The 57,487-nt window shown below is 71.1% G+C and carries 52 protein-coding genes and 1 pseudogene (1 of these 53 cut by a window edge); 36 read left to right on the plus strand and 17 right to left on the minus strand.

All coding sequences use genetic code 11. The features are described from left to right. Positions 1-246, plus strand: a pseudogene (locus ACZ7CF_RS38925) (cytochrome bc1 complex cytochrome b subunit); the annotation flags it as partial. A gap of 66 nt (positions 247-312) precedes the next feature. Here ACZ7CF_RS38925 and ACZ7CF_RS38930 read toward each other — a convergent pair. Together ACZ7CF_RS38930 and ACZ7CF_RS38935 are read right to left on the minus strand one after the other, a co-directional pair. Then, positions 313-600, minus strand: a complete 288-nt coding sequence (locus ACZ7CF_RS38930; protein WP_360398600.1) for an Lrp/AsnC family transcriptional regulator — start codon at positions 598-600, stop codon at positions 313-315. Positions 601-722: 122 nt separating this feature from the next. Further along, on the minus strand, positions 723-2,423 hold the full coding sequence (locus ACZ7CF_RS38935; RefSeq protein ID WP_470372191.1) for a DEDD exonuclease domain-containing protein: 1,701 nt from the start codon (positions 2,421-2,423) through the stop codon (positions 723-725). Positions 2,424-2,476: 53 nt separating this feature from the next. Between ACZ7CF_RS38935 and ACZ7CF_RS38940 the strand changes: the two genes are divergently transcribed. From ACZ7CF_RS38940 to ACZ7CF_RS38960, 5 genes are all read left to right on the plus strand, one after another. Continuing rightward, positions 2,477-5,359, plus strand: coding sequence for an AfsR/SARP family transcriptional regulator (locus tag ACZ7CF_RS38940; protein WP_470372192.1), 2,883 nt, complete (start codon positions 2,477-2,479; stop codon positions 5,357-5,359). Between the two features lie 14 nt (positions 5,360-5,373). Beyond that, positions 5,374-6,705 carry an NYN domain-containing protein gene (locus ACZ7CF_RS38945; protein ID WP_360398614.1) on the plus strand — a complete coding sequence of 444 codons (1,332 nt, stop codon included), beginning with the start codon at positions 5,374-5,376 and terminating at the stop codon, positions 6,703-6,705. A gap of 27 nt (positions 6,706-6,732) precedes the next feature. After that, positions 6,733-7,773: a C40 family peptidase gene (locus ACZ7CF_RS38950; RefSeq protein ID WP_470372193.1), complete on the plus strand. Its 1,041-nt coding sequence runs from the start codon at positions 6,733-6,735 to the stop codon at positions 7,771-7,773. A 151-nt stretch (positions 7,774-7,924) separates the two neighbouring features. Continuing rightward, complete coding sequence (locus tag ACZ7CF_RS38955; RefSeq protein ID WP_470372267.1) at positions 7,925-8,569, plus strand: basic secretory protein-like protein; 645 nt, start codon at positions 7,925-7,927, stop codon at positions 8,567-8,569. A gap of 9 nt (positions 8,570-8,578) precedes the next feature. Beyond that, positions 8,579-9,691, plus strand: a complete 1,113-nt coding sequence (locus ACZ7CF_RS38960) for a glycosyltransferase family 4 protein (protein WP_458433762.1) — start codon at positions 8,579-8,581, stop codon at positions 9,689-9,691. Positions 9,692-9,955: 264 nt separating this feature from the next. Here ACZ7CF_RS38960 and ACZ7CF_RS38965 read toward each other — a convergent pair whose 3' ends face one another. Together ACZ7CF_RS38965 and ACZ7CF_RS38970 are read right to left on the minus strand one after the other, a co-directional pair. After that, the gene (locus ACZ7CF_RS38965) at positions 9,956-12,823 is read right to left on the minus strand and encodes an AfsR/SARP family transcriptional regulator (RefSeq protein ID WP_458433761.1); all 2,868 of its coding nucleotides are present in this window, start codon (positions 12,821-12,823) and stop codon (positions 9,956-9,958) included. Between the two features lie 246 nt (positions 12,824-13,069). After that, positions 13,070-14,866, minus strand: a complete 1,797-nt coding sequence (locus ACZ7CF_RS38970) for an AMP-dependent synthetase/ligase (RefSeq protein WP_360398586.1) — start codon at positions 14,864-14,866, stop codon at positions 13,070-13,072. Positions 14,867-14,964: 98 nt separating this feature from the next. Between ACZ7CF_RS38970 and ACZ7CF_RS38975 the strand changes: the two genes are divergently transcribed. From ACZ7CF_RS38975 to ACZ7CF_RS39000, 6 genes are read left to right on the plus strand one after another with little or no spacing between them, the layout of a single operon-like run. Beyond that, the gene (locus ACZ7CF_RS38975; protein ID WP_470372194.1) at positions 14,965-15,345 is read left to right on the plus strand and encodes a polyketide cyclase / dehydrase and lipid transport; all 381 of its coding nucleotides are present in this window, start codon (positions 14,965-14,967) and stop codon (positions 15,343-15,345) included. 58 nt (positions 15,346-15,403) lie between these two features. After that, positions 15,404-16,192 (plus strand): metallophosphoesterase family protein, encoded by a 789-nt coding sequence (locus tag ACZ7CF_RS38980; protein WP_360398582.1) that lies wholly within the window; start codon positions 15,404-15,406, stop codon positions 16,190-16,192. 23 nt (positions 16,193-16,215) lie between these two features. Further along, a complete protein-coding gene (locus ACZ7CF_RS38985; protein ID WP_360398580.1) occupies positions 16,216-16,656 on the plus strand; it encodes an SRPBCC family protein in 441 nt (146 codons plus the stop codon). After that, positions 16,653-17,861, plus strand: coding sequence for an ArsA family ATPase (locus ACZ7CF_RS38990; RefSeq protein ID WP_458433759.1), 1,209 nt, complete (start codon positions 16,653-16,655; stop codon positions 17,859-17,861). The genes ACZ7CF_RS38985 and ACZ7CF_RS38990 overlap by 4 nt, the downstream gene beginning before the upstream one ends. Before the next feature lie 27 nt (positions 17,862-17,888). Next, the gene (locus tag ACZ7CF_RS38995) at positions 17,889-18,245 is read left to right on the plus strand and encodes a hypothetical protein (protein ID WP_470372195.1); all 357 of its coding nucleotides are present in this window, start codon (positions 17,889-17,891) and stop codon (positions 18,243-18,245) included. Then, positions 18,245-19,216: an ROK family glucokinase gene (locus ACZ7CF_RS39000; RefSeq protein ID WP_470372196.1), complete on the plus strand. Its 972-nt coding sequence runs from the start codon at positions 18,245-18,247 to the stop codon at positions 19,214-19,216. Before ACZ7CF_RS38995 ends, ACZ7CF_RS39000 begins: the two co-directional genes overlap by 1 nt. Position 19,217: 1 nt before the next feature. Here the strand turns inward: ACZ7CF_RS39000 and ACZ7CF_RS39005 are convergent, their stop codons facing one another. Next, complete coding sequence (locus ACZ7CF_RS39005; RefSeq protein ID WP_360398572.1) at positions 19,218-19,553, minus strand: DUF3140 domain-containing protein; 336 nt, start codon at positions 19,551-19,553, stop codon at positions 19,218-19,220. A gap of 86 nt (positions 19,554-19,639) precedes the next feature. Here ACZ7CF_RS39005 and ACZ7CF_RS39010 point away from each other — a divergent pair, with 86 nt between their 5' ends. After that, positions 19,640-19,870: a hypervirulence associated TUDOR domain-containing protein gene (locus tag ACZ7CF_RS39010; protein WP_360398570.1), complete on the plus strand. Its 231-nt coding sequence runs from the start codon at positions 19,640-19,642 to the stop codon at positions 19,868-19,870. Between the two features lie 535 nt (positions 19,871-20,405). On the opposite strand, the gene ACZ7CF_RS39015 is transcribed toward ACZ7CF_RS39010, so the two are convergent. Beyond that, positions 20,406-20,885: a hypothetical protein gene (locus tag ACZ7CF_RS39015; RefSeq protein ID WP_360398568.1), complete on the minus strand. Its 480-nt coding sequence runs from the start codon at positions 20,883-20,885 to the stop codon at positions 20,406-20,408. 178 nt (positions 20,886-21,063) lie between these two features. On the opposite strand from ACZ7CF_RS39015, the gene ACZ7CF_RS39020 reads away from it, so the two are divergent. From ACZ7CF_RS39020 to ACZ7CF_RS39030, 3 genes are all read left to right on the plus strand, one after another. After that, positions 21,064-21,798: a lysophospholipid acyltransferase family protein gene (locus ACZ7CF_RS39020; protein ID WP_360398566.1), complete on the plus strand. Its 735-nt coding sequence runs from the start codon at positions 21,064-21,066 to the stop codon at positions 21,796-21,798. A 21-nt stretch (positions 21,799-21,819) separates the two neighbouring features. Next, the gene (locus ACZ7CF_RS39025; protein ID WP_360398564.1) at positions 21,820-22,332 is read left to right on the plus strand and encodes a polyadenylate-specific 3'-exoribonuclease AS; all 513 of its coding nucleotides are present in this window, start codon (positions 21,820-21,822) and stop codon (positions 22,330-22,332) included. A gap of 75 nt (positions 22,333-22,407) precedes the next feature. Beyond that, positions 22,408-23,436, plus strand: coding sequence for a 6-phosphofructokinase (locus ACZ7CF_RS39030; RefSeq protein ID WP_360398612.1), 1,029 nt, complete (start codon positions 22,408-22,410; stop codon positions 23,434-23,436). A gap of 94 nt (positions 23,437-23,530) precedes the next feature. Here the strand turns inward: ACZ7CF_RS39030 and ACZ7CF_RS39035 are convergent, their stop codons facing one another. Then, complete coding sequence (locus ACZ7CF_RS39035) at positions 23,531-24,538, minus strand: DUF2891 domain-containing protein (RefSeq protein WP_470372197.1); 1,008 nt, start codon at positions 24,536-24,538, stop codon at positions 23,531-23,533. 184 nt (positions 24,539-24,722) lie between these two features. Here ACZ7CF_RS39035 and ACZ7CF_RS39040 point away from each other — a divergent pair, with 184 nt between their 5' ends. Continuing rightward, on the plus strand, positions 24,723-26,111 hold the full coding sequence (locus ACZ7CF_RS39040; protein WP_360398560.1) for a class II 3-deoxy-7-phosphoheptulonate synthase: 1,389 nt from the start codon (positions 24,723-24,725) through the stop codon (positions 26,109-26,111). Positions 26,112-26,181: 70 nt separating this feature from the next. Here ACZ7CF_RS39040 and pknB read toward each other — a convergent pair whose 3' ends face one another. Beyond that, a complete protein-coding gene (pknB, locus tag ACZ7CF_RS39045; RefSeq protein ID WP_470372198.1) occupies positions 26,182-28,170 on the minus strand; it encodes a Stk1 family PASTA domain-containing Ser/Thr kinase in 1,989 nt (662 codons plus the stop codon). A gap of 77 nt (positions 28,171-28,247) precedes the next feature. On the opposite strand from pknB, the gene ACZ7CF_RS39050 reads away from it, so the two are divergent. After that, positions 28,248-28,613: an Rv2175c family DNA-binding protein gene (locus ACZ7CF_RS39050; protein ID WP_360398556.1), complete on the plus strand. Its 366-nt coding sequence runs from the start codon at positions 28,248-28,250 to the stop codon at positions 28,611-28,613. Positions 28,614-28,770: 157 nt separating this feature from the next. Here ACZ7CF_RS39050 and mptB read toward each other — a convergent pair whose 3' ends face one another. Together mptB and ACZ7CF_RS39060 are read right to left on the minus strand one after the other, a co-directional pair. Beyond that, a complete protein-coding gene (mptB, locus tag ACZ7CF_RS39055; protein WP_458433754.1) occupies positions 28,771-30,222 on the minus strand; it encodes a polyprenol phosphomannose-dependent alpha 1,6 mannosyltransferase MptB in 1,452 nt (483 codons plus the stop codon). Between the two features lie 170 nt (positions 30,223-30,392). Next, on the minus strand, positions 30,393-31,460 hold the full coding sequence (locus ACZ7CF_RS39060) for a polyprenyl synthetase family protein (protein ID WP_470372199.1): 1,068 nt from the start codon (positions 31,458-31,460) through the stop codon (positions 30,393-30,395). Between the two features lie 105 nt (positions 31,461-31,565). Here ACZ7CF_RS39060 and metF point away from each other — a divergent pair, with 105 nt between their 5' ends. Then, positions 31,566-32,447, plus strand: a complete 882-nt coding sequence (gene metF, locus ACZ7CF_RS39065; protein ID WP_360398552.1) for a methylenetetrahydrofolate reductase [NAD(P)H] — start codon at positions 31,566-31,568, stop codon at positions 32,445-32,447. On the opposite strand, the gene ACZ7CF_RS39070 is transcribed toward metF, so the two are convergent. Next, positions 32,444-33,097, minus strand: a complete 654-nt coding sequence (locus tag ACZ7CF_RS39070) for a DUF3153 domain-containing protein (protein ID WP_360398550.1) — start codon at positions 33,095-33,097, stop codon at positions 32,444-32,446. The two genes, metF and ACZ7CF_RS39070, sit on opposite strands and share 4 nt — an antisense overlap. A 106-nt stretch (positions 33,098-33,203) precedes the next feature. On the opposite strand from ACZ7CF_RS39070, the gene ACZ7CF_RS39075 reads away from it, so the two are divergent. Next, on the plus strand, positions 33,204-34,856 hold the full coding sequence (locus ACZ7CF_RS39075) for a DUF885 domain-containing protein (protein WP_360398548.1): 1,653 nt from the start codon (positions 33,204-33,206) through the stop codon (positions 34,854-34,856). Positions 34,857-34,976: 120 nt separating this feature from the next. On the opposite strand, the gene ACZ7CF_RS39080 is transcribed toward ACZ7CF_RS39075, so the two are convergent. Next, positions 34,977-35,477: a VOC family protein gene (locus ACZ7CF_RS39080; protein WP_360398546.1), complete on the minus strand. Its 501-nt coding sequence runs from the start codon at positions 35,475-35,477 to the stop codon at positions 34,977-34,979. Positions 35,478-35,501: 24 nt separating this feature from the next. On the opposite strand from ACZ7CF_RS39080, the gene ACZ7CF_RS39085 reads away from it, so the two are divergent. Beyond that, positions 35,502-37,067 carry an alkaline phosphatase D family protein gene (locus ACZ7CF_RS39085; protein ID WP_360398544.1) on the plus strand — a complete coding sequence of 522 codons (1,566 nt, stop codon included), beginning with the start codon at positions 35,502-35,504 and terminating at the stop codon, positions 37,065-37,067. Here ACZ7CF_RS39085 and ACZ7CF_RS39090 read toward each other — a convergent pair. Both ACZ7CF_RS39090 and ACZ7CF_RS39095 read right to left on the minus strand, forming a co-directional pair. Next, a complete protein-coding gene (locus tag ACZ7CF_RS39090) occupies positions 37,044-37,781 on the minus strand; it encodes a maleylpyruvate isomerase N-terminal domain-containing protein (RefSeq protein WP_360398542.1) in 738 nt (245 codons plus the stop codon). The genes ACZ7CF_RS39085 and ACZ7CF_RS39090 overlap by 24 nt on opposite strands. Then, entirely contained in the window at positions 37,778-38,182 is a 405-nt protein-coding gene (locus ACZ7CF_RS39095; RefSeq protein ID WP_470372200.1) for an SAV_6107 family HEPN domain-containing protein, read from the minus strand. The genes ACZ7CF_RS39090 and ACZ7CF_RS39095 overlap by 4 nt, the downstream gene beginning before the upstream one ends. Before the next feature lie 203 nt (positions 38,183-38,385). Between ACZ7CF_RS39095 and ACZ7CF_RS39100 the strand changes: the two genes are divergently transcribed. The 4 genes from ACZ7CF_RS39100 (at position 38,386) to ACZ7CF_RS39115 (ending at position 41,144) form a co-directional block, all read left to right on the plus strand. Next, positions 38,386-38,886 (plus strand): YbaK/EbsC family protein, encoded by a 501-nt coding sequence (locus ACZ7CF_RS39100; protein WP_470372201.1) that lies wholly within the window; start codon positions 38,386-38,388, stop codon positions 38,884-38,886. After that, complete coding sequence (locus tag ACZ7CF_RS39105; RefSeq protein ID WP_470372202.1) at positions 38,883-39,446, plus strand: GNAT family N-acetyltransferase; 564 nt, start codon at positions 38,883-38,885, stop codon at positions 39,444-39,446. The genes ACZ7CF_RS39100 and ACZ7CF_RS39105 overlap by 4 nt, the downstream gene beginning before the upstream one ends. An 85-nt stretch (positions 39,447-39,531) precedes the next feature. Continuing rightward, positions 39,532-40,161, plus strand: a complete 630-nt coding sequence (locus tag ACZ7CF_RS39110) for a GntR family transcriptional regulator (RefSeq protein ID WP_470372203.1) — start codon at positions 39,532-39,534, stop codon at positions 40,159-40,161. After that, positions 40,158-41,144, plus strand: coding sequence for a 1-aminocyclopropane-1-carboxylate deaminase (locus ACZ7CF_RS39115; RefSeq protein WP_470372204.1), 987 nt, complete (start codon positions 40,158-40,160; stop codon positions 41,142-41,144). The genes ACZ7CF_RS39110 and ACZ7CF_RS39115 overlap by 4 nt, the downstream gene beginning before the upstream one ends. Positions 41,145-41,936: 792 nt before the next feature. Here ACZ7CF_RS39115 and ACZ7CF_RS39120 read toward each other — a convergent pair. Next, complete coding sequence (locus ACZ7CF_RS39120; protein ID WP_470372205.1) at positions 41,937-46,499, minus strand: ATP-dependent helicase; 4,563 nt, start codon at positions 46,497-46,499, stop codon at positions 41,937-41,939. Positions 46,500-46,608: 109 nt separating this feature from the next. On the opposite strand from ACZ7CF_RS39120, the gene ACZ7CF_RS39125 reads away from it, so the two are divergent. The 8 genes from ACZ7CF_RS39125 (at position 46,609) to ACZ7CF_RS39160 (ending at position 53,728) form a co-directional block, all read left to right on the plus strand. Then, the gene (locus ACZ7CF_RS39125; RefSeq protein ID WP_470372206.1) at positions 46,609-48,471 is read left to right on the plus strand and encodes an Hsp70 family protein; all 1,863 of its coding nucleotides are present in this window, start codon (positions 46,609-46,611) and stop codon (positions 48,469-48,471) included. Positions 48,472-48,520: 49 nt separating this feature from the next. Then, complete coding sequence (locus ACZ7CF_RS39130) at positions 48,521-49,771, plus strand: MFS transporter (protein ID WP_458433746.1); 1,251 nt, start codon at positions 48,521-48,523, stop codon at positions 49,769-49,771. Between the two features lie 9 nt (positions 49,772-49,780). After that, entirely contained in the window at positions 49,781-49,975 is a 195-nt protein-coding gene (locus ACZ7CF_RS39135) for a DUF3046 domain-containing protein (RefSeq protein WP_360398524.1), read from the plus strand. 147 nt (positions 49,976-50,122) lie between these two features. After that, the gene (recA, locus tag ACZ7CF_RS39140) at positions 50,123-51,169 is read left to right on the plus strand and encodes a recombinase RecA (protein ID WP_360398522.1); all 1,047 of its coding nucleotides are present in this window, start codon (positions 50,123-50,125) and stop codon (positions 51,167-51,169) included. Between the two features lie 8 nt (positions 51,170-51,177). Next, entirely contained in the window at positions 51,178-51,687 is a 510-nt protein-coding gene (locus ACZ7CF_RS39145) for a regulatory protein RecX (RefSeq protein ID WP_470372207.1), read from the plus strand. Positions 51,688-51,692: 5 nt separating this feature from the next. Next, positions 51,693-52,319, plus strand: a complete 627-nt coding sequence (locus tag ACZ7CF_RS39150; RefSeq protein WP_470372208.1) for a nucleotidyltransferase family protein — start codon at positions 51,693-51,695, stop codon at positions 52,317-52,319. 45 nt (positions 52,320-52,364) lie between these two features. Next, positions 52,365-52,820 (plus strand): MarR family winged helix-turn-helix transcriptional regulator, encoded by a 456-nt coding sequence (locus ACZ7CF_RS39155; RefSeq protein WP_360398516.1) that lies wholly within the window; start codon positions 52,365-52,367, stop codon positions 52,818-52,820. Between the two features lie 107 nt (positions 52,821-52,927). Beyond that, the gene (locus tag ACZ7CF_RS39160; protein ID WP_458433743.1) at positions 52,928-53,728 is read left to right on the plus strand and encodes an alpha/beta fold hydrolase; all 801 of its coding nucleotides are present in this window, start codon (positions 52,928-52,930) and stop codon (positions 53,726-53,728) included. Positions 53,729-53,782: 54 nt separating this feature from the next. Here the strand turns inward: ACZ7CF_RS39160 and ACZ7CF_RS39165 are convergent, their stop codons facing one another. Next, positions 53,783-54,583 carry a S1 family peptidase gene (locus ACZ7CF_RS39165; RefSeq protein WP_470372209.1) on the minus strand — a complete coding sequence of 267 codons (801 nt, stop codon included), beginning with the start codon at positions 54,581-54,583 and terminating at the stop codon, positions 53,783-53,785. A 252-nt stretch (positions 54,584-54,835) separates the two neighbouring features. Here ACZ7CF_RS39165 and ACZ7CF_RS39170 point away from each other — a divergent pair, with 252 nt between their 5' ends. The 3 genes from ACZ7CF_RS39170 to ACZ7CF_RS39180 are packed head-to-tail and all read left to right on the plus strand — an operon-like array spanning position 54,836 to position 57,056. Then, entirely contained in the window at positions 54,836-55,132 is a 297-nt protein-coding gene (locus ACZ7CF_RS39170; protein WP_470372210.1) for a hypothetical protein, read from the plus strand. 42 nt (positions 55,133-55,174) lie between these two features. Beyond that, on the plus strand, positions 55,175-55,942 hold the full coding sequence (locus ACZ7CF_RS39175) for an RNA ligase family protein (protein WP_470372211.1): 768 nt from the start codon (positions 55,175-55,177) through the stop codon (positions 55,940-55,942). Positions 55,943-55,988: 46 nt separating this feature from the next. Further along, positions 55,989-57,056, plus strand: coding sequence for an AAA family ATPase (locus ACZ7CF_RS39180; RefSeq protein WP_470372212.1), 1,068 nt, complete (start codon positions 55,989-55,991; stop codon positions 57,054-57,056). A 180-nt stretch (positions 57,057-57,236) separates the two neighbouring features. Here the strand turns inward: ACZ7CF_RS39180 and ACZ7CF_RS39185 are convergent, their stop codons facing one another. Then, positions 57,237-57,487 carry the 3' portion of a DUF4142 domain-containing protein gene (locus ACZ7CF_RS39185; RefSeq protein WP_470372213.1) on the minus strand. It continues 460 nt past the right edge of the window, so 251 of the gene's 711 nt are visible here — the last part of the coding sequence; its start codon lies off the right edge, out of view; its stop codon occupies positions 57,237-57,239.

A 57,487-nucleotide genomic window follows, 5' to 3' on the forward strand; every position in this document is an offset into this window, starting at 1 on the left:
CTGGGCCCGGTGGACGACCACGGCCACCCGATCCCCCTGGCCTATCAGGGTGCGTCGGTGCCGAAGAAGATGAACAAGCTCGGTTCGGCCGGGCATCCGGTCGCGGGCAGCACGTGGTCGCCGGACCCGGTCGAGGAGACCGTGGCACTGGAGAACGCACGCCGCAGGGCGCACGTCTCCGAAGGCCTCAGCGCCGAGGACACCGCGGGTGAGCTGGCCGGCAAGCCCTCCGACCCCAAGGCCTGAGCCTGCTGAAGCAGTGAAAAGCCCCCGTGGACGATCTCCACGGGGGCTTTTCGCATGCGTCTTCGGCTACTGCGCGTCGTCCAGGCCGATCGCGAACGCCGCCTCGTCGTCCCGCTTCGAGTAGCTGCGGAACGCGATGTGCGTGTCGGTGTTCAGCACGCCCTCGACCTTGCTGATCTTGCCCGGCACCAGCGCGGCGAGGTCCTCGTGCTTGCTGACCTTGACCAGCGCGATCAGGTCCACGTCACCGGCGCAGGAGTACACCTCCGTGACTCCGTCGATGTCGGCGATCTCCTGCGCCGCCTCGGGAATGCGCTCGGCGGCGGCCTGGATCAGCACGATGGCGGTGACCACGGCGTCCTCCTCGGGTCTCACTACGGGTACCAAAGCACCCGTAGTCTGCCCTACCCGCTGATCGCGAGCGCCACGAACTCCGCACGCTCCCGCGACACCGACCTCCCGCGCACCGGACCGCCTCAGTGCCAGCGGTCCACCAGCGGGCGTGCGCTCGACGCCTGCTCAGCCCACGGCACCCACGCCGCCGCCGCACCGGCCGGTGAGGCCCACGGTTCGTCCGCGTACACCAGGCGGGTACCGGGCTGGTCGAGCCAGCGCAGCACCACCCCGGTCTCCTCCGGCGGCGCACCGCGCAACGGGCCCGCGGTCGGGATGACCGTCTCCGCCGAGGCCACCAGCGCGTCGACCACCGGCATCGGGCGGGTGCCGCGGCGGGCGACACCGGCCGAGGCCAGCCGGCCGTAGCGGACGACTGAGAACTCCCAGCCACCGTCGCGGTCCGGGCGGGCGGCCACGAGCTGCGGCAGGGCGGCCAGCGCGGCGAGGCGCTGGGCGCGGTCCAGCGAGCGGACGAGGCCCGCGAGGCGGTCGCGGCGGGTGGCGGCCTCCTCGAAGCGCTCGGCAGTGGCCAGGGAGCCGAGCTGCTCCGCGAGACCGCGCAACGGGTCCGCGTTGCGGCCCACGACCAGGTCGCGCACCGCCACGACGGCGGGGGAGTACTCCTCCACGGTCTGCCGGCCTGCGCAGGGGGCCTGGCAGCGGCCGAGCTCGGCCAGGGCGCACGGCGAGGCGCGCTGGTTCGTGGCCGGGATCTTGAGCGTGCACGACCGCAGCGGCACGGCGTCGAGCAGCGCGTCCGCCACCGACTCGGCCGCACGGCGGGTGCGGAACGGGCCCAGCGCACCGTCGCGCGGGGTGCGGACCAGCGACAACCGGGGGAACGGCTCGTCGGTCAGCACCAGCCACCACGCGTGGTGCGGGTTCTTCGACCTCTTGTTGTACGCGGGGCGGTGCGCGCGCAGCAGCCGCAGCTCGCGCACCTCGGCCTCCAGCGAATGAGCGCACTCGACGGCGTCGACCCGCACCGCGAGCGCGACCATCTCGCGCAGCCGGCGTCTGCCCTCGCTCGCGGTGAAGTACTGCCGCACCCGCCGCCGCAGGTCCGACGCCGTGCCGACGTACAGCACCTCCTCCTTGGGCCCGCGGAAGAGGTACACGCCGGGCACCGACGGCAGGTGTGCGGCCAGGGAGCGCTTGCGGCGCTGCTCCGGCGTCACCTCCGGCAGGTACGCCAGCAGCTCCTCCAGCGAGTGCACCCCCACGTTGCCCACGCGCTCCAGCAACGCGTGCAGCACCTCGACCGTGGTGCGCGCATCGGCCAGTGCCCGGTGCGTCGGCCGGGTCCGCGTGTGGAACAGGTCCGCCAGCGCCGACAGGCGGCACGATGGCGCCTCGTCGCGGCTCAGCACCCGTCGCGCCAGTCGCACCGTGCACACCACCGGCGGCTTCGGCCACCGGTAGCCCTGCCGCTCGCACGCCGCCTTGACGAACCCGACGTCGAACCCGGAGTTGTGCGCGACCAGCACCGCTCCGGCCGCGAACTCCAGGAACGCGGGCAGCACCGTCTGCATCCGGGGCGCACCGGTCACCATCAGCTGCGTGATCCCCGTCAGCTGCGCGACCTGCGGCGGGATGCCGCGCTCGGGGTCGACGAGCGTGGCGAACTCGCCGATCACCTCGCCGCCGCGCACCTTCACCGCGCCGATCTCGGTGACGGCGTCCTGCTCGGCGCTCCCTCCCGTCGTCTCCAGGTCGAAGACGACGAACGTCGTGTCGCGCAGCGGCGTCCCGAGCTCGTCGAAGGACAGTTGACCGGTCACCCCGGTGACGTTAGCGACGGGGTCTGACAATTTTTGGAGCTAGCCTCACCGGTGTGCGGATCACGCTCCTGGGACCTTCCGGCCTGCCCCTCAGCGTCCGGCAGCGGTCGCTGCTCGCGGCGCTCGCCCTGCAGCCCGGCCACGTGGTGCGGTCGGAACGCCTGATCGAGTCGATGTGGGGTGCCGACGAGAAGCCCATGCACGTCAACGCGCTGCACCAGCACGTCTTCCGGTTGCGGCAGGCGCTGGACGGCATAGTGGTCTCCACGCGCGCAGACGGCTATGTGCTCGAAGCAGGACCTGACGACGTCGATCTGCACCACTTCCGCCACCTCGTCGCGAACGCGCGCGCTCTGGACGACGAAGCGGCAGCGGCCCGTTTGTTCGAAGCAGCGCTGGCGTTGTGGCAGCAGGAACCCCTCGCGGACCTGCCCGCGGCCCCGCCGTGGAGCGATGTCCGCGCCGCACTGGAGGAGGAGCGCCTGGAGGTCGTCGAGGACCACCTGGAACGCCGGCTGCGCCTCGGCGAGGACGTCTCCGCCGAGCTGGCCGACCTGGTCGACCGCTACCCGCACCGCCAACGCCCGCGTGAGCTGCGGGGCGTCACACCGGAGCCGACCCAGCGCGTTGTGCCGCACCAGCTCCCCGCGGACCTGCCGAACTTCACCGGCCGTGCGTCCGCGTTGGCCGAGCTCGGCGCCATCGGGCGAACGGTCGTCATCACCGCGATCGACGGCACAGCAGGCGTCGGCAAGACGGCGTTGGCGCTGCACCACGCGCACACGGTCGCCGACCAGTTCCCCGACGGCCAGCTCTACGCGAACCTGCGCGGCTTCGACCGGGACACCCCGCCGTTGCCGCCCGGCGACGTGCTGGCGCGGTTCCTGCGCGCACTGGGCATCGCCGGGCCGCGCATCCCGCAGCAGCTGGAGCAGCAGACCGACCTCTACCGCATGTTGTTGCGCGACCGGCGGATGCTGGTCGTGCTGGACAACGCCGCGACCGCCGCCCAGGTCGCACCGCTGCTGCCCGGCGCGGAGGGCTGCCGCGTCGTGATCACCAGCCGCAACCGGCTCTCCGGTCTCGACGCGTGGCCGGTGCTGCTGGACGTCATGGCGCCGGAGGAGGCCGTCGCGCTGCTGCGCGGCATGCTCGGCGACGCACCCGAGCTGCCCGAGCTGGCCCGGTTGTGCGGCCACCTCCCGCTCGCGCTGAGGATCGCCGCGGCGAACGCCACCGGATCGGTCGCGGACCTGGTCGACGAGCTGCGCGAAGAAGAAGGCAGGCTCGCGGCGTTGCGAGTCGACGACGACGAACGTCTCGCCGTGCGCGCAGCACTCGACCTCTCGTTCCGTTCGCTGCCCGCAGCAGCACAAGAGCTGTTCAGGCGGTTGGGCGCCATCGCAGGACACGACTTCACGGCCGAGGTGGCCGCACTGCTCGGCACCGGCCTCGACCAGCTGGTCACGGCGAACCTCGTGGAACGCCAAGGTGATCGCTATCACCTCCACGACCTCGTGCGCCTGTACGCACGTGATCTGCTGACGGAGGAGGAGACGAACGCACTGCGCGCACGGCTGGCGTTGTGGCACATCGGTACAGCGGCCAACGCCTCGCGCATGTGTTACGTCGCCGACGACGTGCTGTTCGAGGCAACGGACGGCCGCACGTTCGAGACGTCGGCGGAGGCCTTGGCCTGGTTGGTCGCCGAGAAGACCAACCTCGTCGCGATCGCCGCCACCGGTCCGTTCGCCTGGCGGCTCGCCGACGCGACGCACAGCTTCTTCGCCGCACGCCGTGATCACGCGAGCTGGGCCGTGGTGCGCGAGGCCGGGCTTGCGTCCGCACGGCAAGAGGGGGAGATGCGCGGCGAGGCGGCGGCACTCGCGAGCGAGGCGATCGCACGCATGTACTCCGGTCGTTCCAGCGAAGCGCTGGGGTTGGTCCAGCAGGCGCTCGACCTGGCCGAACGCGACGACTGGCCCGCCGGCACGCTCCGGTTCCTCACGGTCCTCGGCCACGTCTCCCGCGAGGTCGGCGACACCGACCGCGCCGCCGAGAGCTACCTCAGGGTCGCCGAGCTCAGCCACGAGCTGGGGCAGCTGCGGCGGGAGGCGCACGCGTTGTCCCAGCTCGGGTCCACGTGCTGGATGCGCGGCCGATTGCGGGACGCCGAGGCACACCACCGCCGGTCCTTCGCGCTCTACCAGCAGATCGGCGTGAAGAACGGGCGCCCGATCGCCGAGCTGGGCTGTGCGCTGCGCGACCTGGGGCGGCTGGACGAGGCGGTGGTGACGTTCGAGCAGGCGCTGGTGGACATCAGGGCGCTGGGCCAGCGCGGCCTGGAGTCGTACCTGCTCGACGACGTCTCCGCCGTGCACCGCGAGGCCGGGCGGCTCGACCTGGCGGTGGAGGCCGGCCGGGAGGCGTTGCAGATCGCCCTGGAGGTGAACGACCCCGGCGGCGAGGTCGACGCACGGCACAGCATCGGCGCCGCGCTGCTGCGGCTCGGTGATCCGGCCGCGGAGGAGGAGTACCGGCGTGCGGTGTCCGTTGCCCAGCGCATCGGCTACAAACACGGCGAGGCGCAGGCGCTCGCGGGTCTCGGAAGGGCAACGGGCCGCGCCGAACACCTGCACCAGGCGCTGGCCATGGCACGGGAGCACGGCTACGGCCTGATCGAGGGCACGGCGCTGACCGCGTTGGCGACGCTGCACCTGGCCGATGATCCCGACCGGGCGCTGAAGTTCGCCCAGGAGGCCGTTGACCTGCATCGACGTAACGGCTGCCGACTCGGTGAAGCCCGTTCACTGCAGGTGCTCGGACACGGTCGCGAAGGCGCGTGGGAGCAGGCCCTGGCGATCTTCGAGGAGATCGGCGTGCCGGAGGCCGGAGATGTCCGTGCGCTGCTCAAGCGCGGGGGCTCTAGCCTGTAACGGTGCCAGACCCGATGCCCGAGCCCGAGTACGACCCGCCCGCCGACGAGGTGGGCGAGTCCACTGTGGACTGGGGTGCGCTGCCGGAGCCGCTGCGGATGCGGCTCGCGGAGCTCGGCGCCGACGCCCTCGGGGAGATGGCGAAGGTCGACGTGCCGCAGCACCTGCGGCCCGTGGCCAAGTTCGCGCCGACCAAACGCGCCCGGCTCGGCGGCGCACAGGTCGTGGCCGGGCTGCGCGACTCGGCGAACTTCCGCACCGCCGTCGTGGAGTGGCTGCGCAAGAACCGGCCATCGACGCTGGAGGTGACCTCGCCGGACCCGGTGGCCGCCGCCGCGGCCGCCGTGCTGACCGGGGACGAGGTCGCACCGCACTACGTGGAGCTGGTGTCGCGGCGGGTCGGCGACGCGACGCTGCGGGCCGAGCGGGACGCGGCGGTCGTGCGCTCGGAACGGCTGGAGGGCGAGCTCGAACGGCTGCGCGCCGAACGCAGCCAGCTCGACGGCGCCGCCGAACGCGTGCGCGCGGACGCCGAGGTCGAGCTGGAACGGCTGCGCAAGCGGTTGCGCGAACAGGGCGTGAAGCTGCGCGAGGCCAAGGACGCGGCCGAGGCGGCGGCGGCCGAGGTCGAACGCGTGCGGGAACGCACGGCCGAGGAGCTCAAGCGGCTGACCGCGGAACGCGACCGGGAACGGGAACGTGCGGAGACCGAGCGGGGCAAGGCGCAACGGGCGATCGCGGACGCCGAGGTCGCCCGGCAGTCGGCGCGGGAGGCCCGGCAGGCCGACGAGGTGCGGCTCGCGCTGCTCGTGGACACCCTCGACGGCGCGGTGACGGGACTGCGGCGGGAGCTGGCGCTGGGCGGCTCCGGACCGCGTCCCGCCGACCTCGTGCGCGGTGCGTCGGCGTCGCAGGGCGCGGTGGGACGGGTGGAGGACCCGGCGGCGCTGGACCGGTTGCTGGCGTTGCCGGCCGTGCACCTCGTCGTGGACGGCTACAACGTCACGAAGACCGGTTACCCGGAGCTGTCGTTGTCCGATCAGCGCGACCGGCTCGTGCACCAGCTCGCGGTGCTCGCCGCGCGCACCGGTGCCGAGGTGACGCTGGTGTTCGACGGCGCCGGAGTGGTCGCCGTGCCCGCGGCGGCGCCTCGCGGCGTGCGGGTGCTCTTCAGCGATCCCGGTGTTCTCGCTGATGACGTCATTCGCGCGTTGGTCACCGCCGAGCCGGAGGGGCGGCCGGTGGTGGTGGTGACGTCGGATCGCGCGGTCGCCGACTCGGTGCGCCGGCGTGGTGCGCACCCGGTGCCGTCCGCGGTGTTGCTGGCCCGGCTCGGTCGCGTTTAGTCACGCGGTAGCCTGCTCGCGTCGATCTTGGAACTGTGTGACGCGAAGGGGATCGGCGACGTGCTGTCGCGCAAGCTCACCCGCGGTGCTCTGGTTGTCGTGCTGCTCTGCTGCGCCGCCCCGGCGGTGTCCTCGGCAGCGCAACCCGCCGACCCCGCCCGCAGGTACGCCCAGCTGACCGAGCAGGCGACCAAGCTGAACGAGGAGGTGCTGCGCGCGCAGGAGGACCTCACGCTGCGCAGGGCCGAGCTCGAACGCGCCACGGCGGACGTCGCGGCGGCGCAGCAGATCGAGGTGCAGGCCAAGGCCGACGAGGAGGGCTTCCGCGGCCAGGTCGACCTGCTGACTGAGGCGTCGTTCGAGGGCGCGCGGTTCAACCAGCTCTCCGCGCTGCTCGTCGCGGACTCGCAGCAGGACTTCCTGCTGCGGCTCGAGATGATGCGAATCCTGGCCGAGGACAAGGCCGACTCGCTCGCGCGGCTGTCCGGCGCGGTGGAGAAGGCGCGGCAGGCCCACCAGGTGGCGGAGAACGCGCGCTCGCGTGCCGCCGCGGCCACCGAGGCGGCGGAACGGCTGAAGGCCGACCTGGAGGCCCGCAAGCGGGCGTTGCAGGGCCAGGTTGACGAAGTGCGCACGGCACTGGCACGGCTGCCCGCGCCGGTCGTGCAGCAGCTGCGGGATCCGGGCGACCGGTCGCGGGTCAGCGTGCCGAGTGGTGCCGCCGGGATCGCGCTGCAGTTCGCGCTGGAGCAGCGCGGGGACGAGTACCGCTACGGCGCCACCGGGCTCGACCAGTGGGACTGCGCCGGGCTCACGATGAAGGCGTACGCCGCCGCGAACGTGGCCCTGCCCCGCACGTCCGGGGGACAGGCCTCGGTCGGACGCGCGGTGTCGCGCTCCGACGTCCGAGCCGGTGACCTGATCATCTACTACGCCAGCCGCTCGCACGTGGCCATGGCGGTCGACAACGCGCGCGCTGTGCACGCCTCCACCGAGGGACAGCCGGTGAAGATCGCGCCGATCGACGCCATCGGGCCCATCGCGGCCATTCGTCGCATCGACGGCTAGCGTTGCGCGCGTGAGGCGCTTCAGGACGGTGTTGGCGGTGCTGGTCGTCGTCACGTTCCTGCTCAGCCTCAACGTGGCGTTGCACCCCAGCGCCGTTGAGTTGCCGTCGACCGCAACACCCGATTGCACAGCAATCTCGCGCTCGGCGGCGATGGGTACGGTGACCAGCAGTTCCTGTGACGGGGAGCTGGCGGCGCGGGTGCAAGGGTTGCTCGACGAAGCGGTAGCAGCCGTATCCAATGTATTGGATATCGGTCGTGGGCTGAGCTGGTCGCGGCGCGTCGACGTCGTCATCCCCGCCTCGGACGCCGAGCTGGTGTCGCTGGTGGGGCCGGCGTTCAAGGACATGGCGGGCATCGCGATCCGCGACGGCGCCGCGCAACGGGTGGTGCTCAACCGGGTGCGGGTGGCGCCGTTGTCGGACCTGGAGCTGGGCGTGCTGCTGCGGCACGAGATCACCCACGTCGCGACCCGCGACCAGACGTCGGACTCGGCGCCGCTGTGGCTGGTGGAGGGGTTCGCGGACTGGGTGGCGTTCCAGGCGACCGGCCTGCCGCTGCGGGAGGCAGCGCCGCTGCTGACGGCCGACGTGTCCGCGTTGCCCACCGACTTCACCGGCCCCGGCCGCGACCTCGCCTACCAGCAGGCGTACTCGGTCGTGGTGTACCTGCAGTCGCGGCTGGGGGAGCGCGGCGTCGTCGAGTTCTTCCTGCGCAACGCGTCGCTGTCCGCTGTGGACGCCCGCGCCGTGGACGTGGCGGGCTGGCGCGACTTCCTGCGGACCACGATCGGATAGCGTTGGTCCGTGCGCCGAACCTTGCTGGTGACCAACGACTTCCCGCCCCGCCCCGGTGGCATCCAGGCCTACCTGCACGCACTGGCGACCCGCCTGCCCGCCGACTCGCTCGTGGTCTACGCGCCGAAGTGGAAGGGCGACGCCGAGTTCGACGCGCGCCAGCCGTTCCCCGTCGTGCGGCACCCGACGTCGCTGATGCTGCCGACCCCCGACGTGCTGCGCCGCGCCCGTGCCATCGCGCGCACCGAGTCGTGCGACGCCGCCTGGTTCGGCGCGGCCGCCCCGCTCGCACTGCTGGCACCGCGCCTCGGCCTGAGCCGGTCGGTCGCGAGCACCCACGGCCACGAGGTCGGCTGGTCGATGCTGCCCGTGGCCAGCCAGGCGTTGCGCGCCATCGGATCCGGTGTGGACGTCGTGACCTACGTCAGCCGCTACACCCGCTCCCGCTTCGCGGCGGCGTTCGGCCCGCTCGCCGCCCTCGAACACCTGCCGTCCGGTGTGGACACGGACCTCTACCGCCCCGACCCGGCCGCACGCGCGGAGCTCCGCCGCCGCTACGGCCTCGGCGACCGCCCGGTCGTCGTCTGCGTGTCCCGCCTCGTGCCGCGCAAGGGTCAGGACGTCCTCATCCGCGCGCTCCCACTGATCCGCCGCTCCGTGCCGGACGCGGCCCTGCTGATCGTCGGCGGCGGCCCCTACCGCGCGAAGCTCGACGCCCTCGTCGCCGAAACCGGCCAGGCGGGCAACGTCGTGCTGACCGGCTCGGTACCGTGGGAGGAGCTGCCGGCCCACTACAACGCCGGTGACGTCTTCGCGATGCCCTGCCGCACCCGCGGCCGCGGCCTCGACGTCGAAGGCCTCGGCATCGTCTACCTCGAAGCGTCCGCGACCGGTCTGCCCGTCGTCGCCGGACGGTCCGGCGGCGCACCCGAGACGGTCCGCGACGGCATCACCGGCAACGTCGTCGACGGCCGCGACGTCGACGACGTCGCCACCAAGGTCGCCGCCCTGCTCGCCGACCCCGCTATGGCCACCGAGATGGGCCGCGCCGGCCGGGACTGGGTGAGCACCCACTGGCAGTGGGACCAGCTCGCCCACCGGCTCCAGCAGCTCATCGGCTGACCGATATCCGATATGCCATATCCAATACCCGATATATCGCCTAGCTACGGGCGGCAATGCTCAGCTGGTCACACATGACAACGTTGTCATTGGCAGCTAACTGTCGTCAGCAGACTGATGTATTGGATATGGGATATGGCGCGATAGCTCGCGCCAAGCTCAGCTCATGCCAAGCTCCAGCTCACCAAGCTCCAGCTCGCTGAGCTGAAGCTCGCTGGGTCCGGCGCGTTTCAGCTGAGCTCAGCTCGCTGGCGCCGGCGCGTCTCAGCTGAGCGCGCGAGCTCGCGTCTCCAGGGCGTGCAGACCTAGCTCGGTGCTGCGCCGGATCGCCTCAGCGGCAGCCGAGCGAGCTTCCACGTCCGACCCGAGGTCGCGCCGCACCGCCGCCAGCACGATCAACGCCCGCACCTCGCCGGAGGCGTACCCGATGCGCCGGGCCGTCGCGAGCGCCTGGTCCAGGTACTCCACGGCCCCGTCGAGCTGGGCCAGCGCCCGGTGGACCTCGCCGAGCGTGATCCGCACCGACGCCGCCACCTGCTGGTCACCGCCGTCAGCGACCAGCGCCAGCGCGCGTGAGGCGAGGGAGAGGGCGAGGTCGGCGTTGCCCTCGGCGAGCTCCAGGGCGGCGAGGTTCTCCAGGGTCTCGGCCTCGCCGGCGGGGACGTTGCCGATCTCCAGGGCACGGGTCAGGTGAGCGCGGGCCTCGTCGTGACGGCCCTGCAGGCGCAGCGCCATGCCGAGGTAGGTGTGGCCGTCGGCGTTGGGCGCCAGCGCCAGGGCCTGGGTGAAGTGCTCCACGGCCTCGTCGACCTCACCCAGCTCGACGGCCAGCTGACCGAGGTTGTACAGGCCCGTGCTGACGCTGTCCTCCGAGCGCAGCATCTCCAGGCAGCGCAGCAGGGCGTCCTTCGCGGCACCGAGCTGACCGGAGCGGCGGTAGACGAGGCTGAGGTTGTTCAGCACGCCCGCCTCGGCGTCCTTGTCGCCCAGCGCGCGGTACAGCTCCACGGCCCGGCTGTGGTGGTCGACGGACCGCGCGTACTCGCCGAGCCGCAGGTAGAGGGTGCCGAGGTTCGCGTGCATCGCCGCCTCCGCCGGGCGGTGCGCGGACGCCTGGGCGGCCTGCAGGCCGTGGTGGGCGGTCGCGAGCCATTCGCCGACGTGCTGGCCAATCCACAGGTAGCCGCGCAGCGCGTCGGCCAGCTGGAACGCCACGGGGGCCGGGCCGTGCAGGGCGGCGTGCCGGATGGCGGCGGTCAGGTTCGGGCGTTCGGCGTCGAGCCACGCCAGCGCGTCGGCCTGCGTCGAGATCCGCGGCACCGGGCCCGACGCCGTCGACGGCAGCCGCAGGATGCCGGGGTAGAGCAGCTCGGCGCAGCGTTCTGCGCCGCGCACGTAGTGGTCGAGCAACGCCGTCAGCGCCGCCTGCTGCTCGGCCGGCGTGTCCAGCTCCGCCCGCAGCGACGCCGCGTAGTGCATCAGCTCGTCGTGGAACCGGTAGCGACCCGGAGCGGGCGACACCACCAGGTTCGCGATCACCAGCACCGTCAGCAGGCCCTCGGCGTCCACGTCGGCCAGCGCGGACGCGGCCTCCGCGGTGAAGTCCGGTCCCGGCACCAGCGACAGCAACCGGAACAACCGCTGCGGCGCCGGTGGCAGCGCGGCGTAGGCGAGCTCGATCGGCGAACCCGAGATCGTCACGTCGTCGCGCCCGGCCAGGTACGCCGCCGCCACCCGCAGCGCCAGCGGCAGGTGCCCGCACCGCGCGGCCAGCTCCGCGTGCTCACCCGGTCCCAGCAGCTTCTCCAGCAACGCCACCGACTCGCCCGGCGTGAACACGTCCACCGGCACGGTCCGCGCGCCGTTCATGGCGATCAGCCCGCGCAGGTCGTCGCGCGAGGTCACGATCACCGGGCACGACGCCGTCCCCGGCAGCAGCGCCCGCACCTGGTCGGGCGCGGAGGCGTTGTCGAGCACCAGCAGCACCCGCCGGCCCGACAGCAACGACCGCAGCATCGTGCTCTGCTCGTCCGCGTCCGGTGGGATCTCGTCCGGCGGCACGCCCAGCGCCCGCAGGAACCGCGACAGCACGTCCACCCCGTCCGCGGGCGGGCCCAGCGCGTATCCGCGCAGGTCGACGTACAGCTGCCCGTCGGGGAACCGGTCCCGCAGCACGTGCGCCACCCGCACGGCCAGCGTCGTCTTGCCCACCCCCGGTGGCCCCGCCAGCGTCACGATCGGCACCGCGTTGCCCAGTGCCCCGGTGACCAGCGCCGTGATCCGCTCGACGTGCCGTTCCCGCCCGGTGAAGTCCGGGGTGTCCGCCGGCAGCTGCAGCGGTGACGGCGGCGCGCGGTCGGGTGCCCGTTCCGGCACCGGTGCCGCGAGCTCGGGTGAGCGGACCAGGATCGCCTGGTGCAACGCCCGCAGCTCGGCCGACGGGTCGATCCCGAGCTGCTCGTCCAGGGTCCGGTCGAGCTGCCGGAACGCCTCCAGCGCCTCCGCCTGCCGGCTGCTGCGGTACAGCGCGAGCATCAGCTGCCCCCAGAACCGCTCGCGCAGCGGGTGGTCCCGCGTCAGCGCGAACAGCTCCGGCACCAGGTCCGCGTGATTGCCCAGCGCGAGCTCCACGTCGACCCGCTGCTCGTGCACGGTCATCAGCAGCTCGGTCAACCGCGGCGCGTGCTCGGCGTACAACGTCTCCGAAGGCACGTCCGACAGCACCGGCCCGCGCCACAGCTCCAACGCTTCAGCAAACGCTTTCCGCGCCTTGACCAGGTCGTTCGCCGCCGCCGCACGTCCGCGTGCCGCCGCGTCGGCGAACCGGTGGACGTCCACGGCCAACGGGTCGACGCGCATCCGGTAGCCGTCGGCGGCGGTCTGGATCAGCGACGGGTCGCCCAGTGCGGCACGCAACCGCATCACGTACGTCTGCAACGTGCCCCGCGTCCGCGCGGGCGGCGCGTCACCCCACACGTGCTCGACCAGTTCCGTCACGGGCACCACGCGGTTGGGCCGCAGCAGCAGAGCCGCGAGCAACGCCCGGTGCTTGCCGGCGCGGAGCAGGACGGCGGAGTCGCCCAGGCGCACCTCCATCGGGCCGAGCAGCCGGAACTGCGGACCCGAGGTCATTGCCTTCCCCCTACGCGCGCCGGATGATCCCGTCTCACTCACAGCCTATTAGCGCGCTGTCGCCGAGTGACATCGGCGCGTCAGCGATACGTCAGCGCCGTCCGGCAGTCTTCTACTCGTCCCGGTCGGGGGGCCGGGGCAACAACACTTCTCGGGTTCCGCGGAAGTTCGCGGATCACGATCGCTGGGGGTCGAAAGGCCCAGGAGCTCTCTTCCAGCTCCTGGGCCTTTCGCGCTGTTCAGGACCTACTTCGCGTAGATCGCGTCGATGTCGGAGGCGTACGTGTTCGCCACGACCGACCGCTTCAGCTTCAGCGACGGCGTCATCTCGCCACCGGCCTCGGTGAAGTCCACCGGCAGCACGCGGAACTTGCGGATCGCCTCCGCCTTGGACACCGACCTGTTCGCCTCGTCCACCACGGCCTGGATCTCGGCCAGCAGGTCGGGGTCCTCGACCAGGTCGGGCACCTCGGCCGAGGCCGGCTTGCCGTGCGACTCCTTCCACGCCGGGAAGAACTCCGGGTCGATCGTGATCAGCGCGCCGATGAACGGCTGCTTGTCGCCGACGACCATGCACTGCGAGATCAGCGGGTGCGCCCGGATGCGGTCCTCGAGCTGTGCGGGGGAGACGTTCTTGCCACCGGCGGTGACGATGATCTCCTTCTTGCGCCCGGTGATCCTCAGGAAGCCCTCGCCGTCGAGCTCGCCGATGTCACCGGTGTGGAACCAGCCGTCCTCCAGCGCCTCCTCGGTGGCGGCCTCGTTGTTCCAGTAGCCGGTGAAGACGATGTCGCCCTTGATGAGGATCTCGCCGTCCTCGGCGATGCGCACCGACGTGCCGGGCACCGGCAGGCCGACCGTGCCGACCTTCTCCTGGCCCTTGAACGTCACGCACGCCGCCGCCGACGTCTCGGTCAGGCCGTAGCCCTCGTAGACCGGGATGCCCGCGCCGCGGAAGAAGTGCGACAACCGGTCGCCCAGCGGCGCACCACCGGACACTGCGGCGACCGCGCGGCCACCGAGCGCGGCGCGCAGCTTCGAGAACACCAGCTTGTCGAACACGGCGTGCTTGACCCGCAGGCCGAAGCCGGGGCCGCCGTCGTCGAGCGCCTGGCTGTAGGCGACCGAGGTGGCCTCGGCGGCGTCGAAGATCTTGCCCTTGCCGCCGGCGTGCGCCTTCTGCTTGGCGCCGTTGTAGACCTTCTCGAACACGCGCGGCACGGCGACGACGAACGTCGGGCGGAACTGGCCGAGGTCGCCGACGAGGTTCTGCACGTCCGCGGTGTGGCCCAGCGTGGCACGCGAGTACACGCACGCGAGGTACAGGGCACGCGCCAGGATGTGCGCGAGCGGCAGGAACAGCAGCAGCGAGTTGCCGGCCGCGAGGATCTCCGGGAACCGCGACAGCGCCGACCGCACCTCGGACAGCAGGTTGCGGTGCGTCAGCGTGCAGCCCTTGGGGCGGCCGGTGGTGCCGGAGGTGTAGACGAGCGTCGCCGTCTCGTCCGCCTTCACCTGGCCGCGGCGCTCGTGCACCTGCTCGTCGGTGATCTCGGCACCCAGCGCCGTCAGCTCGTCGACGGCGGGCGCGGAGCCCTCGATCTGCCACACGTGCCGCAGCTCGGGCAGCGTGCCGACGACCTCGTCGACCAGCGCGCGGTGCTGCGCGGCCTCGACGAACACCGCCTTCGCGCCCGAGTCGGACAGGATCCACTGGATCTGGCCTGCCGACGAGGTCTCGTAGATCGGCACGACCACGCCGCCCGCCGCCCAGATGGCGAAGTCGAGCAGCGACCACTCGTAGCGGGTCTTCGAGACCAGGCCGACGCGGTCGCCGTGCTCCAGGCCGGCGGCGATCATGCCCTTGGCGACCGCCATCACCTGCGCGGCGAAGTCCCGCGCGGTGATGTCGACCCAGGTGCCGTCGACCTGCCTGCGGAAGCTGACGGCGTTGCCGAACCGTTCCGCGTTGGCCCACACCATGTCGGTGAGGTTCTCCTCAGGAGCCACTGCGGCGGTGGCGGGGACGCTGAACTCGCGCACGTCAACCTCCGTACGATGATTTGTTACTGGTGGGGAAACTTAGCGTGTGATTCCGGCGATACAAAGGTTGGTACGCCCTTCCGTTACCTTTTGACCCCATGGCCAGTGTGGACGTCGTCGACGAGACATTCCTGGCGGTCCCGCCCAGCGTGGTCGCCGCAGCCTTCTCCGTGCCGTCGTCGTGGCGGGCGTTCTGGCCGGACCTGGACCTCGACGTCTACGCAGACCGGGGCCAGGAGGGCCTGCGCTGGACGGTGGGCGGCGCGCTCGTGGGCACCATGGAGGTCTGGCTCGAGCCGATGCTCGACGGCACCCTGCTGCACTACTTCCTCCGCGCTGATCCGCCCGCCGGGTCGCTCACTCCGCGCAGCGCGCGCCGTGAGGTGCAACGCCGCCAGCTCGCCGCCAAGTCCGTGGCACTCGGCCTCAAGCTGACCCTGGAGGACGGCCGTCCGGCCGGCTGCCCTCCGGCCGGGTGATCGACAGTGGCACGTGTCTCGTGAAACCCCGGTGCGCCCGTTGAACTAGGTTGGGACCGTGCGGGTTCACGTGGTTTCGGATGTGCACGGCAACGCGGAGGCGCTGGCGCGTGCCGGTGACGGGGCGGACGCGCTCGTCGTGCTGGGCGACCTCATCGACTTCGTGGACTACTACGACCACTCCAAGGGCATCATGGGCCGCGTGTTCGGCCCGGAGAAGGTCGGGGTCTTCGCGGAGCTGCGCCGCGGCACCCGGCGCGCCGACACCGCGGGCTACGTCCGGTCCCTGTGGGACGGTCTGGACGACGCCCGCGCGGTCGTGGAGGAAGCGGTGCTGGAGCAGTACCACGCGTTGTTCGGGGCGATGTCCGCGCCGACGTACGCGACACCGGGCAATGTGGACAGTCCGCACCTGTGGCCGCGGTTCGCCCGCGACGGCGTGCACGTCGTCGACGGCGCCGCGGTGGAGATCGGCGGGCTGCGGTTCGGGTTCGCGGGCGGCGGGCTGCTCATGCCGGGACACGTGCGCAACCCCGACGCGCCGTGGTTCCCGTACCTGCGCACCGAGCAGGACATGGCGGCCGCGCTGGACCGGATGGGGGAGGTCGACGTGCTGTGCACGCACATCCCGCCGCAGGTCCCCGACCTGACCTACGACGTCGTCGCGCGCCGCCCGGAGTGGGGCTCGCGGCCGGCGCTGGACAAGATCGTGCGGGAACGCCCGCGCTGGTCGGTGTTCGGGCACGTGCACCAGCCGCTGGCCCGCCGGGTGCGCGTCGGCTACACCGAGTGCATCAACGTCGGGCACTTCCAGCGCAGCGGCAAGCCTCACGTCCTCAACTGGTAAAGACGCGAGTAGCCTCCTGTTCCATGGCCGACGAGTCCACTCAGTCCATCGTCATCGACGCGCCGCCTGAGAAGATCATGGCGATCATCGCGGACTTCCCGTCGTACCCGGACTGGGCGAACGGGATGAAGGAGGTCGAGGTCCTCGACACCCGCGACGACGGCCGCGCCGAGCAGGTGCGGTTCGCGATCGACCAGGGTCCCGTGAAGGACGAGTACACGCTGAGGTACGACTGGGCGCCCGACGGCCTCTCGGTGCGCTGGGACCTCGTCAAGGGCACCATGCAGAAGTCGCAGCACGGCAGCTACGTGCTGGAGCCGTCGGGGACCGGCACCAAGGTCACCTACACGCTGTCGGTGCAGCTGGTGATCCCGATGATCGGGCTGTTCCGCCGCAAGGCCGAGAAGCTGATCCTCGACACCGCGCTCAAGGAGCTCAAGAAGCGCGCGGAGAAGGCGGCTTGAGCCGGGTCCTGCTCTTCACCGGCAAGGGCGGGGTCGGCAAGACCACCCTGGCCGCCGCGACGGCGGCGACGCTCGCGGCGCACGGCCGCAAGGCGCTCGTGGTGTCGACCGATCCCGCGCACTCCCTGGGCGACGCGCTCGACGTGCGCCTGGGTGCCGCCCCGTCCGAAGTGGACGGTGCAGGCGGCCTGTTCGCCTGCCAGATCGACCCCCGCGGACTCGTCGACGACGCCTGGGGTGATCTGCGCGGGCACCTGCGCACCGTGCTGGCCGGCGCCGGGGTCGACGAGCTCGACGCCGAGGAGCTGACCGTCCTGCCGGGCGTGGAGGAGCTCCTCGCGCTGGCGGAGGTGCGCAGGCTCGCCGCGGCCGGGCCGTGGGAGGTCGTGGTCGTCGACTGCGGTCCGACGGCGGAGACGCTGCGGCTGCTGTCGCTGCCCGAGGCGTTCGCCGGCTACCTGGAGAGGCTCTTCCCGACGCACCGGCGCGTGGTGCGCGGCCTGCTGGCCGGTGTCGCGGGTACCGGCACCGTCGAGAAGTGGGACGCGACGGCGGACGCGCTGAGCCGGCTGGCGGAGCGGCTGGACGCGCTGCGGTCGATGCTCGCGGACCCGTCCTCGTGCTCGGTGCGGCTGGTGCTCACGCCCGAACGCGTGGTCGCCGCGGAGACCCGGCGGACGCTGACCGCGTTGGCGCTGCAGGGGATCCGGGTCGACAGCGTGATCGCGAACCGGCTGGTGCCGTCACCGGGACCGGCGCGCGGCGCGGCCGCCACGTGGCTGCGGACCCGGCGGCACGAGCAGGACGCGGTGCTCGCCGAGCTGACCGGCATCGGCGAGATCCGCACGGTCGACCACCGCGCGTCCGAACCCGTGGGCGTGACGGCGTTGCTGGAGGTCGCGGCGCAGCTGTACGGCGACGAGGACCCGTTGCCCGGTGCCGCGGTGTCGGAGTCGCTGCTGGAGGTGTCGGGCAGCGGACGCGGGCTCGACGCCCGATACTCGCTGCGGATCGCGTTGCCGCTGGCCGATGACACGGAACTGGACCTTGCGCGCGTGGGCGACGACCTGGCGTTGACCGTCGATGGCCGGCGTCGGCTCGTGGCGCTGCCCTCGTTGCTGAGGCGCTGCATCGTGACCGGTGCGGAGATGGACTCGGCCGGCGTGACGGTGGGGTTCCGGCCGGACCCGGCGCTGTGGCGTTGACCTCGTGGCGCTGATCAGGAGTTTTTCATGACCGAGAACAACGGCAAGCTCGCCGAGGAGCTGCGGCTGCTCATCGACACCGCCGCCGAGCGAATGCAGCCGTGGCTGCAGCGCGTGGCCGAAGCGGGCGATGGCGCGCACGCGCCGGAGACGTGCGGCTGGTGCCCGGTGTGCAACGGCGTCGCACTGCTGCGCGGCGACCGTTCCGAGCTCGCCGCGAAGGCCGCGGAGCACGCCGCCGGGCTGGTGGCGGTGCTGCGGGCCGCTCTGCGCGAACCGGGCACGCCCGCACCGGCCGAACCGGCCGAACCGGCCGAACCGGCCGAACCCGCTGACGCCGGCCAGCGCGTTCAGCACATCAAGGTCGTCAGGAAGACCGACTAGTGCTCACCGTCGGAGTCGATATCGGGGGCACCAGTGTGCGCGCTGGTGTCGTGGACGCGCGTGGGTCCGTGCTCGACACCTCGCGCGCACCGACACCCGCTGGTGAACGCGCTCTCGAAGACGCGCTCGTCGCCGCCGTGGAAGAGGTCGCGGCCCGGCACGCGGTGGACGCCGTCGGCCTCGCCGTCGCCGGGTTCATCGCCTCGGACCGCCGCACGGTGCGGTTCGCGCCGCACCTGGCGTGGCGGCAGACGAACGTCGCCGACCGCATGAGCGACCGCCTCGGCCTGCCCGTCGTGCTGGAACACGACGCGAACGCCGCCGCGCTGGCCGAACACCGCTTCGGTGCCGCTCGCGGCGCCAAGACCGCTGTTCTGGTGGCCATCGGGACCGGTATCGGCGCGGCCCTGCTGCTGGACGGCGAGGTGTTCCGCGGTGCGTACGGCGTTGCACCCGAGCTGGGTCATCTGCGCGTGGTGCCCGACGGCCGTCCGTGCCCGTGCGGCAAGAACGGCTGCTGGGAGCGCTACTGCAGCGGGACGGCGTTGAGTGCGACCGCCGTGGAGCTGCTGGCCAAGCACCCCGGCATCTCGACCGTGCTCGGCCGTGAGGCCGCAGGCGACTCACGCGCCGTGACGGGTCGTCGGGTCGCCGGTGCCGCACGCGACGGTGACCCGCTGGCGCAACGCGCGATGGCCGACCTGGCGCGCTGGCTCGGCGAGGGCCTGGCGCTGGTCGCCGACGTCTACGACCCCGAGGTGATCGTCATCGGGGGAGGGGTGTCGGAGTCGGCGCCGCTGTTCCTCGACGACGCCCGCGAGCGCTACGCCGCCGTCGTGACCGGCGCCGGTCACCGCCCGCTGGCCAGGATCCGCACCGCGCAGCTCGGCGACGACGCCGGCATCGTCGGTGCGGCGACCCTGGCCCGCGAGACGGTGTCGTCGATGGCCCGCAACCACCACCGCCCCTGAGTCAGCTCTTCAGGGGGTCGTGGCCCCAGTTCATGAGCGAGTAGCGCCACCGGCTGCTCTCGATCTCGCTGGTGGGCTGGTCGGGCCGCTGGGCGAGGTGGCGGTGCACGTAGCCGACCACCTTGCGCATGTGCCCGTAGTCGTCATCGGTCAGGTCGGCCTTCTTCGCCTGCAGCAGCGCGACGATGCGGCGACCGGACGCGTGCCCGGTCGACTCGCCGCCGCTCTTGTCACCGACCTCCTTCGACTCGGCGGTGCCGAGCCACTTCTCCAGCTGGCTCGCGGTCATGTTCACGGCCTCGCCGAACTCCTTGCGCGTCTGCTCCTCGTCACCCACGTGCGTGTCCTCTCCTCCGTGTCGATCCCTGGCGGCCGGGTACCCGTGGTTACGCCGAACGACGCAACGCGACGAAGGGTCGGACGATGAGCGAGCACCCGTACAAGCCCGGCGACGAGGTCGAGTGGTCGAGTCACGGCAGCCGCACCCACGGCGAGGTGGAGGAGGAGATCACCACCGAGAAGCAGGCCGCCGGCCGCAAGGTGAAGGCGTCCGAGGACGAGCCGCAGTACCGCGTCCGCAGCGCCAAGAGCGGCCGCGACGCCGTCCACAAGCCGAGCGCCCTCCACCCGCACTGCTCGTCGTCCTACGACTGACCGTCACTCGCCTCACCTTTGCAACGATTCTTTTGCGGACGTCGTCAAAAGACTCGTTGCAAAGCAGCAGGTCAGCTTGGGCTCGGCGGCGTCTGGTTACTGGTTGCGGCGGTAGCTAAGAGCTGTGGGGCTAGCTGAGGCCAGCTGATATATCGCGAGAGGAGTGTCGCGGCGAGCGTGTCGGGGTCTGTTCGCCCGCCGCGAACACTCGGTCCGAAATGCCCGGTTCTGCCTGTCGAGGGCCGCGGGACTGTCGGTCTTCGCGAGGAGAATGAAAGCAAGGGGTCCCCCTTCGCGGGGGACCCCTGCGTCAGCTCGGAGAAGCGGTGGTCTGGGCGTCAGCGGCCGAGCACGCGCAGGATGCGCGGCCGGCGGCGCTTGGCGCGGTCGGCGTCCTTCTTGCCCAGGGTCGCCAGGGCGCGGGCCATCATCAGGTGCTGCATCTGGTCCATGCCGGCACCATAAGCACCGCCGAAACGTTATCTGAAGGTGTGAGTGGCCGTTATCACGCCGTTACCGACCCGGCCGTGAGGTGTCACACCTGGGCGCCGTCGTCCCAGCCCGAGTCCGGCGGCGGGGTGTTGCGCATGCGCAGGATCAGCAGGCCGATGCCCGCGCACAGGGCCACGAGCGACAGCGGCGTGCCCAGGCTCGCGTGCAGCCCGAAGAGCCCGGGGGCCACCAGCAGCACGATGCCCAGCACCAGGATCAGCAGCGCCACGATCGTCGAGGCGCGCAGCACCGGGAACGGCGGCGGCTCCGGCGGCACGTAGTGCTCGTCGGCTTCGGACCGGTCGCGGTCGTCGTCCTCCGGTTCGGAGAGCACGTCCTCGGCCGGGTCGTCCCGGTCCTCGGTCCGCGTCCTCACGTCCTCCGTGCCCGCCTCGTCGAGGTCGAGCCAGTCCTTGCCGACCCCGTCCCGCTCGAGACCCGCGACGATCTCGGCAAAGAGCTCGTCGACGTTCTCGGGGCCGTCGGTCGAGTCGCGCCGGGCGTTCATCCAGAGCCTCTCCATGTGCCGCAACCCTCTGACCCCTCATCGTTGCACGGAGCGGATGTGTTGCGGGTTACGGCAGTCGGCTCAGTCACGCCCGTGACGCACAACCGCGGGACTCGTTGTGTGAGCAGCGGTCGGCTCCGTAGGCTGGTTGCCGGGATCAAGGTTCGCGGGGTCTAGGGAGGCGCTTCCCAAAGTGCTGTACTGGTTGATGAAGCACGTCCTCCTGGGACCGGTTCTGCGGCTGTTCTTCCAGCCGAAGATCATCGAGGGCGCCGAGAACATCCCCAAGGAGGGTGGCGCCATCCTGGCGAGCAACCACCTCGCCGTCTCCGACTCGTTCTTCCTGCCGCTGATGCTGTCGCGGCGGGTCACCTTCCCCGCGAAGATCGAGTACTTCACCGGCACGGGGATCAAGGGCAAGCTGCAGAAGTGGTTCTTCTCCGGCGTCGGCCAGGTGCCGATCGACCGGTCCAGCGCCTCCGCCGCGCAGGGCGCCCTCGACACCGGTGTGCGGATCGTGCGCGAGGGCAAGCTGCTCGGCATCTACCCCGAGGGCACCCGTTCGCCCGACGCCCGCCTCTACAAGGGCAAGGTCGGGGTCGCGTGGATCGCGCTGGAGTCCGGTGCGCCGGTCATCCCCGTGGCGATGTTCGGCACGGACAAGGCCAACCCCATCGGCTCGAGGATGTGGAAGCCGCACCCGATCCGCATCAAGATCGGCAAGCCGCTCGACTTCTCGCGCTACGAGGGCCTGTCCGGCGACCGGTTCGTGCTGCGGTCGATCACCGACGAGATCATGTACGCGCTCATGGAGCTCTCCGGCCAGGAGTACGTCGACGTCTACGCGGCCAAGGCCAAGGAGCTGCCCGGCAACGCGTCCGAGCAGGGCGGGAAGGCCGACCGGGTGCCCGAGAAGAAGGCGAGCTGAGCGGCACCCTAGGGTGTCGCGGTGCGGTTCTTCTACGACTGTGAGTTCATCGAGGACGGGGTGACGATCGACCTGGTGTCGATCGGTGTGGTCGACGAGGAAGGCCGCGAGTTCTACGCCGTGTCCACCGAGTTCGACCCCGAGCGCGCGGGTCCGTGGGTGCGGCAGAACGTCCTCAACCAGCTGCCCTCACCCGCGGACAAGGCGTGGCGCAGCCGCGCCCGCATCCGCGAGGACCTGCTCGACTTCCTCGGCGCCCGCAACGCCGCGCGCGACGACGTCGAGCTGTGGGCGTGGTTCGCCGCCTACGACCACGTGGCGCTGGCGCAGCTGTGGGGCGCCATGCCGGCGTTGCCGCGCGCCCTGCCCCGGTTCACCCGCGACTTGCGGCAACGCTGGGACGACGTCGGCCGCCCCAAGCTGCCCGCCCCTCCCGCCGACGCCCACGACGCCCTGGCCGACGCGCGGCACAACCTCGCGCGCTGGAAGGTGATCGAGGAACACCGGCAGAAAACCGGTTTTCCGGTCCGGTAAGTGAGACCCGCATTGCTGCACCGATACAGCTCGTGAAAGTCTGCGTGACACAGAACACGAGAGATGGGGAAGCAGATGCGCATCGGTGTGCTCACTGGCGGTGGTGACTGCCCCGGTCTGAACGCCGTGATCCGGGCCGTGGTCCGCAAGGGCATCAAGGCACACGGCTGGGAGATCGTCGGGTTCCGCAACGGGTGGCAGGGCCCGATCGAGAACCTCACCAAGTCGATCGACCTCGCGGACGTCGAGGAGATCCTGACCCGCGGTGGCACGATCCTGGGCTCGTCGCGCACGAACCCCTACAAGGTCGAGGGCGGTGTCGACCGCATCCGCGAGACCATCGCGGCGAACAACGTCGACGCCATCATCGCGATCGGCGGCGAGGACACCCTCGGTGTCGCCAAGCGCCTGACCGACGACGGCATCGGCGTCGTCGGCGTGCCGAAGACGATCGACAACGACCTCGGCGCCACGGACTACACGTTCGGCTTCGACACGGCCGTCCACATCGCGACCGAGGCCATCGACCGCCTGCGCACCACGGCCGAGTCGCACCACCGTGCGCTCGTCGTCGAGGTCATGGGCCGGCACGCGGGCTGGATCGCGCTGCACTCCGGTCTCGCCGGTGGCGCGAACGTCATCCTCGTCCCGGAGCGCCCGTTCAGCGTCGACAAGGTCGTCGAGCACGTCGAGCGCCGCTTCGAGAGCGAGTTCGCGCCGATCATCGTCGTCGCCGAGGGTGCGATCCCCGAGGGCGGCGCCGAGGTGCTGCACTCCGGTGAGCGCGACGCGTTCGGCCACGTCCGCCTCGGCGGTGTCGGCCAGTGGCTCGCGGAGGAGATCGCGGACCGCACCGGCAAGGAGTCCCGCGCGGCCGTCCTCGGCCACATCCAGCGCGGTGGTACGCCGACCGCCTACGACCGCGTGCTCGCGACGCGCTTCGGCCTGCACGCCGTCGACGCCGTCGCCGCCGGTGACTTCGGCACCATGGTCGCGCTGCGCGGCACCGAGATCGTGCGCGTGAAACTCTCCGAGGCCACGGCCGAGCTCAAGACCGTCCCGGCCGAGCGCTACGAAGAGGCCGAGGTCTTCTTCGGCGCCTGACCCGGTAGCTCACGGGCAACCGATATATCAGTTGTGCAAAAGACGTTTGCGGACGACCGCAAACGTCTTTTGCATGAGCGGCGATTTGTGCTGGTCAGAAGGCTTTGACGTCGAGGTAGGCGGCGAAGGTGCCGAGCCAGTGGTCGGCCATGTAGCCGTGGCCGCCGAACACGTAGGTCCACCCGGCTTCGCGGTGTGCGGCGGAAGCCGTGCGCGCCAGGTCCACGTACCGGTGCCCGGCCGGCACCGCGTCGGCGATGGCCTCCCAGTTCCAGGCGCGCGACAACGCGAGCCCGGCCAGGTGCGAGCCGTACGGGTCGCTGGGGTCGTCGACCGGGAACGGCTCACGCAGCGACCGCCACCGTTCCGCGTCCAGCTCCGGCAGGTAGGCGTCGAGCCAGGCGGCGAACTCGCCGGTGCCCAGCGCGCGCCGCATCAGGTCGGCCGTCGTCAGCGCGGGGGACAGGAAGTCGGCGGCGTCCGGTTCGAACCCGCCGTACGCCTTCTCGTCGCCGTGCCAGCGCAACGCCGCCTCGGCGCACGCGGTGACCAGCTCGGTGTCGCCGTTCGCCTGGGCCGCGTCGAACACCAGCCCGGTCGCGAACGCCGTGTTGCTGTGCGTCCCCGTCCGGATCGGCAACCGGGCCGCCGAGACCCACTCCAGCCACCGGTCGCGCAGCACGTCCGCGATCGGCGCCACCGACCACGGCAGCCCGGACGACCGCAGCTCCGCGTCGAGCAGCAGCAACCACGCCCACCCGTAGGGCCGCTCCCAGTACCGGCCCGCCGGCGAGGCGAAGAACGCGGCCTCCACGGCGCAGTTGTCCTGCGTGATCAGCTTGTCCAGCACGTCCCGCGCCAGGTCCGCGCCCTCCAGCTCCGGCCGCAACCGCAGCAGCCGCACCGCGAGCCACGTCTGGTGCACGCAGGAGTGCCAGTCGAACGACCCGGCGAACACCGGGTGCAGCACCCGTTGCGGCACCAGCCGGTCGTCGTTGTCGATCACGTGGGTCCAGTGCACGGGGTGGTCGCGCTGGACGTTGTCGATCGCGATGGCCAGCAGCCGGGCCGCGGTGCGGTCATCCAATCGGGTGGCATTCATGTGGCAATCATGCAATGTGACGTCTCAACAGGGCAGAGGCCAGCTGCCGCTGCCGATCGTTGACAACTGACAGACGACCGGGCAAAGCCGCTCGTCAACCGGTCGTGGCCGCGGTCGTGATCTTCGGCGGGCGGCTGACAGGGCCGACCCGGTCTCTCAGTGTGGAACAACTAAGCTGAGCAGCGTGAACTGGACCGTGGACGTGCCCATCGACACGCTTCCCGAGCTTCCGCCGCTGCCTCCCGAGATGCGCAAGCGCCTGGACGACGCCCTGTCGCGCCCGGCCGCCCAGCAGCCGGAGTGGCCCGACGCCGAACAGGTGCGTCGTGTGCGGACGGTGCTCGAGAGCGTGCCGCCGATCACCGTGCCCGCCGAGATCGACCGGCTGCACACGCAACTGGCGCAGGTCGCGAACGGTCAGGCGTTTCTGCTGCAGGGTGGTGACTGCGCGGAGACGTTCGCGGACAACACCGAGCCGCACATCCGCGCGAACATCCGGACCCTGCTGCAGATGGCCGTGGTCCTGACCTACGGCGCGAGCCTGCCGGTGGTGAAGGTCGGCCGCATCGCCGGCCAGTACGCCAAGCCGCGTTCGTCGAACATCGACGCCCTCGGCCTGCCGTCCTACCGCGGCGACATCATCAACTCCCTGGTGGCCACGCCCGAGGCCCGTGTCCCGGACCCCGGCCGCATGATCCGCGCGTACGCCAACGCCGGTGCCGCGATGAACCTGCTGCGGGCGCTGACCGGCGCGGGTCTGGCCGACCTGCACCGCGTGCACGACTGGAACCGCGACTTCGTGCGCACCTCGCCCGCCGGTGAGCGCTACGAGGCGCTGGCCGGTGAGATCGACCGCGGCCTGCGGTTCATGTCGGCCTGCGGGGTCACCGACCAGTCGCTGCACGGCACCGAGATCTTCGCCTCGCACGAGGCGCTGCTGCTCGACTACGAGCGCGCCCTGCTGCGCCTGGACACCACCGGTGAGCAGCCCAGGCTGTACGACCTGTCGTCGCACTTCGTGTGGATCGGCGAGCGCACCCGCCAGCTCGACGGCGCGCACATCGCGTTCGCGGAGCTGCTGGCCAACCCGATCGGCCTGAAGATCGGCCCGTCGACGTCGCCGGAGATGGCCGTGGAGTACGTCGAGCGCCTCGACCCGCGGGGCGAACCGGGCCGCCTGACGCTCATCTCGCGCATGGGCAACCAGAAGGTCCGCGACGTGCTCCCGGCGATCGTGGAGAAGGTCGAGGCCAGCGGCCACAAGGTCATCTGGCAGTGCGACCCGATGCACGGCAACACCCACGAGTCGAGCACCGGCTACAAGACCCGCCACTTCGACCGCATCGTGGACGAGGTGCAGGGCTTCTTCGAGGTGCACCGGCGCCTGGGCACCCACCCCGGCGGCATCCACATCGAGCTGACCGGCGAGGACGTCACCGAGTGCCTGGGCGGCGCCCAGGAGATCTCCGACGCCGACCTGGCCGGCCGCTACGAGACGGCCTGCGACCCGCGCCTGAACACCCAGCAGTCACTGGAGCTGGCGTTCCTCGTCGCGGAGATGCTGCGCTCGTAGGTTTCCTGAAGACCGGCTGAAGAACGGAGGGCCCCGCGTCGAGAACGCGGGGCCCTCCGTGTTCCCACGGTCAGAGACCGATGATCGTGATCTCGGTACCGCGGCGCACCTTGCTGCGCGGCTGCGGGTCCTGGTTCACGACGGTCGCGTTGCCGCTCTTGTTGAACTCGACCTTGACCTTGAAGCCGAGGCGTTCGAGCTCCTCCTTGGCCTCGCGGACCTTCTTGCGGGTCACGTCCGGCACCTCGACCTCGCTGGTGTCCTCGAAGAACACCGTGACGCGCTTGCTCGACCCGACCTCCAGCACCGTGTTGGCCGCGGGATCGGTCCGGGTGACCCGCAGGTCGTCGGGGTTGCCGCCGTTCTGGCCCGCCTCCACCGGTTCGAGGCCCAGGCGCTGCAGCTCGGCGAACGCCTCGTCCCTCTTCTTGCCCTTCAGGTCCGGCACGGTCACCCGCGGCGCCGGGCCCTTGCTCAGCACCAGCGTGACCGGCTTGCCGATCTCCAGCGCCGTACCGGGCCGCGGGTCGAGCGCCACGACCTTGCCGATCGGCACGGTCTCGTGGAACGCGTCCTTCGCCGGGTCCTTGGTCGCCGTCAGACCGACCGCCTCGACCTCCTTGGTCGCGACCTCCACCTCGACGCCGACGGTCACGAACGGCACGACCGGCTTGCCCCGCGACACGATGAGCTTCACCGACTCGCTCTTGCGCATCTCGGTGCCGTTGCCCGGCTCGGTGCGGATGACCTGACCCAGCGGCACCGTGTTCGACGGCTCCCGCACGACCAGCGGCGTGAGGTCGGCGCTCGACAGCAACCGGGTCGCGTTCGTCTCCGACTGACCCGACACCTCCGGCACGGTCGTCCAGCGGCCCGCGCTGAGGTACCAGGAGAACAGCCCGGCGATCAGCACCAGCACCGCGGCAACGGACCCCCAGATGGTCATCAGCCGCTTCTTGCGCTTGCGCTCCTCCTCGGCCGCGTCAACCTTCTTCTTGCGCTCAGGGGGGCGCCGGCGGGGCGGTTCAGGCCGCTGCATCGTGCGGGTGGCCGTCGCGGCCGGGGGAGGACCGGTGTTGACCGTCGTCATCGCCGACTTGCGCACCGGCGTCGTCGCCTCGGCCACGGCCACCGGCGTCACACCGACGGCCACCGGGACGGGGCGCATCACGACGGTCCTGTCGTTCTCGGGCGCCGTACCGGGAACGGGCACCGGCTGCGGCGTCAGGCCCAGCTCCGCGCCCACGCGTTCGAGCTCGGCGAGGAACGCGTCCGCGTTCGCCGGCCGCAGCGCAGGGTCGCGCCGCGTCGCCTTGCGCACGAGCGTGTCCAGGGCCAGCGGGATCTCGGGGATCGACGGGACGTCCGAGGTCACGTGCCGGTAAGCGACGGAGATGGGGGTCTCGCCGCGGTAGGGCGCCTGCCCGGCCAGCATCTCGTAGAGCACGATCCCGGCCGAGTACACGTCACTGCGCGCGTCCGCCGAACCCGTCTCCACCTGTTCGGGTGAAAGGTAGGCGACGGTGCCGAGGATCTCGCTGTCGCTGGTGATGCCGTTCTCACCGATCGCGCGCGCCAGCCCGAAGTCGGCGACCTTCACCTGGCCGGCCGACCCGATCAGCACGTTCTCCGGCTTCACGTCGCGGTGCACCAGGCCGGCGCGGTGGGCCGCACCCAGCGCGGACAGCACCGGGCCCAGCACGCTGAGCGCCGTGGCGGGAGGGAGCTTGCCGCGCTGGTTGAGCAGGTCGCGGAGGTTGCCGCCGTCGATCAGCTCCATCACCAGGTACACCTGGTCACCGTCGACGCCCTGGTCGTGCACCGACACCACGGCCGGGTGGTGCAGCTGCGCCGACGCACGCGCCTCGCGTTCGAAGCGCGCGACGAAAGCGGGGTCCGCGGTCAGGCGCGGATCCATCACCTTCACGGCGACCTCGCGGTCAAGGCGGGTGTCGCGACCTCGATAGACGGTGGACATGCCACCGCGCGCGAGCACGGAGTCCACCCGGTAGCGCTGCTCCAGCAGTCCACCCATCACGTTCGAAACCGACCTCTCCACAGTGCGAGATGGTAAAGCTCAGGATGACCCGGTTGGCGGAAGGGCGTTCACAGTTGAGTTATGGCATCGTGACCCCCGTGAGTGCGATTCCTGCCGCTGCGGATGTACTGGCTGCCGACCTGGAGGTTCTTCCCCTCCCGGAGGTGGCCGACCGATTGGGACTTCCGGTCACCCGGGTCCACCAAATGCTGCGCGACGGGCAGCTGCTCGCCGAGCGGCGCGACGGCGTCCTCGTCGTTCCCGAAGCCTTCCTCGCCGCCGCGGGGGTGGTGAAGGGGCTGCCCGGCACCATCACGGTGCTGCGCGACCAGGGCTTCTCGACGAACGAGATCCTGCGCTGGCTGTTCGCGGAGGACGACAGCCTCCCCGGCACTCCGATCGAAGCATTGCGCGGAGACCGTGGGCGTGAGGTGAAGCGACGCGCCCAGGCGATGGGCTTCTAGATCACCCGATGCGGCGGTTCCGGGCGTCTCCGCAGACCAGAGACGTCCGGAACCCCTGACCCGACGTGCCCGCCCGCGACGCCGAACGCCGCCGGGTAACGCCGGCCTCATCCGGTGGACGCTCGGGCGAGCACCACCCGGCCTGCTGTGCCGGCGCTCATTCGTAGCGGGTGGACAGGCCGAACGGGTCCGGCTTCACCAGCGACCTCGCCGCGAGCGCAGACACCAGCAACGCGAAGAACAGGTAGCCCCACGAGTACAGCGCGGTGTCGCCGTTGGGGAACGTCACCAGCAGCAGGAACACCGAGGCCAGCGACACCGCCACCAGCGCGCCCGTGGTCCACGCGAACCCGGCGGCCAGCGCCAGCGGCCAGCTGAAGTACCACGGCAGCGTGGCGGGGGACAGCAGCGCGACCGCCAGCATCGTCACCGCGCCGCGGCGGATGGCGTTGCGGACCTCACCGTCGCGCGAGGCCCACCACTGCGTGTACGCGATCCAGACGAGCACGATCGACCCGAGGGCCCGTGCGACGCCGAGGAAGATGCCGCCGTCGACGTAGACGAACCAGTTGACGACCATCCGCACGAAGTCGCCGACCGCGCTCGGGACCGACAGCCAGTTGATGATCATCGACGAGCTGCGCAGCGCCGGGATCCAGCCGAGGCCCACCCCCGCGACGAGCGTGCACGCGAGGAACGCCCCGGCGAACGCCGCCACACCGGGCAGCAGCGCCTTGCGGAACCGGGCGCGCTTGTCGCCCTCCAGCCGCGCCGCCCAGATCCACACCAGGAACGGCACGACCACGACCGCCGTCGCCTTCACCGAGAACGCGAGGCCAAGCAGCACGAAACCCAGCACGTGCCTGCGGTCGAGCACCAGCAGCACACCGGCGGCCATCAGCCCGATCATCAGCAGGTCGTTGTGCGCGCCGCCGACCAGGTGGATCAGCAGCAGCGGGTTGGCCGCCACCAGCCACAGCGCGATCGCCGACTTCCCGCCCAGGTGCCGCGCGATGCCGGGCAGCGCCCAGCACAGCAGCACCAGCCCGCCGGCCAGTGCGAAGCGCATCGCGACGACGCCGAGGATCACGCTCGCGTCGGTGGCCCACACGATCGCCTTCGCGACCAGGATGAACAGCGGCCCGTACGGTGCCGGCGTGTGCTGCCAGACCCAGCTGACGTTGTCGCTCAGGGTGCTCTGCAGCACCGCGGGCCCGACCTCGTACGGGTCGTAGCCGGTCAGCGCGAGCTGGCCCTGCGCGAGGTAGCTGTAGATGTCCTTGCTGAACAGCGGCGGTGCGAACAGCAACGGCAACGTCCACACCGTCACCGCGACCAGCACCGCGAAGTCACCGATCTCGCCCCACCGCACGAGGCGGCCCAGGCGGACCCACGCCCAGATGACGAGGCCCAGGCCGATGTAGAGCACCATGTTGGCCAGGTCGTGGCCGTGGCCGTAGCGCAGCCAGCTCAGCCCGACCTTCGTGAGCAGCGGGTCCCGTTGCAGGATCGCGCCCGCGCCCATTCCGCCCAGCGCGATCAGCGCGACGCCCAGCAGGCCGAGCATGGTCGTGCGGATGGGGATGGCGTAGGGGTTCTTCTCGAGCACAGCTTCAAGAGGCTCCTGTGGAGACACCTCGGAGCTCGTGCGGGGAAGGGACGGGGTTGCAGCCATCGCCCGAACATCGTTGCACAAGGCGCGGAAGCGTCAGCAAGCAACGGCCCCCACTGGTCACGAGGAGTTAATCAGCGCACACGGCCGACGAGCGGCGGTCGTCCTCAGAAGGTCCGCTTCGTCGAGCTGATCGCGAGCTCGGCGAGCTTCGCGGCGGCCGGTTCCGCGACGGGGGCGTCGTCGAGCGCGGCGAGGGCGCTCTTGGTGAGGTCCTCGATGCGTTCCTCGACGGCGTCGACGGCGCCGACCTCGACGAGCTGGCGGCGGACCTCCTCGACGGTGGCGAGGTCGAGGTCCGGCTTGCCGAGCGCGATGTCCAACACATCGGCACCGAACTGCATGCCCAGCGCCACGAGCAGGGTGCGCTTGCCCTCGGCGAGGTCGTCGCCCGCGGGCTTGCCGGTCACCCCGGGGTCGCCGAACACGCCGAGCAGGTCGTCGCGCAGCTGGAACGCGACGCCGATGTCGGCACCGAACGCCCGCAGCCCGTCGACCAGCTCCGGCGAGCCGCCGGCCATCGCCGCGCCCATGTGCAGCGGCCGTTCGACGGTGTAGGCGGCGGTCTTGAGCCGGTCGATCCGCACCGCCGCGTCCGCCGACGAGTCGCCCCGCGCCTGCGTGAGGACGTCGAGGTACTGGCCGGCGAGCATCTCGGTGCGCATGTCCCGCCACGGCTCGCTCAGCCGGCGCAGCACGTCCGACGGCAGCCCGGCGGCGAAGAGCATGTCGTCGGCCCAGGCCAGTGCGATGTCACCGATGAGCACCGCCGCCGACATGCCGAACCGCTCCGGCGAACCGAGCCAGCCCTGCTCGCGGTGCCGCTCGCCGAACGCGATGTGCACGGTCGGCTTGCCCCGGCGCACCGAGGAGGCGTCCATCAGGTCGTCGTGGATCAACGCGCACGCCTGGATCAGCTCCAGCGAGCTGACCGCGGTGAGCACCTCACCGGCGAGCTCGCCGTCGGGGTCGCCCCCCGCCGCGCGCCACCCCCACCACGCGTAGGTCGGGCGGATGCGCTTGCCGCCGCCCAGCACGAACCCGGACAGCGCGTCCACCGCGCTCGCGAAGCTCGGGTCCATCGCCTCGCCCGACGCGCGCCGGGAGGCCAGGTACGTGGTCAGCGCTTCTTCGACGTGCGTGGGCAGTGCGACGTCGACGGGGTGGTGGGACACCCCTCCATGGTCCGCTGTGTCGGGTGCCACCCGCACGTCGGGGCGACCCCGTCCACATCGTGAGCCACCGTCCCACCAGGCGGACGACCCATTAGGGTGGGGACCATGACGTCGGTGGTGGAGCGGCTGCAGGGGCAGTCCCCCAAGTTCTCGGTCGAGTTCCTCCCGCCGAGGAACGCGGACGACGAGCGCGTCCTGTGGACCGCCGTGCGCGAGCTGGAGGCGTTCGACCCGGCGTTCGTCTCGATCACCTACGGCGCCGGCGGTTCGAGCCGCGACCGCACGATCCGCGCCACCGCCCGCGTCGCCCAGGAGACGACGCTGCTGCCGGTCGCCCACCTCACCGCCGTCGACCACTCGGTGGCCGAGCTGCGCAACGTCATCGGCTGGTACGCGGCGGTCGGCGTGCGCAACGTGCTGGCGCTGCGCGGCGACCCCCCTGGCGACCCGATGGGCGAGTGGGTCGCGCACCCGCAGGGCCTGACCTACGCGGAGGAGCTCGTGCGGCTCGTGCGCGAGCTCGGCGACTTCTGCGTGGGCGTGGCGGCGTTCCCGTACGGCCACCCGCGCTCCGGTGACCTCGCGACCGACGTGAAGTTCCTGGTGCGCAAGCTGAACGCCGGCGCGGACTACGCGGTGGCGCAGCTGTTCCACGAACCGGAGCCGTTCCTGCGCATGCGCGACAGCGTGGCGGCGACGGGCTGCACGGCGACGTTGCTGCCGGGGATCATGCCGATCCTGTCGCCACGCGCGCTCACGAAGATCGTGGAGCTGTCCGGCGCCGACCTGCCGGTGGAGCTGGCACGCAGGCTGGACCGCTACGCCGACGACCCGGCCGGGTTCCGCGCGACCGGCATCGACATCGCCACCGAGATGTGCCGGCGCCTGCTCGACGAGGGCGTGCCGGCGCTGCACTTCTACACGATGAACCGGGCCAAGGCGACGCGCGAGGTGCTGGGCCGCCTGGGCCTGGTGACGCGCGCCTAGACCGTCACGTTGCGCTTGTGCGCGAGGAGCGCGAGCACGACGACGATCAGCGCCGCACCGCCGGTGAGACCCGCGACGAGCAACACCCAGCCGAGGAACGAGCTGGAGTTCTCGCCCGCGTACTGCACGGTGGCCTGCAGCATCGACGCCTGACCGGGTTTCGGAGACCACGCGATCGTGTTGTTCTCCTCCTCCCGGCCGTTGGTGTTCACGACCCGGCCGGGGAAGCTGACCTTGACCTGGATGTCCGCGCGTTCCACCGGCACCTGGGTCAGGTCGACCGAGCCCGACAGCGTGACCAGGTCGCCGGAGCGCCGGAAGTTCAGGCTGTAGCGGCTGTTCGACGAGCTGGTGGCGGTGGAGAGCGTGCGCATCTCCTCGAACGACAACCCGTTGAAGAACAGCTGCGTGCCCGCGTACGACTCCACCCGGTACGGCTTGGTGGTGACGCGGCTCGCGAGCTCCGGCGGCACCTTGAGCTGGGGACCGGGGTCGTTGTCCTGCGTGGGCGGGGTGGCCGCGACGATCTCACCCGAGACGCGGTCGTCGTCGGACACGGCCATCGCCGCGTACACGCGAACGCAACCGCTCAACGAGAACAGGGTGAGCAGCAGGAAGACCGGCACGAGCAGTGCCGAGGATCTACGCACGGCGGACATCCTGCCAGGACGGCCGGGACGACGCAGTCCCTCCTTTGGTCGTGAGCTTGACTAACTACCTTTTGGCGTCGATCACCGCGAGGTAGCGTCTGCGGCCATGGCATCCGTGCACGACATCAGCAACAAGTTCGTCACCGACCACGTGGCGCTCGACCCCATCACGGCCACCAGCCTGGGCTTCGCCGGTTCCGACGACCAGCTGACGGACTTCTCCCCGGAAGGGCACGCGGCACGCGACGAGGTCGCCGCCCGCGCACTCGCCGACATCACGGCCGCCGACCCCGCGGATGCTTCCGAAGCGGCGGCGAAAGCCGTGTTCCAGGAACGGGTCGGCCTCGAACGCGAGCTGTACGCCGCCGGCCTCACCGAATCCTCGCTGAACGTGATCGCGAGCCCCATCCAGTCGGTCCGCGACATCTTCGACCAGATGCCGACCGACACGCCCGGGCAATGGGCCACGATCGGGCGGCGTCTCGCGGCGGTACCTGCCTCCCTGTCCGGTCTGCGGGCCTCGCTGTCGGCCGCCGCGGCCCGCGGGAACGTGTCCGCGCTGCGCCAGGTGACCAAGGTGGCCGACCAGTGCGACACGTGGGCCGGCACGTTCTTCGGCTCCTTCGTCGCCAAGGCGGACGTCCCCGGCTCGGTGCGCGCCGACCTCGACTCCGGTGCCGCGGCCGCGTCCGCCGCCTACGCCGACTTCGCCTCGTTCCTGCGCACGTCGCTGGCACCGCTCGCACCCGAGAAGGACGCCGTCGGCGAGGAGCGCTACCGCCTCGGCTCCCGCTACTTCACCGGCTCGAAGCTCGACCTGGCCGAGGCCTACGCGTGGGGCTGGGAGGAGTTCCTCTCCATCGAGGCGGAGATGAAGGAGGTCGCGGCACGGCTCAAGCCCGGCGCCTCGCTCGCGGAGACGGCGGCATATCTCGACGAGCACCCCCGCTACCAGGTGCACGGCCAGGACGGCCTGCGGGCGTGGATGCAGGAGCTGTCCGACAAGGCCCTGCTCGACCTGCGCGACGTGCACTTCGACCTGCCGGACGCGCTGATGAACCTCGAGTGCAAGATCGCCCCGCCCGGCGGTGGCGTCGGCGCCTACTACACGCCGCCGACCGCGGACTTCTCCCGGCCCGGCCGCATGTGGTGGTCGGTCGCCGAGGGCAAGACGGTGTTCCCGACGTGGCGGGAGACCTCGACGGTCTACCACGAGGGCGTGCCGGGGCACCACCTCCAGTGCGCGACGGCGGTGTACCAGTCGGAGAGCTTGAACGACTTCCAGCGCCTCATGTGCTGGGTGTCGGGTCACGGCGAGGGCTGGGCGCTGTACTCGGAACGCCTCATGCGCGAGCTCGGCTACCTCGACGACGACGGCGACCTGCTCGGCATGCTCGACGCGCACCTGTTCCGCGCCGCCCGCGTCATCATCGACATCGGCATGCACCTGGAGCTGGAGATCCCGCAGGGGACCGGGTTCCACCCCGGTGAGCGCTGGACGCCCGAGCTGGGCCTGGAGTTCATGCTCACCAGGACGCTGACCGAGGCCGCGCACGTCCACGACGAGATCGACCGCTACCTCGGCTGGCCCGGCCAGGCCCCGGCGTACAAGATCGGCGAACGCCTCTGGCTCGCCGCCCGCGAGGACGCCCGTGCCCGCAAGGGCGCGGACTTCGACCTCAAGCAGTTCCACCAGCAGTCGCTGGAGATGGGCTCGATGGGCCTCGACACCCTCCGCGAACGCCTCGCCGCGCTGTAGCCGCGTTCAGCAAGCGATGTGCGATGTGCGATATCCGGTATACCGGCGTGAGCACCAGCTGCGCCCCAGCTGACTGATATACCGGATATCGCACATCGGTGGTGTGCAACGCCACACCGGTCAGGACACGGCAGCGGCCCACCGGACGCGGACGCGGTTCGTGAACGGGTCGGCGTCGTCGGTGCGCACGAACTCCAGCCACGGCCCGCCGGCCTCCGGCCGCACCGAGGCGAACCCGTCCCCACTGCGCACCACCGGGTGCCCGGTCGCCCGCGCCGCCGCGAGCGGGTCGTGCGCGTCGACGACCACCGCCGCGATCGCACCGGTGTACTCGGGACGAGGTTCGAGCACGCAGAACTCGTTGCCCTGCGGGTCTCTCAGCACCACCCACGGCACATCGCGCTGTCCGACGTCGGCGTGCTCGGCACCCAGTTCCACCGCCCGCGCCACGATGTCCGCCTGGTTCTGCGGCGAGGTCGACGCCAGGTCGAGGTGCACCCGGTTCTTCTCGATCTTCGGCGCGTCGCTCCACACGAACGTCAGCTCGACCTCGTCGCCCGCGAGCTCGGACCAGAACGCCGCCAGCGCGGAGGGATCTGCGGCGTCGAACGTGATTTCCACTCGTACGAGGGTACTGTCTCGCGGGTGACGAAGCTGGTGCTCGGACCGCTCCTCAGGTACGTCGACTCGACCTCGGCCACGGTGTGGGTCGAGACGGACGCGGCGTGTGAGGTGACCATCGCCGGCCACACGGCGAGGACGTTCCAGGTGGGCCGCCAGCACTACGCCCTGGTGCGCATCGAGAACCTGGGGCCCCGCACCGAGTACGACGTCCGGCTCGACCGCGAGCTGGTCTGGCCGGAGCCGGGCAGCGACTTCCCGAAACCGGTCATCCGCACCGGCCGGGTGCGCCGCATCGCGTTCGGTTCCTGCCGCGCCGCCCCCGACCAGCCCCTGGGCCCCGACGCCCTCGACGCCTTCGCGCAACGGCTGATGCGCCAGCCGGAGGAGGAGTGGCCGCAGGCGTTGCTCCTGCTGGGAGACCAGGTCTACGCCGACGAACCGACCGAGGGCACCAAGCAGTGGCTGCGCGAGCACCGCCGCGGTTCGGAGGAACCCGACGGCGAGGTCGTGCACTTCTCCGAGTACGCCCGGCTCTACCACGAGACCTGGGGCGACCCGGAGATCCGCTGGCTGCTGTCGGTCGTGCCGACGTCGATGATCTTCGACGACCACGACGTGCGCGACGACTGGAACACCTCCTCCGCCTGGAAGCAGCGGATGCAGGACAAGCCGTGGTGGCGCGACCGCATCCGCGGCGCGCTGTCCTCGTACTGGGTGTACCAGCACATCGGCAACCTCGCCCCGGACGAGCTCGCCCGCGATCCCTTGTACGCCAAGGTGAAGGCACAGGGCACCGACGTGCAGCCGATGCTGGAGGAGTTCGCCGAGCAGGCCGACAAGGAGAACGAGGGCCGCAAGTCCACGCGGTGGAGCTACCGGCGCGACTTCGACCGCATCCGGCTGCTGATGATCGACACGCGCTGCGGTCGCATCCTGGAGGACGACCGCAGGCAGATGGTCAGCGACGCGGAGTTCGAATGGCTCGAACGCAACTCCGAGGGCGACTACGACCACCTGCTGATCGGCTCGTCGCTGCCGTGGCTGATGCCGCACGCCCTCAGCCACTTCCAGTCCATCAACGAGGTCGGCGCGCGCAAACCCGGCTGGCAGGGCAAAGCCGCCGAGCAGGTCCGCCAGGTGCTCGACCTGGAGCACTGGCCCGCGTTCCGCGAGTCGTTCGACCGGCTGACCCGGATGATCCGCAACGCGGCCGACAACGGCTGCGCCACCGTGAACGTGCTGTCCGGCGACGTCCACCACAGCTACGTCGCCGAAGCCGACTTCCCCGTGCCCGCCAAGGCAACGGTGACGCAGCTCGTGTGCTCGCCGGTGCACAACGAGGCGCCCAAGGCGTTGCGCCCGGCGTTCCGGCTGTCGTGGTCACGCGGCGCCGGACGGGTGTTCCGCCGGCTCGCCACGTTCGCCGGTGTGCCGGAGGACGTCGTGCGGTGGCGCAAGACCACCGGCCCGCACTTCGGGAACTCCGTGGCACTGCTGGACTTCGACGGCCGCCGCGCCCGCTACCGGCTGATCTCGGCAGCGGGCGGGGAGACCGCCTCGGTGTCACTTGGTCGCGAGCCGCAGTAGCGCCCACAGCTGCGCGATGGCGTCGTGGTCGCCGTAGACCTCGATCATCCGGTCGGGCAGGCGACCCCACAGCCAGCGGTACATCGTCATCGGGCTCGCCGTCACCAGTGCGTCGGCGTGGTCGGCCTCCTCCGGTTCGACCCGCCACGCCGAAGCGCCCTGCGGCCCGCACCGGGTGAGCCACACGTGGTCCTCGACGCGCACGGCGACCAGCTCGTCACGCGACCCCCGCACACCGAGGGTGTCGAGCTTGTGCCCCAGCCACAACGTGAGCACCTCGTCGACGCCGTCGAGCGCGACCTCGTCGCCGACCGGACCGGCCGCCATGCCCGCGGCGCCCTGCACGTCCATGCGGTGCACCGTGGTCTCGTGCGCGAGCCGGCGCCGCCAGAAACCGTAGTTCCGCTGTTCGGGCCACCACGTCGCGCACGGCTCGTCCTCGTCGTGCGCGGCGAGCTCCGCGATCACGGCCTCGGCGCCCGAACGCGTGAAGTCCAGCAGGTCCTGCCCGTCCGCGGGGTGGCGCTGCCACTGCCGCGGCTCCTCCCCGACGCGCAGGTACTCCGACGTCCAGTGGTAGCCGCTGCCGACGTGCCGCACGGTCTCGCCCAGGTTCAGGCCGGGACAGGCGGGCACGCCCTTGTGCGTGGGCTGGCCGAGCGCGGACATGACGAGCAGATCAGCCTCACGCCGCAACACTTCCAGTGCGTTCACCGCCTGCCCTCGTTCATCACGTGACCCACCAGACCGACGAACTGCTCGGTCTGCCTCACCAAGTCGTCGGCCGTGCGCGCGTTGACGTGGCGTGTGATCCCCGCGAGCACAGCGGCGCGCGTCGAGGACCACTCCGCGAAGAACGCCGCCCACTCCCGCATCTCCGGTGCTATCGCGGCAAGCAACACCCACGCGCTCGTAGGCCTGGAACGCCCGCGGTGCGGGCGTCCGCGCAACGCGAGCACCGCCGCCGCGGCGCGCAGAGCGGCCAGGTAGGCGGCGGCGAACCGCTCCGGTGGGTCGAGGGTGCGTTCCGCCTCGGCGAGCGAGTCGCGTGCCTGCTGCAGCAACGCGAGCGCTGAAGCGGGGGGCAAGGGGATCGGGAAGGCTGGTGCTGACATCTCGGCCTCCTCGTGGCGTCGGTGAACGACGTCTCCGCCGAGGGGAAGCCGGCGGCTCTCGGAGGTGGGGTGCTTCCCCCACCCCACCTCCGAGGCATTGTGCGACTCGAACACATGTTCGAGCCCTCTCCAGCGTAGCTCCCGGCCGATGGATTCCTCAACCCGGCCCACCGCTCAGCGCCCGCTCGTGGTCTGATGGTGTGGTGAGTGCTGTCGAAAACCCTGCGGAGCACCCCGGGATCCGCAAAGTCGCCGCCGCTCTGTCGCCCGCCGCCGCGGCGCGCATCGTCGTGCTGTCCGACGCGGTGCGCACGGCGGCCGCCGCAGCCGAGGCGGTGGGGGTACCGGTGGGCGCGATCGCGAACAGCCTGCTGTTCGCCGCCGTCCGCGACGGCGTCGCGACCCCGCTGCTGGTGCTGACCTCCGGCGCGCACCGCGCGGACACCGCGCTGGTGGCCGGGCTGGTGGGCGCGGACGCGGTCAAGCGCGCCGACCCCGACTTCGTGCGCGAGCACACGGGCCAGGTGATCGGCGGCGTCTCCCCGGTCGGGCACCCGGCGCCGATCGAGACGCTGGTCGACGAGTCGCTGTCGGGCTACGAGGAGGTCTGGGCCGCCGCCGGGCACCCCCGTGCCGTGTACCCCACGACGTTCGCGGAGCTGGTCGAGCTGACCGGCGGCCGCGTGGCGGTGGTCGCGCAATGACCGCGTCGCCACGCCTGGAGCGCATCGTCGAGATGAGCGCCGCCGAGCTGAACGTGCGACTGAGCGAGGCGCTCGAGCTGTACGTGACCGCGATGAACTACCCGCCCGGCACCGTCGAGCAGCGCGCCCCGATGTGGCTCGCGCACATGATGCGCGAGGACTGGCGCTGCGTGGTCGCGGTGGGAGAGCAGGACGAGCTCGTCGGCATCGGCTACGGCTACCGCGGCGCCACCGGGCAGTGGTGGCACGAACAGGTGCGGCGCGGCCTCATGGCCGTCTCGTCGCCCTCGGTCGTCGACGAGTGGCTCCAGGACTACTTCGAGCTCACCGAGCTGCACGTGCTGCCGCGCGCCCAGGGCCGTGGCCTCGGCGAGGAGCTGCTGCGCAGGCTGCTGGACGGCGTTTCCTCCTCGCGCGTGCTGCTGTCCACCCCCGAAGGCCCGAGCAAGGCGTGGAAGCTGTACCGCCGCGTCGGGTTCCAGGACGTGCTGCGGCACTACCAGTTCACCGGCGACCCGCGCCCGTTCGCCGTGCTCGGCCGCACTCTGCCGGTCACCTAGCTCTCGTCGTCCCACTTCCCGGCCGCAGCACACCTCGTGCTGCGGCCGGTTGCGTTTGCCTGTGACCCACCCTACTCTCACCAATATGCAATATATTGGATATGGGTCGCTGAAAGAGCGAGCTGCGGCGGAGATCAGGTCGGCGATCGTGCGCGGCGACCTCGAACCGGGCACCGCCATCAAGGACGTCGAGCTGGCCCAGAAACTCGGCCTCTCCCGCACCCCGGTGCGCGAAGCCCTGGCGACCCTCACCGATGAAGGCCTCGTCGAGACCAAACCACACGCCTACACCCGCGTCACCGCACTGGAAGCAGAACCCGTGCGCGACGCCCTCGTCGTCGTCCAGACGATGCACGCCCTCGCCGCCGGCCTCGCCGTCCCCCGGATGACCGACGACGACTTCGCCGCCATGCACACCGCCAACAAAGCGTTCAAGAAGGCCCTCGACGCCAACGACGCCGTAGCCGCCCTCGCCGCCGACGACGAGTTCCACGCCGTCGCCGTCCACCGCTGCGACAACTTCGCGATCACCGCCACCATCGACCGCTTCACCCCACTCGTCCGCCGCGCCGAGCACAACCGCTTCTCGTCCCCCCACGCCCGCCACTCGGTGACCCAGCACCAGCAGATCATCGAGGCCTGCGAACGACGCGACGACAAGCAGGCCGCTCTTCTCGTGGACGAGAACTGGGGCACCCTCCTGGAGGAGCTGTGAACAGGTTCCCGCTGCTCTTCGGCCCGTCCCCGGTCCACCGCCTCGACCGCCTGACCGCCCACCTCGGCGGCGCCGCGATCTGGGCCAAGCGCGAGGACTGCAACTCCGGCCTCGCCTACGGCGGCAACAAGACCCGCAAACTCGAGTACCTCGTCGCCGACGCCCTCGCCACCGGCTGCGACACCCTCGTCTCCATCGGCGGCATCCAGTCCAACCACACCCGCCAGGTGGCCGCCGCAGCCGCCCGCGCCGGCCTCAAAGCCGTGCTGGTGCAGGAAAGCTGGGTCGACTGGACCGACACCGGCCACGACCGCGTGGGCAACATCCTGCTGAGCCGCATGATGGGCGCCGACGTCCGCCTCGTGAACGCCGACTTCGGCATCGGCGTCAAACCCGCCTGGGAACAGGCCATCAACGACGTCCGCGCCGCCGGCGGCACCCCCTACCCGATCCCGGCAGGCGCCTCCGACCACCCCCTGGGCGGCATGGGCTTCGCGACCTGGGCCGACGAGGTCCGCGAACAAGAAGCTCAGCTCGGCATCTTCTTCGACACCATCATCGTCTGTTCGGTCACCGGCAGCACCCAGGCCGGCATGGTCGCCGGCTTCGCAGGCGACCCCAACCGCCGCGTCCTGGGCATCGACGCCTCCGCGAAGCCCGCGGAAACCCTCGCCCAGATCACCCGCATCGCCCACAACACCGCCAAGCTCCGCAACACCACGGTGTCCGAAGAGGACATCCTCCTCGACGACCGCTTCCACGCCGGCGTCTACGGCCTGGCCGACGACACCACCCTCGACGCCATGCGCCTCGGCGCCCAGCTCGAAGGCATGATCACCGATCCGGTCTACGAGGGTAAGTCCCTGGCCGGCCTCGTCCACCTCGTGAGCTCAGGCGAGATCGACCGCAACTCCACCGTCCTCTACGCCCACCTCGGCGGCCAACCCGCACTCAACGCCTACAGCTCCCTCTTCCCGGCCTGATGCTCGTTGCCTGTCACTCCAACGGGTGAACCTTGTCCTGATCCGCCCTGTCTGTCGTCTTCTTCCACATGCACCCGCCGAACGATGTCCTGATCCGTCAGTTCGCCCGCCCGCAATGCGGAGGAACGCGGGGGTGCGGCCAGGGTTCGGATTTGAGGTGAGGAGGAAGGTCGACGAGCAGACACGGTTCGAGCCAGCTGACGGAAGCCGGGTCAGCACGGCCAGTGCCGAGTGAGATAGGTGGAGTTGCAGGGCGGGTGAGATGTCAGCGCGGGTTGTCGACTGTGGACTGTCGTCGATGAGTGGGTGGCATCTGCGACGTGGTGAGTCGGGAGTGCTCGGCTCGGCGGGCTGGGCTCGGCGGTAGCGCAGGATCGGGTGTCGCACTTGGATTGGAGATCGTGCTGGGTGAAGCGCGCCCATCGAGTCAGCCAACGCTGCTCGGGTCGGCATCAGCAGGCTTGTTGAGCCGGACCGGGTGATCGGGCACCAGCGGAAGTTTGCTGGCTGCACCTGACCAATCGCACTCGGCCAAGTGGTGCCGCGCCAAGCCGTGCGTGCCTGCTCGCGCCGCGCTCCGCTAACCCGCACCTTTCTGTCACGCCGCACTCCGGACGACCTGCGCCCGGCCGGCCTGCGCCCCGGCCAACTCGCGCCCCTGCCAACCCGCGTCCCGCCAACCTGGACCCTCGCCACGCCGCGGCCCGGCCAATCCGCGCCCCGGCCAACTCGCGCCCGGCCACAGCCGCGCGCCACCCATGCTGCCTACGCCAATCCGGCTCTGGGTAGGGATCACGCGCGGAGGCGGAGGCCCTTCGGGGTGGCGCGGAAGCCGGCCTCTTGGAGGACGGTGGCCAGGTGGGAGGTGAGGGCGGATTCGCCGTCGGCGCGTTGGACGGCCAGTTGGCCCAGCCAGCCGTCGCGGACTGCGCGGCTCAGGGCGGTTGCGGCGGTGCGGAGGGTTTGGTCGTCGTCGGTGAAGGAGAGCAGGGACTTGCCGCCGCGTTCCACGTAGAGGGCCGGGGTGCCGTCGACCAGGACGGCCAGGGCACCGGCTTTGCGGGCGGGGCGGTGTTTGCCTTCGCCGAGTGGGGTGGGCCAGGTGAGGGCGGCGCCGTAGGGCTGGGCCGGGTCGGCTGCGGCCAGGACCACGGCGGGCTGGTCCGCCTGTGCGGGTTGGCCCGGGGAGCGGGAGAGGGTGCGGAGGCGGTCGACGGCGCCGCGGGCGGCGAACTGGGCGGCGCCCAGGCCTTCCACGACGTAGCCGCGGATGACCTGACCGGACTCCTCCATGGCGCGCAGGACGCGGTAGACGGAGCTGAAGCCGCCGGTCACGCGTTCGGTGTCGAGGGCGCCGCGGGTGAGGACGCCGTGGCGTTCGAGGAACGACTCGGCGCGGGCGGCGGCGCGGCGGGTCGGGTCGGCGGCCGGGGCGACGGCGAGGGACCAGCGGCCGGCCGCTGATGGCGGGCCGGTGCGGGAGGGCAGGTCGGGACGGGCGGCGCGCAGGCGGGCGTAGCGGCCGCGCGGGGTGGCGCGGCGGGACTTGTGGGCGGCGCCGCCGCCGGAGACCAGGGCGCGCAGCGGGGCCAGGGTGTCGTTCGTGGCCAGGCCCGCCCAGACCAGGTCCCAGAGGGTGCCGACGACCTCGGCGTCGGTGCACTGCACGGACAGCGAGGTGCGGTCGACGACCTGGCGGAAGAAGAGCGCGCCGCCGGACAGGGACTCCAGTACCGCGGTGTGCAACGGGGACTCGGGGATCGACTCCGGCACCAGGTCGGGCAGCAGCAGGTCGGCCACGTCGGTAGGGGCCAGCGCGATCCAGCCGTCGCCACCGGACAGGGAACCGCACCCGGTCCAGGTGACCTCGCCGGACGCGGTCAGCTCGTCGAGCAGGGCCGGGTAGTAGCCGGGCAGGCGCGACGGCAGCAGCAGCGACTCCAGCGCACTCGCGGGCAATGGGGCGCCGGCGAGCTGTTCGACGACGGAGAACACGTCGTCGGCGGTCGGGGCGGAGCGCAGGCGGCGGCCGAGACCGTGCCACGCGGGCAGGAAACGGCCGAGCGCGGCGGGCTCGACCGGCTCGACCTCGGAACGCAGGCGGGCCAGGGAGCCGCGGCGCAGGCGGCGCAGCACGTCGGCGTCGCAGTACTCGGTGTGGGTGCCGCCGGGGCGCAGCTCACCGCGGACCAGGCGGCCGGTGGCGGCCATGCGTTCCAGCACACCCGTCACGACGGCCACACCCAGGCCGAAACGGGCCGCGGGCTCGGTGGCGGCGAACGGGCCGTGGGTGCGGGCGTAGCGGTTCAGCAGGTCGCCGAGCGGATCGGCGACCGGTTCGGTGAAGGCCTCCGGGACACCGACAGGCAGTGCCACGCCCAACGCGTCGCGCACCCGGCCCGCGTCCTCGATGGCGATCGTGCGTTCCTCACCGGCGATGCGGACGCGGATCGCACGGCGCTCCGCCACCAGCTCGTCCAGCCACTCCCGCGGCACACCGCGCTCCGCCGCCTCCGCGTCGGAGAGGTCTCCCAGGAACCGCAACAGGTCCGCGGTGTCCTCCGCGTGCCGGGGACGGCGGTCCGCGGACAGGCGCTGCAGGCTCTGCTCGACCTCTGCGACCACCTCGGGGTCGAGCAGCTCGCGGATCGCCTCGGAGCCCAGCAGCTCGGCCAGCAGCGTCGAGTCGAGCGACAACGCGGCCGCGCGGCGTTCGGCGAGCGGCGCGTCGAGCTCGTAGAGGAACATGCCGACGTACCCGAAGAGCAGGCTGCGGGCGAACGGCGACGGCGACGGCGTCTCCACCTCGACCACGCGCACCCGCCGCGCGCGCACGTCCGACATCAGCTCACGCAGGCCCGGCACGTCGTAGACGTCCTGCAGGCACTCGCGCATCGCTTCCAGCACAACGGGAAAACGCTCGTACTTCGAGGCCACCGACAACAGCTGCGCCGAACGCTGCCGCTGCTGCCACAACGGCGTGCGCCGGCGCGGGTCGCGACGGGGCAGCAACAGCGACCGGGCCGCGCATTCGCGGAACCGGGCCGCGAACAACGCCGAGCCACCGACCTCGGCGACCACGATCTGCTCGACCTCGTCCGGGTCCAGCAGCACGTCCTCCGCGCTCGCGGTGACCTCCTGCCCGTCGGCGTCCAGCGCGTCGGGCAGCCGCAGGACGATGCCGTCGTCCGAGTGCGCCGTCTGCGCCTCGACCCCGCGCCGCTCCCGCAACCGTGCCGCGATCGCGAGGGCCCACGGCGCGTTCACCTGCGCGCCGAACGGCGAGTGCACCACGAGCCGCCAGTCGCCCAGCTCGTCGCGGAACCGCTCCACCAGCACGGTCCGGTCGTTCGGCACGTGCCGCGTGGCCTCCCGCTGCTCACCCAGGTACGCCAGCAGGTTGTCCGTCGCCCACTCGTCCAGCCCCGCCGAGGCCGCACGGGCACGCGCCGCCGCGTCCTCCATCGTGGACACCTCGCGCAGGAACTTCCCCATGGCACGGCCCAGTTCCAGCGGCCGGCCCGGCGCGTCGCCCTTCCAGAACGGCATCCGCGCCGGCTGGCCGGGAGCGGGCACCACGATCACCCGGTCGTGCGTGATGTCCTCGACCCGCCACGACGACGTGCCCAGCAGGAACGTGTCGCCCACCCGCGACTCGTAGACCATCTCCTCGTCGAGCTCACCGACCCGCGACCCGGGACCGTTCTCCGACGGCGGCGTCATCACCGCGAACAGCCCGCGGTCGGGGATCGTGCCGCCGGAGGTGACCGCCAGCCGCTGCGAACCAGGACGGCCGCGCAGCTCGGAGTTCACCCGGTCCCACGTGATCCGCGGCCGCAGCTCGCCGAACTCCTCCGACGGGTACCGGCCCGACAGCATGTCCAGCACCGCGTGCAACGCCGAGTCCGGCAGCCCCGCGAACGGTGCCGCCCGCCGCACCAGCGCCGTCAGCTCGTCGACCGGCCACGCCTCCATGGCCACCATCGCGACGATGTGCTGCGCCAGCACGTCCAACGGGTTGCGCGGGAACCGCACCGCCTCGATCGCACCGCTCTGCATCCGCTCGGCCACCACCGCGCACGACACCAGGTCGCCGCGGAACTTCGGGAACATCACGCCCCGCGACACCGCGCCCACCTGGTGACCCGCGCGGCCGACGCGCTGCAGCCCCGACGCGACCGACGGCGGCGCCTCCACCTGCACCACCAGGTCGACCGCGCCCATGTCGATGCCGAGCTCCAGCGACGACGTGGCCACCACGCACGGCAGCCGCCCCGACTTCAGGTCCTCCTCCACGGCGGTGCGCTGCTCCCGCGACATCGACCCGTGGTGCGCACGGGCCACCGACGCGGACTTCTGCACCGTCAGCCCCGACTGCCCGATCGCCTCCGCCGGGAACGACTCCGGCCCGGTGCCCTCCGCGGCCGCGGCAGCCTCCTCGTCGAGCTCGTTCAGCCGCGCCGTGAGTCGCTCCGCGAGCCGGCGCGAGTTCGCGAACACGATCGTCGACCGGTGCGCCCGCACCAGCTCCAGGATCCGCGCCTCGACCGACGGCCAGATCGACGTGCGCTGCTCGGCACCGGCCGCCGACCCCGACACCTCACCCGTCGGCTGGCCGAGCACCGACATGTCCTCGACCGGCACCTCCACCTCGACCTGGATGGTCTTCGGGGTCTTCGGCTGCACCACCGACACCGGCCGCCCACCGGCGAGGAACGTGCTGATCTCCTCGACCGGCCGCACCGTGGCCGACAGCCCGATCCGCTGCGCCGGCCGTTCCAGCAGCGAGTCCAGCCGTTCGAGTGACAACGCCAGGTGCGCGCCGCGCTTGGTGCCCGCCACCGCGTGCACCTCGTCGACGATCACCGTCTCCACCCCGCGCAGCGACTCCCGCGCCGAGGACGTGAGCAGCAGGAACAACGACTCCGGCGTCGTCACCAGCACGTCCGGCGGGGTCCGCCCGAACGCCCGCCGCTCCTCGGGCGACGTGTCACCCGTGCGCATGCCCACCGTGATCGACGGTTCCGCCAGCCCCAGCCGCTGCGCTGCCTGCCGGATGCCCGTCAGCGGCGCCCGCAGGTTCCGCTCCACGTCCACGGCCAGCGCCTTCAGCGGCGACACGTACAGCACCCGGCACCGCCGCCGCGGCTCCTCCGGGACCGCGGCCGACGCCAGCCGGTCCAGCGCCCACAGGAACGCGGCCAGCGTCTTGCCCGAGCCCGTCGGTGCGATGACCAGCGCGTGCTCGCCCGCCGCGGCGGCCGCCCACGCACCCGTCTGCGCCTGGGTGGGCGCCGCGAAGGCCCCGGCGAACCACTGCCTGGTCGCCGGTGAGAATGCCTTCGTCACGTCCATGGAGACCATCATGACGCCGGGGTCTGACAATTTCTGATTGCGCAGGTCCGAGCACCCGCCGGAGCCCCCTGTGGCACGATCACCCCCGAACGTCTGTGAGGGGAGACCGGTGCGCGTCCTGTCCGTCGACCTGGGCACCGCCAACACGGTTGCGGTGCTGTCTGACCACGGTGTCGTGGATGTGGACGGAGGGCCGACCATGCCCTCGTCGGTCTACCTCGACGAGGACGGCACCCTGCTCGTCGGCAGGGAGGCCGAACGCCGGTCCCGGCAGGACCCGTCGCGCTACGAGGCCACGCCCAAGCGCCACATCGACAAGCCCACGATCAAGCTCGCCGGCACGCAGCTCCCGCTCAACGACGCGCTCGCGGCCGTCTACGCGCGCGTGATGGAGGCGGTGACCCCGCTGCTGCAGGGCGGGCAGCTCGACGAGATCCGCCTGACCCACCCGGCCGAATGGGGCCCGACCAGGCGCAACAAGCTCCTGTCCGCCGCACGGCTCGCGGGCATGACCGGTGAGCTCGTGCCCGTCCCCGAGGCCATCGCGGTGGCCTCGCTCGGCGGTGGCCGCCCGCTCGCGGTCTACGACTTCGGCGCCGACACGTTCGACGTCTCCGTGCTCGACGCGGAGCACCGCATCCTCGCCGACGGCAGCCTCAGCGACGTCGGTGGCCTGGACGTGGACGAGGCGCTGCTGGAGCACATCGGCCGCACCGTCTCGCACAAGGACCCGGCCGGCTGGCAGCGGCTGCTGCGCCCGGTCACCACCGACGACCACCGCGCCCGCCTCGGCCTGCGCGAGGAGCTGCGGCTCGCGAAGGAGGACCTCTCCGAGCTGCCCCAGGTCGAGGTGATGATGCCGGAGCCGTTCGAGAAGGTCGTCGTCACGCGCGGCGAGCTGGAGGCGCTGATCCGGCCCAGCCTGATCCGCAGCACCGAGCTGCTCATCTCCACCGTCCGCAGGGCCGGCGTCACGCCCGAGCACGTCTACCTCGTCGGCGGCTCCTGCCGGATGCCGCTGGTCGCGCAGACCATCGCGGAGAAGGTCGGCATCGTCCCGACCAACCCCGACCACCCCGAGACCATCGTCGCGTCCGGTGCCCTCGCCGTGGACCGCGCGACGATCACCCTGAAGGCCGAGGACGACAAGCCCCGGTACGACGAGCCGCCCACGGTCGTGACCACGCCGGTCAGCCCGGCCGTGAGCGCTCCGCACCCGGTCGGCCCCACCACCAGCGGCTCGTACCCGGTCGGCCCCACCGCGAGCGGTTCGCACCCGGTCAACCCGAGCACCAGCGGCGCCTACTCCGCCAGCGGCAGCTACCCGGTCACCGGCCCCTACCCGGTGAACCCGTCGGTCAGCGGCAGCTACCCGATGAACTTCCCCGTCCCCCAGCAGGTGCAGAAGAAGGACAACAAGAAGGTCCTGCTCGGCATCGGCGGCGCGGTCGTGCTGGTCGCCGGCGTCATCGGCGCGGTCTTCGCGCTGTCCGGCCCCGACCTGCCCAGCGCCGACGAGTGCAAGGACGACGTCACCCAAGACGGCCAGGGCTTCACCCGCTGCCTGCGCCAGCTCGCCGGCACCGTGCCCGACGGCGGCGGCTGCGAGAAGGCCGACTCCGCTCAGATCACCGGCATGGACGAGATCAAGGGCACGGTCGTGAGCTGCGCGGTCCGCGACGGCTACGAGGTCCAGTACATCCTCACCGACAGCGTCACCGGCGCCGAGAACAACGCCGACGCCGTCGTGAGGTCGTTCCAGACCGACCGGGTCGAGGCCGACTGGACCGGCAACGGCCTGGAGGGCACCTACCGGGCGGCCACCTCGAACGGCACCGGCGTGCTGGTCTTCACGGCCAAGGGCCGCCCCATGTTCGGCATCCTCACCAAGCACGCCGAGGAGAACGCCGACGAGCTCAAGCCCGACGAGGTCGCCGACTTCTTCGAGAAGTCCGTCCAACCGGGGGAGTAACCGCAACGGCCCTGTCGGCGGGGCGCCCCGGCGTGCCACGATCGCGATCATGGTGACCGTCGCGCCGCAGGTCGAACGCGTGCAGCGCAAGGTCGTTCGGGTCCTGACCGGCACCCAGATCATGGGGTCGGCCGCGATGACGATCGGCCTCGCGATCAGCACGCTGATCGCCGCGTCGCTGTCCGGGTCCGACGCCGTCGGCGGGCTCGCGCAGACCGCGGCCGTCGCCGGAGCCGCACTGCTCGCCCTGCCCGGCGCCCGTCTCGCACAACGGCGCGGGCGCCGCCCGGCGTTGACCCTCGGCTACGGCATGGGCGCTATCGGTGCGTTGGTCGCCGCTGTCGCCGTGGCCCTCGGATGGTGGCCCATGTTGTTAGTGGGACTCCTCCTGTTCGGCGGTGCGTCGAGTGCGAACCTCGCGGCTCGTTATGCCGCAACGGATCTCGCGCACCCACAACGCCGTGCGCGTGAGCTGTCGCGCGTGGTGTGGGCGGCCATGATCGGCGCGATCGTCGGGCCGAACCTCGCGGATCCAGCCGGTCGGGTGACGGCCGCGATCGGGCTGCCGGTGGGCGTCGGGCCGTTCGTCCTCTCCGCGCTGGTGCTCGGGATCGCGGTGCTGGGCATCCAGCTCGGCCTGCGCCCCGACCCGTTGGTGGTGGTCAGGAGCACCCGGCCGGTGCAACCGGCGCACTGCTCCGGCGGCGGGGCGCCCGGTGGGGTGCGGATCTGGGGATCGCTCGGGCCGATGGCACGGCTTGCACTCGTTGGGGTGATGTTGTGCCACACGGCGATGGTCGGGCTGATGTCGATGACACCGGTCCACATGAACCACGCCGGGTCGTCGTTGCGCGTGGTCGGCATCGTGATCAGCCTGCACGTGGCCGCGATGTACGCGGCGAGCCCGTTGTTCGGGTGGCTGGCGGACCGGCTGGGCCGGGTGCCGGTGCTCGCCATCGGGGCGTCGCTGGTCGTGGCGGCCGCCGCGATCGCGGGCATGGCGCCCTCGCACGACGCCCCGCAGCTCGCTGCGGGCCTGGTGGTGCTCGGGTTCGGCTGGTCGGCGGGGCTGGTGTCGGGGTCCGCGCTGCTCACGGAGTCCGTGAGTGTGGACGAGCGCCCCGCGGCGCAGGGGCTGTCCGATCTGATGATGAACGTCGGCGGCGCCGTGGGCGGCGCAGTGGCCGGTGTCGTCGTGACGGCGTGGTCGTACGCCGCGCTCGGGCTGATCGTGGGGTTCACCGCGCTGCCGCTGCTCGTCGTCTGCCTCTTCGCGTCGCTGCGCAGGACCGCCCGTTAAGGTCTGTGCGTGCGCCTCACCATGTTCCGCAAGCTGATGTCGGGGGAGTTCGGCGAGGTCAGGGGGGAGATGATCGCCCGCGACCACGTGCTGTCGTCGCTCGGCGGCCGCACCGCCGACCAGGCGCTGGAGGCCGGGATCGACGCGAAAGCGGTCTGGGTCGCCGTGTGCGAGGCGTTCGAAATCCCCGAAAACCGCCGCTGACCTCGCGGGCCGGAGTGTCACGTGTGCTCGAACACGTGTTCGGCTACAGTGGCCCCGACCCCCGGCTTCGCAAAATTGTCAGACCCCGCCAGTAGCGTCAGGTCCAACATGACGAAGCAACGGCAGACGACAAAAGGTGGACCCAAGATGGCACCCGCAGCACCCGACCGGGACAAGGCGCTCGAGCTGGCCCTGGCGCAGATCGACAAGCAGTTCGGCAAGGGCTCCGTGATGCGCCTCGGCGAAGAGGGCCGCGCCCCGATCGAGGTGATCCCGACCGGTGCGATCGCGCTGGACGTGGCGCTCGGCATCGGTGGTCTGCCGAGGGGTCGTGTCGTCGAGATCTACGGTCCGGAGTCCTCCGGTAAGACGACCGTGGCGCTGCACGCCGTGGCGAACGCCCAGAAGGCCGGTGGCATCGCGGCGTTCATCGACGCCGAGCACGCGCTCGACCCGGAGTACGCGAAGAAGCTGGGCGTCGACACCGACGCGCTGCTGGTCTCCCAGCCCGACACCGGTGAGCAGGCCCTGGAGATCGCGGACATGCTGGTCCGCTCCGGTGCGCTCGACATCCTGGTCATCGACTCGGTTGCCGCCCTCGTGCCGCGCGCCGAGATCGAGGGCGAGATGGGCGACAACCACGTCGGTCTGCAGGCCCGCCTGATGAGCCAGGCGCTGCGCAAGATCACCGGTGCGCTCAGCGCGTCCAACACGACCGCGATCTTCATCAACCAGCTGCGCGAGAAGATCGGCGTGATGTTCGGCTCCCCGGAGACCACGACCGGTGGTAAGGCGCTGAAGTTCTACGCCTCCGTGCGCCTGGACGTCCGCCGCATCGAGACCCTGAAGGACGGCGGCGAGCCCGTCGGCAACCGCACCAGGGTCAAGGTCGTGAAGAACAAGGTCGCGCCGCCGTTCAAGCAGGCCGAGTTCGACATCCTCTACGGCAAGGGCGTCAGCCGCGAGGGCTCGCTCATCGACATGGGCGTCGACCAGGGCATCCTGCGCAAGTCCGGTGCCTGGTACACCTACGAGGGCGACCAGCTCGGCCAGGGCAAGGAGAACGCCCGCAAGTTCCTGCTGGAGAACCCGGACATCGCGAACGAGATCGAGAAGCGGATCAAGGACAAGCTCGGCATCGGCGCCACGCTCGACGCCGACGAGTCGGCACCCGCGGCTCCCGTCGAGTTCTGAGTTCCGCGTTGGACGAGGCTGAGGAGCAGCGCAAGGCGCGCGACATCTGCTACGCGCTGCTCGCCGCTCGTGCCCGGTCCCGGCGCGAGCTGCACGACGCGTTGCTGCGCAAGGGGATCAGCGAAGGCGTGGCCGAGGTCGTCCTCGGCAAGTTCGACCGCGCCGGCCTGATCGACGACGCGCAGTTCGCGGAGATGTGGGTGCAGTCGCGGCACAACTACAACGGTCTCGGCCGCCGCGCCCTCACCATGGAGCTGCGCCGCAAGGGCGTCGCCGACGAGGTGGTGGCCGAGGCCGTCGCCGCCGTCGACGGTGAGGCCGAGGAGGAGAAGGCCCGCGAGCTGGTCCGCAAACGGCTGCGCACCATGTCCGGTGTGGACGAGACGGCGAAGATACGCCGTCTCGTGGGGGCGTTGGCGCGCAAGGGATACGCGGAAGGCCTTGCGTACCGGGTGGTGCGCGACGAGCTGCGTGCCGCCGGGGACGAGGCCTCGGCGCTGGACGAGCCTTGGTCGTAGGCCCCGTGCAGAACGGGGCCGCGCTCGCCCGGTTACCGGTGGACGACCAGGTCATGGCGTTGCGTGCGGTCCTCGCACGCAACGAGCTGCTGGTCGAGGTCCTGACCCGGGCCGCGGGACTGGGCCTGCCGGGTTGGTACCTCACGGCGGGCTGCGTGGTCCAGACGGTGTGGAACGTCGTCACCGGCCGCCCGCCGGGCGAGGGCATCAAGGACTACGACCTGTTCTACTTCGACGACTCCGACCTCGGCTGGGCCGCCGAGAACGAGGTCATCGAGGCCGGCGAGCGGGTCTTCGGCGACCTGCCGGTGGACGTCGAGATCCGCAACGAGGCTCGTGTGCACCTCTGGTACGAGGACCGGTTCGGGGTGCCCTGCGCGCCCCACACCTCAACCGAGGCGGCCATCGACTCGTTCGCCGCCACAACCTGTTGCGTGGGCATCAGGCTCGAAGGCAACCGGTGGAGGGTCTACGCGCCACACGGGCTGGCCGACGTGTTCACCCTCGTAGTCCGCCCGAACCCGGTGCTCGCTCCTCGCGGTGTCTACGAGGAGAAGACCCGGCGGTGGCGTGCTCAGTGGCCGGAGCTGACTGTGCTCCCGTGGCCCGAACCGGTGATCGACGGCCGGTGACCGATCTTGCCGCTCGTCCGGTTCGTCACGAGTAGCCTGAACCACGTGAGCACCACTCCCGAGGCGTCGCCCGCTGTGACCCCCACGGTCTCCGAACTGCTGTGCTTCGACCTCTACACGACGTCGCGGGCGGTCACCGGGTTCTACCGGCCGATCCTGGACAAGGCCGGCATCACCTACCCGCAGTTCCTGGTGATGCTGCTGCTGTGGGAGCGGGACTCGCGGCCGATCAGGGAGCTCGTCCAGGAGCTCGACCTGGAGTACAGCACCCTGTCGCCGTTGATCAAACGGCTGGAGAAGAGCGGGCTGCTGGTGCGCGTCACGCACCCCGATGACGAGCGTTCGGTGCTGGTCCAGCTCACCGACAAGGGCCGTGAGCTCAGGTGGATCGGTGCGGAGATCACCACCCGGCTGAGCCAGGCGCTCGGCATGGACGCCCAGGAGATCGAGGTCCTGCGCAAGGCCCTGCACCGGGTGAAGCACGGCGCCGAACGCCAGTGAGCTGAATTACATCGCGTACGAGGTAACTCGTCCGGTAGCTTACATCGTGCACGACTTAATCGAGCGCGATGCACCATCACCCGGTGCCGGACGAGAGTGAGAGAGCAATGCGAGTTCGCAAGGTTTTCGCCGTTCTGGGGACCCTGCTGGCCCTGGCCGCCGCCGTTCCGTCGGGTGCCGGTGCCGCGGAGAAGACCGAGAAGCCCGGCGCCAAGAAGCCGACCATCGTGCTGGTGCACGGCGCGTTCGCGGACGCCTCCAGCTGGAACGGGGTCGTGGAACGCCTGCAGCGCAAGGGATTCCCGGTCGTCGCGGTGGCGAACCCGCTGCGCGGCCTGACCTACGACGCCAACTACCTGCGCAGGGTCCTCGCCTCGATCGAGGGTCCCGTCGTGCTGGCCGGTCACTCCTACGGCGGCATGGTCGGGTCGCAGGCCGCGCTGGGCAACCAGAACGTGAAGTCGCTGGTCTACGTCGCCGCGTTCGCTCCGGAGAAGGGCGAGAGCGCGCTGGAGCTGTCGAACAAGTTCCCCGGCAGCACGCTCGGCGACACGCTGCAGGTCATCGACCTCGGTGACGGCACCAAGGACCTCGCGATCCAGCAGGACGAGTACTGGCAGCAGTTCGCCGCCGACGTCCCGCGCCGTGAGGCGACGCTGGCCGCGGCGACGCAGCGGCCGGTCAACGACTCCGCGCTGTCGGAGGGCGCCGGTGAGCCCGCGTGGCACGCGATCCCGTCGTACTTCGTGAACGCGGGCAAGGACAAGAACATCCCGGTCGCAGCGCAGCGGTGGATGGCCGAGCGCGCCCACGCCAAGGCCGTCGTCGAGGTCCGCGACGCCTCGCACTCGGTCGCGGTGTCGCACCCGGAGGCCGTCGCCGACATGATCGTCCGCGCGGCGCGGTAGTGCGCGGACCAGGAACCCGGGACGCGGCAAGGGGCGTCCCGGCTTCCGCCGTGCCTACGGCTTCGCGACCGCGCAGTCCGGCAACGACAGGTCGAGCGTCGTTCCGGGACCGAAGCAGGAGACGAAGCCGAACGTCTGCTGGCCGTAGTTGATGCCGCGCCGGACGGTCACCTGGCCGGCGGCGTCCACCTCGCACGGGTTGTTCATCGTGCAGCGGCCACCGCTCTCGTTGCCGGTGTTGTTGACGCCGACGACCTTGCCGCTGGTGTTGTCGATGATCGGCGAACCCGAGGTTCCGCCGATCGTGTTGCACGCGGACGTGTAGCGGATGGAGTCGCGCCAGGTCCAGGCGTCCTCCCTGAGCTGGTGCACGAACCCGTCGATCTGGCAGGAGTAGATCCGCTTCCAGTAGCCGGAGACGACACGGATGTCCGTCTGGGCAACGGGGTGCGAGGCCGACAGTTCCAGCGCACGGCTGCCGTACTGCTGCTGGATCTGCCCGTAGGTCGTGTTGAGCTGGTAGAGCGCGGCGTCCGTGCCCGTCATCGTCGCGTAGACGAGCTTGGTGCCGGTGAGGGTCGCGATCTTCGAGCCGGACCCGCCGAGCAGGCTGAAGCTGCGGGACACGGTCTGGTTGACGATCACCTCGCCGGCCTTCATCAGCTTGACGCAGTGCCCGTTGGTGAGCACGAGCGCCTTGTCCGCCGCCGTCGAGGACGGCAGCCGGACCAGTGAGCCGGAGCAGTTGTTGAGCGCCACGATGCCGGTGAAGTCGACAGCGGCCTGAGCGGGTGCCGTCGTCACGCCGAGCGCGGCGATCGCCGCGAGCAGGGTTCCGAGGAGTCGTCGTGCCATTGCAGGGTCCTTTCGGGAAATGGCATCCAACCGGGCCAGCGTGTACGGATCGTATCCGCGCCGCTACCTTCGGAAGTCGGGTGCCGCGCCCGCGTTAACTCGATCGGGCGGTGTCCGTAGGTGGATCTCCGCGCTGTTCGTGCTGTTCACGGCCGGTGTCGTGGTCGGCCTGCCGTGGAATGTGGCGGGTAACGGGCGAAGCAGACCAATCGACTTGGTGATCACACTTCGCAACCGCCCAGAGAGCACGTGATGACCTACCCGACGCAGTCCGTCCACGTCCCGCCGAAGCCGGCCCGGTTCGGTGCGCTCGCGTGGACCGCGATGATCCTCGGAACAGCCGGTGTCGTCGGCCCGCCGGTCATCATCTTCAACAACGTCACCGCCATCGCCGCGTTCGTCGGACTGGTGCTCGGCAACGACGCGCAGTTCAACGGGCAGAAGGCGGAACGGGTGTTCGACACCGCCGGCACGCAGCCGGGCGAGATGCAGCTCGTGTTCGAACCGAGCTTCGGCTCCGACAAGGCGGCGTTCGTCGGCCAGGCGTAAACCGTTCGCCCCCGCCTGCCGCGGCGAGCTACAAATCGGGGCATGTTGCGCAAGTACCCGCGGACGCCCCACCTCCAGGGCTCGCGCCTGCAACCGGGCGACGAGGACCTCGACCAGGTGCCGTTCCGTGCGATCGCGGGACGGCACCTCGTCGTCGAGGAGAAGCTCGACGGTGCCAACGCGGGCATCAGCTTCACGCCCGACGGCGTGCTGCGGCTCCAGTCCCGCGGCCACTACCTGACCGGTGGGCCGCGCGAACGGCAGTTCGCGCCGCTCAAGGCGTGGGCCGCGACGCATCAGGCGGTGCTGCACGAACGGCTCGGCTCACGTTTCGTGCTGTACGGGGAATGGTTGTACGCCAAGCACACCGTGTTCTACGACGCGCTGCCGCACCACTTCTGCGAGTTCGACCTGCTCGACCGGGAGACCGGCGAGTTCCTGTCCACTCCGGAACGCCGGCGCGTGCTCGCGGGTACGCCCGTGGTGTCCGTGCCCGTGCTGCACGAAGGTCCGTTGCGGACGCTCAAGGACCTGAAGGCGTTGGTCGGGCCGTCGACGTGCCGCACGGCGCGATGGCGTGACGTCTTGGTGGAGGCGGCGCGCTCGGCCGGACAGGACCCGGATGTCGTTGTCGCGGAAACGGATTCCGACGACGACATGGAAGGCCTCTACATCAAGGTGGAGGAGGACGGTCGTACGGTCGAGCGGTACAAGTGGGTGCGCCCGACGTTCCTCACCGCCGTGCTGGACTCGGGCAGCCATTGGCAGGACCGGCCTGTCCTGCCGAACCGGGTGGTGGACCGTGTTTGAGCAGCTCTGCCCAGCCGGTCCATCGTGGACGCTGGACTGGGATGCGGTGCGTGACGAGTTCGCCTGGGTGCGCGCGTTGGAAGGTGTTCCGCAGGACTCGGTGCATCACGCCGAGGGAGACGTTGCGACGCACACGCGAATGGCGTGCGAGGCGTTGGCCGAGCTGCCGGAGTGGCGGGCGCGACCGGAGGCGGACCGGGTGCGGTTGTTCGCGGCGGTGCTGCTGCACGACGTGGCAAAACCGTTCCGCACGCAGGTCGAGGACGGCCGGATCACCGCACACGGCCACTCGCGGGCCGGGGACCTGATGGCGCGCCGGCTGCTGTGGGAGATGGGGCGGCCGATCGAGTGGCGTGAGCACGTCGCCGCTCTGGTGCGCCACCACCAGGTGCCGTTCTGGGCGCTGGAACGGCCGGACCTCGACCGCATCGCGTTCCGGGTGAGCCTGCTCGCGCGCAACGACGACCTGGCGACGCTCGCCCGCGCCGACATCCTCGGCCGGATCTGCGGTGACGCCGCGTCGGTGCTGGAGAACATCGCGCTGTTCGAGGAGTACTGCCGCGAACGCGCGTGCCTGGACCGGCCGCGGGAGTTCCCGTCGGACCACGCCCGGTTCCAGTACTTCCGAACGCCCGGCCGCGACCCCGGTTACGCCGCCTACGACGACACGCGCGTCGAGGTGACCGTGCTGTCGGGTCTGCCCGGTGTCGGGAAGGACCACTGGATTGCCACCCATCGGCCGGGCTGGCCCGTGGTGAGTTTGGACGCCGTGCGCACACGGCTCGGTATCGCTCCCGATGGCGACCAACGGGCCGTGGCGGCGGCTGCGTTCGAAGAAGCGCGGGTGCTGCTGCGGGCGGGGGAGCGGTTCGTGTGGAACGCGACCAACATCTCGCGGCAGCTCCGTGACCGTTGCATCGGGCTCGCGGCGGACTACCGCGCGCGCGTCACGCTCGTCGGGCTGGAAGCACCGAAGGACGTGATCCACGCCCGCAACCGCTCCCGTCCGGAACCCGTGCCGGCCGCCGTGATCGACCGGCTCGTCGACAGGTGGGAAGCCGTCGACCCCACCGAGGCACACATCGTCGACCGCGTCGACACCTCCCACTGCTGACGACCTCGTCATCCGACAGCTGGCGAACTCATACCGCGCTGACCTGGCCTCTAGCAACCAGTCTTTTGACGACGACCGCAAACGAGTCATTGCAAAGGCTGCTTCCGGTGGGTGCAGAGCTACAGCGAGAGCTAAGGGCGGAGTGCTGATATATCGGTTGGCGAGCGCTCAGCCGATATATCAGCGGCGGTGCTCGCCGTGGTGGCCGACGGCGCGGACGAGCCAGAGGGTTCCGGCGCCGACGACGACGAGCACGGCGATGCCGGTGAGGAAGCCGATGCTCGTGGAGGAATCGTCGGGTGACGGCGGGATGTTCTGCTTGGCCTGGGCGACCGGTGCCTCGGTCATCTGCAGGGACGTCGCCTTCACCAGGCCCGTGCTCTCCAGCAGCAGCATGTGCTTGAGCAGGAGCGTCAGGCCGGTCTGCGCGG

The sequence above is a fragment of the Lentzea sp. NPDC036955 genome (genome assembly GCF_055608005.1).

Excerpts from the sequence above, each read along its gene's own strand:
- ACZ7CF_RS39120 (WP_470372205.1), bottom strand. The coding sequence starts at position 46,499 with ATGGACGTGACGAAGGCATTCTCACCGGCGACCAGGCAGTGGTTCGCC.
- ACZ7CF_RS39015 (WP_360398568.1), bottom strand. The coding sequence starts at position 20,885 with ATGGAGAGGCTCTGGATGAACGCCCGGCGCGACTCGACCGACGGCCCC.
- ACZ7CF_RS39075 (WP_360398548.1), top strand. The coding sequence starts at position 33,204 with ATGGCATCCGTGCACGACATCAGCAACAAGTTCGTCACCGACCACGTG.
- ACZ7CF_RS39030 (WP_360398612.1), top strand. The coding sequence starts at position 22,408 with ATGCGCATCGGTGTGCTCACTGGCGGTGGTGACTGCCCCGGTCTGAAC.
- ACZ7CF_RS39010 (WP_360398570.1), top strand. The coding sequence starts at position 19,640 with ATGAGCGAGCACCCGTACAAGCCCGGCGACGAGGTCGAGTGGTCGAGT.
- metF (WP_360398552.1), top strand. The coding sequence starts at position 31,566 with ATGACGTCGGTGGTGGAGCGGCTGCAGGGGCAGTCCCCCAAGTTCTCG.
- ACZ7CF_RS38965 (WP_458433761.1), bottom strand. The coding sequence starts at position 12,823 with ATGACCTCGGGTCCGCAGTTCCGGCTGCTCGGCCCGATGGAGGTGCGC.
- ACZ7CF_RS38995 (WP_470372195.1), top strand. The coding sequence starts at position 17,889 with ATGACCGAGAACAACGGCAAGCTCGCCGAGGAGCTGCGGCTGCTCATC.
- ACZ7CF_RS39130 (WP_458433746.1), top strand. The coding sequence starts at position 48,521 with ATGGTGACCGTCGCGCCGCAGGTCGAACGCGTGCAGCGCAAGGTCGTT.
- ACZ7CF_RS39175 (WP_470372211.1), top strand. The coding sequence starts at position 55,175 with ATGTTGCGCAAGTACCCGCGGACGCCCCACCTCCAGGGCTCGCGCCTG.
- ACZ7CF_RS38975 (WP_470372194.1), top strand. The coding sequence starts at position 14,965 with ATGGCCAGTGTGGACGTCGTCGACGAGACATTCCTGGCGGTCCCGCCC.
- recA (WP_360398522.1), top strand. The coding sequence starts at position 50,123 with ATGGCACCCGCAGCACCCGACCGGGACAAGGCGCTCGAGCTGGCCCTG.
- ACZ7CF_RS38945 (WP_360398614.1), top strand. The coding sequence starts at position 5,374 with ATGCCCGAGCCCGAGTACGACCCGCCCGCCGACGAGGTGGGCGAGTCC.
- ACZ7CF_RS39165 (WP_470372209.1), bottom strand. The coding sequence starts at position 54,583 with ATGGCACGACGACTCCTCGGAACCCTGCTCGCGGCGATCGCCGCGCTC.
- ACZ7CF_RS39095 (WP_470372200.1), bottom strand. The coding sequence starts at position 38,182 with ATGTCAGCACCAGCCTTCCCGATCCCCTTGCCCCCCGCTTCAGCGCTC.
- ACZ7CF_RS38985 (WP_360398580.1), top strand. The coding sequence starts at position 16,216 with ATGGCCGACGAGTCCACTCAGTCCATCGTCATCGACGCGCCGCCTGAG.
- ACZ7CF_RS39105 (WP_470372202.1), top strand. The coding sequence starts at position 38,883 with ATGACCGCGTCGCCACGCCTGGAGCGCATCGTCGAGATGAGCGCCGCC.
- ACZ7CF_RS39160 (WP_458433743.1), top strand. The coding sequence starts at position 52,928 with ATGCGAGTTCGCAAGGTTTTCGCCGTTCTGGGGACCCTGCTGGCCCTG.
- ACZ7CF_RS39110 (WP_470372203.1), top strand. The coding sequence starts at position 39,532 with ATGCAATATATTGGATATGGGTCGCTGAAAGAGCGAGCTGCGGCGGAG.
- ACZ7CF_RS39035 (WP_470372197.1), bottom strand. The coding sequence starts at position 24,538 with ATGAATGCCACCCGATTGGATGACCGCACCGCGGCCCGGCTGCTGGCC.
- ACZ7CF_RS38955 (WP_470372267.1), top strand. The coding sequence starts at position 7,925 with ATGGGTACGGTGACCAGCAGTTCCTGTGACGGGGAGCTGGCGGCGCGG.
- ACZ7CF_RS39170 (WP_470372210.1), top strand. The coding sequence starts at position 54,836 with ATGACCTACCCGACGCAGTCCGTCCACGTCCCGCCGAAGCCGGCCCGG.